Origin of the sequence: Bacteroides sp. AF25-5LB (genome assembly GCF_003602965.1) — a bacterium.
GTDB classification, from domain to species: Bacteria; Bacteroidota; Bacteroidia; order Bacteroidales; family Bacteroidaceae; genus Bacteroides; species Bacteroides uniformis.
In genome coordinates, this window is the sequence record NZ_QTMC01000002.1 from 173,015 (window position 1) to 230,685 (window position 57,671).

Genomic DNA, 57,671 nt, shown 5'->3' on the forward strand with positions numbered 1-57,671 from the left:
GCTTGCTGTCCAGATGTCTTTAAAGGTGCCGCCACCGTTGTTGGTCACCCACAGACTCCAATACTGGTTGTCCCAAGCAAGATCCATGCCCGAAGCCGCTACCGGATTATCGGGAGAGCTGATACGAGCCGGTCTGTTCCACCGGCCACGTGGTTCCTCAACACCCGGTTTAGGTTTCCATAAACCGCCATGCCCGCCTACAAACTTCACGTCATTCATATAAGAATCTGCATTTGCCATCCACTTCACACCTACAGCACGATAGTTATAACCGCCGGTATTGATACCAATGCCCACCAGCATATTTGCACCGCCTTCCGAAGATTCCACCATCGCTTTCGGACCGCCAAAACCACTGAATGCAGCAGTACTTTCGTCTAGCCGGAACTGAGTGCCAAAAGGATGCAGGCCTATCAACTTGGTATCGGGCTTCATCTTCAAAGTTTCGGTAATGCGATACCAGCCCTGGGGTACATAGATATTATCATACTTGTCAATAGCCTCCTGGATGGCCTTCGTATCATCCGTTTCCCCATCTCCCTTTGCACCGAGTTCGCGCAGATTTACCCATGTTGCCATTGCAGGCAGTGCAGGGATGTCCATCAGTTGGGCAACCGGCATCTTCTGTATCGGTTCAATATCAACCAACGTTTCATATTCCGGCATATCCACCATGTTATCCATCTGCAAGCCGTGGTCGTATGACTTTACCTTATAGATTTTATGAGCAACATGGGTGGCCGTATTGCTACGGGTATATTTCGCCAAGGTCGGTACATTCTTACAATATACATTGCGGAAGGTTATCTGATTGTTGCTGTTGTTCTCGTTGGTAATCACCACTGCCGGACCACTTACATTTTCAAAATAGCTGTTTTCCAAAAATAACTTGTCGCAATAATTAGGGTCAATATCAAATACAGCCGGAACATTCTTGGCATACAGATTCACCATTGCCAAACCGGACTCCTGACAACGAAGAGCAGCTACACGTTGTCCCTCAAAATAAGAGTCGACCATCATTACCGGCCATCCGGGAGAAGCTTTTGTCGTATAAATGCCATAATCTCCCCCGTAAAAAGCAACGTTTTCCATTTCATTACCGACATCGAACAGCCCTGCCTTACCTTTACCAATATATATTGTGACATAACTGATAAAACTATGCTGCGCATAGTGTGTACGCAATGCTACCGCATGGGGATTACCATCTTCAATACGAAGATTGATATTGGACATTGCACTATAAAAAGTACCGGCATTTGCATCACGAGGGACTTGCCCTTTTTCTACCAAACTACTGGTAAACCAAAACATATAATTAGCCTTTCCTTTATCTATCGAGACTTCTTCTTGAAACCCAGGAGAATTTTTAGCGAGAATAAATTCCGGACGTTTTTTTCCATAACCAATCAAGCGAATAGAACCTGGAACATAAATTGTCTTACTAATTTTATACTTTCCCTCAGGAATAAAAAGTATACCAAAGTTCTTTTCCTTCTTAACCTGATTTATAGCAGCTTGTAAGGCATCTGATACATCCATCTTTCCATCAGCCTTTATCTGATAATTTTCAGGGGTAAAATAAAAAGCCTCAGGATCATTAGGCTTTAACGTGTAGATAGAGTTTTGCTGAACAGCATAAAGTTGCATACATATTAACCCTATAAATATCAAAAATATAATTCTGATTTTTTTCATGGTTTCATTTTATATATGATTAAAAAAGCGTTCAACCATAAAGCAGAACGCTTTTTCTGCTATTTTTTATAATTTTATGACTACTAATGGTGCATAGTTATGCCGTACAGTCCCTACACCAGATACATCAGCTAAAGCACCAATTCGAAAATAATAGTTCTTACTATACTTGAAAACATTTGTATTTTTCTCCAAGTCAATTGTTAAAGTATATTTTTTAGAGGAAACAACCGTCTCACTTGGTGAAATTGTAATCTTATCACTACCACCATTCAAAGAATATTTTACATTGTTTCCAACCCATTTATCTGAGAATGCAAACAACTGAACTTCTTTGACTTTCACTTCCGGCTTACCAGTTTCAAGAAAAAAAGTTGCAGTTATAACATTACCATTTTTTACAATATCAGGATTCTTTATGCGAAGATAAGGAGTTACTTTAAAATCATAAAAATTATCACCATCATTTATTACAAAATCTTTTATCTCAAAAGGATAAAAGTTACAATTCTCAAATCTAACGTCATATGTAGCAGCAAATACCATATTATTACGATATTCACCTGTATTCATAATAGACCAATATTGATCGGCCGGATTAGTAAATCCATGCTCCCTTACTATGATAGAAGAACCATTCTCAATATCAGTACCAACCAATTCTCCAGTCACCTCATCAATAATAGAACCATGAATTGAAGCATCTGGCCCATCATAATTATCAATCTCGCATGAAACTAATGCAAAAAAACAGCATGAAATTAATAATAATATCTTTTTCATAATTATTTAAATGTTTTGTGTTAATAACCAGGATTCTGAACTAATCCATTTGTATTGATACCCGGAATCCCTCTATAATAACTTGTAGATTGGAATGTATAACCACCTTTTGATTCATCCGTAAAGTAATTTGCCCTCACAAAAACATATTTTGGAGTTGGTTCACGCAGGTCAAGCATAGGAATCAAAACCTTACGAATTCTATTTCCACTAAACTCCGTATGAAACTCTCTTCGACGCATCATATCCCAAAAACGTTTTCCCTCAAAAGCTAATTCTACACGACGTTCCTTCAAAACATTCTCCAATGTTAAAGGTATATTATCAATATGCCCTGCTCTATGACGCAATGCATTTATATATTGCTTAGCTAATGTTTGATCTCCATATCCACTACTATTTTCTACCACAGCCTCTGCATAATTTAAGTATATTTCTGCCAAACGCATATCAATATAAGAAGTAGTAGAAGAATTGTCTAAACCTGATATATTCTCACCTTCAGGCATATATTTACGAACAGAAAAACCTGTTGCAGTCCAGTTGGCATCCTCAGAACTACCTACATTTAGAAAACCTGAGAACAATGTCTGCCCAGCAGCTCCTAAACCATAATATGTCTTTCCATCCTTTCCGACAGCCGACTCGTTAGAATAAGCAATATAATTATTATCTACTTCTATAAGACCACCTTGTATAATAATCCGTGTACCACCATAAGAAGAGCCAGGAACAATAATACTAGCCAACAAACGTGCGTCTTTATCTGCAAAAGGTGTATATAAATCATCATATTTCTTGAAAGGTATAGACATTAACTGTGTTTTATTGGCCTCTACATTATTAAAATAAGTAATTACATAATCTTCATTACCATCAGTACGAGTCACAATATTTGCGCTTTTTCCTATACCGTCATCAGTATAATCTTCAAATAAATCAACTATATCTAAAGTCGGATTAAAACGCCCATACTTTAATGCTCCCCCCGTATTTACTTGAGAAAGGATATAAAATTGTGCATAACTATGGCCTTGATTAGAGTTGGTTGTCCCATCCAAATAAGCTTTACTGAAAATCACTTCTTCATTCTTATCATTACGGAACAACTGCTGAAAATTTGTAACAGCCTCTTCACTCGATATAGGGTTTGGTTTATAAATAGATTTTCCTGACTGGGCAATAATTATCTCAGAAGCAGAAATACATTCTTTATAAAATGCGTCCGCATCCGATATACTCATTCCCCCTATCAATTTCTGTGTTACAGCTTCACCAGCTAATGGAGCCTTATCCCAATATTTTGCTACAGAAGCCGCATGAAGAGCCACCCTTGATTTCAATGCATAAGCAGCCCATTTAGAAGCACGATAAACCCCATCCGTAGAAGAAACAACTTCTGGAAGATTCTCTACAGCAAGATCACATTCCGTCAATACAAACTTCCACGTATCCAATTCCGTACTACGAGGAATAGCAAGAGAAGAGGGATTACCAGGGACATATTCATCATCTTGCACATGCTCCACTAAAGGTACACCACCATATCTTTTTACCAAACCATAATAAATATATGCACGTACAAAATGAGCCTCACTAAGTAAACGATTTGCACTATCTTCTGAAATAGTTCCTTTTTCTCGAGCTTTCCTTACATTTTCCATAAAGATATTCACCTGACGAATATCACTATAAGGCCAATAATCAAATCCTTCCGGACCTATACCTTGCGCACCGTCACTACGAGTAGCCTCATCTGTAAAGAAAGCAATATTTGACGTCGCATTCACTCCGTCATATCCACGTTGATTAAATCCAGCATTAGGACGATAAGTAAAATCTTCGATAGGCATTAAAGTATATATATTTGCCAACAAAGCTTTTAATCCTCCTTCTGTTTCTGTCAATTGCTCACCTGAAACTTTATCTAACGGTTCCAATTCTAAAAAAGCATTGCAACCCAAAAGTCCTATTAGGGTACAAAAAGACAATACTGATAAAAATATTTTTTTCATAATATATTTACATTAAAAGTTTATATTCAATCCAAAGTTATATGATCTCATCAACGGATATGCAAGATTCGCTCCCCAATCCCTTTCCTCACGTTCTGGGTCTACATTTCTCAACATACGATTACATAAAGTGAATAAATTAGAACCATTAACAAAAAAACGGGCACTATTAATACCTATTTTTTTCATAAGTGACTTAGGCAAAGTATAACCTATTTCCAAACTCTTTAAACGAAGATAAGTTGCTAATGGATTCCAGAAGGAAATGCCATTATTCCACTGATTACCATTATCAGTAGTATTTGAGAAATCGGAGCGCAATGCAGGATAATATCCTGCAACCCACTGTGTAGAAGGATTATATGGATCATCCGTAACATTCACTGTATGCCAACGATCCATAAACTTCTCTAACAAATAAGTTTTATTAGTTTTTGCACCATATCCCCATACATCATCATTAGCATAGCCAATAGAATAACCAGAAGCACCTTGGAAAAGCATATTCAAATCAAAATTTTTATAAGAAGCAGCTAACGTCAAACCATACTGAATCGGAGGATTAGCTCCAGTAGCCCAAAATTCGGGAACACGATCATTCCAATCAATCATGCCATTACCATTCAAATCCAATAATCTGAAACTCCCAGGAAGCATTTTGGAATTACCCAAATTGCCACCCAATAAAGGGGCTGTTTCATATTGTTCCAGAGAGGTATACTGTCCATCATATTTATATAACCACATTACATTCTGATTACGATTCTCAGAACCATTCTGCCATCTATCCATAGAGCTTGTATATTCACCATGTTCTACATGCAAATTCTTCTCACGTGCATAAGTGAAATTGGCAGATACCGAGTATTCAAAATCTTTACCCACCTTACCTCTATGTCCTAACGAAATTTCAAATCCTCTATTTTGGTTAGAATTAAGGTTTTCTTGTGGAAAACTCGCTCCAAATGTATTAGGAACCGATTGTACCCGGTCAGCTAAAATACCTTCATTCTTACGGTTAAACCATTCAATAGACCCACTTAGTTTTCCATTCCACAAATCAAAATCCAATCCCACATTAGATATTGTTGAAGTAACCCATGAAAGGTTATCCGTAACTACACCAGGTGCCACCATACCCGTAACCTGACTATTACCATCAAACACATATCCTAAAGAACCTGCTGTATAAGCAGATATGTACTGAAATGCATCACCGGCATCATAACCACTCTTACCAAATGAAGCCCTTAACTTCAAGTTGGTAATAAATGGTAACTTCTCCCTAATAAAACTTTCCTCAGAAATACGCCAACCTACGCTGAAAGAAGGGAAAAAAGCCCACCTATGGCGCGGTGCATAACGATAAGAACCGTCATAACGTGCCACAGCTTCTACCAAATACTTTCCGGCATAATCATAATTCACGCGCATCAAATATGCAGCCAACCGCCCCAAACGACGATAACCAGAATTAGTTGCTGTTCCAGAACTAGCTTGATCTAATATATCATTTGTAAATAGTTCCGAATATTGACGGGCTCCACTTAAATTATCACGACGAGTGCCACTCAGTTCAGCAACAGCAGTTATATTTAAATTATGCAAATTAAAAGAACGCATATAATTGGCTTGTGCACGTCCATAAATTTTTTGATAAAGATTCATTGTATTCGAATATTTATCTGTACCATACTTTCCCGAAGGTTCATCAGTATAATAATCAAATAGTTGATATGATTTTTGCAGCTCAGAATTGTTACGATTATTCCCATCAAAAGATCCTAATGCACTTAAAGTCAATCCTTGTACAAACGGAAGTTTCCAGCTTAATTCGACATCAGCAGAATAGGTTAATCCTCTATTTCTGCGGTAACCGTCAAGGTCTGGATCAACTAATGCAAATGGATTCTTTCCCTCCGGACCAATATTTGATAAATGTTCTGGATTATTCATTGTATGGGTTCCGATACCACGATCATTGACCATTAAAGTCTTAAATGTCCACTGAAAGTCTTCACGAGGTCTCTGGGTTTCATCCCAACGTCCCGATACATTTACATTCAAATTTAATCCCTTAGTTATTTCAGCAGTCAAATTGCTTCTCAGATTATATCTGTGATAATACTGAATACCACTTTTCAATAGACCATTATCGCCAGTATATCCGAAGCTAACATAATATTTCACTCGTTCAGATCCACCTCTTACTGATATATTATGTGACTGCTGGAAAGCTAACTTATTCATAAACATATCAATCCAATCATGATCTGTATAACCGGGAGCCCCTATCCTATACTTCTCCAAAATATCATCAGTATATGCAGCTGCAGCCTGATCATTACGTGCTCTCTCATTGGCCATCATACGATATGTATAGGCATCAACTGTCTCTTCCATAGCTGTGGGATTTTTCACACCAAACAAGGCAGAATAGGACACACGCGTTTTTTCGGCAACTCCTTTCTTCGTCGTGACAATAATCACACCATTGGCAGCATTCATACCATAAATGGCAGCAGAAGCATCCTTTAATATAGAAATACTTTCAATATCTTCCGAACTCAATTGCGCCAGCTCTTCTGTACCATCCCGTGTAATACCATCAATAACAACAAGTGGCGTGCCATATCCACGAATACTGACCATATTATCAAAAGTACCAGGCTCACCAGTTCGTTGACGAATCAATAACCCCGGCATCTTACCTTGAATATTACTAATCAAATTTTCCGTTTTAGTAGTTGCAATTTCATCAGCTTTAATTGCTGTGACAGCACCAGTCAACGATTCTTTTTTTTGGATACCATAACCTACTACCACAACTTCATCCAAAATCTCAGTATCCTCTACTAGTACTATATTGAAAGATGTCTTACCAGAAATACTGATATTTTGTGTCTTATATCCAACATAACTCACAACAAGTGTTGCACCAGAAGCCACATTATTTAAAATAAAGTTACCATCTATATCAGTAATAACCCCATTAGTGGTTCCTTGTACGAGAATACTTGCTCCAATAATCGGCTCACCTGCTGTATCACTAACAGAACCTTTAATCGTTGATACTTGTCGAACAGCTGATACCCCATCAGTCTCAGTAGCCTTATCATAAAGAACTATATTACGATCTAATACTTTATAAGCTATATTCGTTCCCTTAAATATCTCATCTAAAACTTTAAATATAGACTTATTAGCAGCTTTTATTGTTACTCGGCGTTTAACATCAATCTGTTTATTATTATAAAAAAAAACAAATTCTGTACCTTTTTCTAACTCTGTCAGGATTTCGTCAACAGTTTTATTATTAAGAGCAATATTCAACATCGTTTTTTGGGCATAACCATCATTGGCAAATGCCATGCTCACTAAACAAAATAACATAAAGAATGCACATTTCATAGCAAGAGGAATTTTTTTCATGCATCTCATCAGGACACTTTTTGCCCTAAATGATTGGATACAAACATTGTTTTTCATAATTTTGTATTGATTTCTAGTGAAAAAATAAAGTTGCTTTATCTGTCGCCAAACAGATATTTAAAAGTTACTGTGTTTCATGCAGGAAAATGCGCCAACATTTTCCTGCATGTTTTTCTAAACGGACTTGTGTTTCATCATACTACTTTTTAAAGGGTTAATAAACTTCTATTACCTGTCTCTCGGCATTCACATCACCATCTTCAACAAACTTGAAATGAATATTCGAGGATATTCGGAAGTGGTCCAATATTCGCTCCAAACGTTGTTTGGTAAATGTAGCCGTAAAGGAATTCTGCTTCAATGAAGCCTTTTTCAGAATGAATTCCACATTATACCTTTTGCTCAAACTCTTCAATATATCTTCAAACGGAGTGTTCCTGAAAATCAAGCGTCCGTCCTTCCAACATGTTTCCACGTCTACATTGACTTCTTTCACAACGACCTTTTCCCGCACTATATCATAAATAACCTTTTGCCCCGGTATCATCATTACATTATTCCTCCTGCCATTATTCACATAGGAGAAACTGACTTTACCCGAAACCAAAGTGGTCTGTACCGTCCTGCTCCCTTTGTAAGCCTCTACGTTGAACTCCGTTCCATGTACCACTATCTTGGAATTGTTCAGCGTGCCGACAATGAACTTCTTTTCATCTTTTGCGACAGAAAAGAATGCTTCACCCACCAACTTCACTTCCCTTTTATCATCGGCAAATCGGGAAGGATAGCGCAACGACGACGACGAGTTCAGAACGACTTCCGTTCCATCCGGCAATTCGACAGAAGTAGTCATTCCCGGATTTGTCCTGACTTCCATCATATGTATCTCTTCTTTATCCTTGTCCCAATAAAGGATAGACCACGATACCATCAAAGGGATGAATAAAATGGCGGCCGCCCGTTGCATCCCTCTAAATAATACCTGATACCTATTGACCTTTTTCTGTTTCATCTTACGATGTACATCCTCCAAGGCCTTCTTTACATCCAGCCTGGATGAAATCTGCGCCATGTCCGCCGCCAGACCGAGTGTCTGAACCTGGCGGGCTGTCCTGCGGTTCTCTTCCGATGCTTCCAGCCACTCCTCTACCAGAGCAGTTTCATCCTCCGTTGTCTCTCCTTCATAATACCTGAGAAGCAGGTTCTCCATTCCCTCTCTTTTTACCATAATTTTTATTGCTAGCTTTAATCTAAAGACAAACGGGTGAAAAAAACTCCTAAACAAAAAGCTAAAAATATTTTATATACTTAGAGTACAATAGGAAAAAAAGCTATTTTTGCCCAACAATAATAAACACCCACCATGAAAAATACACCATCAGAAGATACATCTTTATTATTTGCCATACAAAGAGGAGACAGAAATGCTTTTGATATGTTATTTCAGAAATACTACTCCGTACTCTGTACTTATTGTTATCGTTTTGTCCGGTTGGAAGATGCAGAAGAGATTGTTCAGGACGTCATGCTATGGCTTTGGGAAAACCGAGAAAGACCCGTTATCGAATATTCGCTCAAGCAATATCTGTTCAAGGCTGTCTACCATCGTTGCATGACCCGGATTGCCCAAAATGAAGTGAAGCAACGGGCAGACACCGCTTACTATGAACGAATGTTCGCCATGCTGCAGGAGGTGGATATCTATCAAATCAACGAATTAAGCAAGCATATACAAAGGGCCATCAACGAACTGCCGCCTACTTATAGGGAAGCTTTCATCATGCATCGTTTCCAGAATCTGAGTTACAAGGAAGCTGCCGAACTACTCAACGTTTCCCCCAAAACGGTAGACTACCGCATTCAGCAGGCTTTAAAAATTTTAAGGGTCAAGTTGAAAGATTATCTGCCACTGATATTGATGCACCTGCTCACCTCGCATTAAGACCATACACACGCAGAACGTCCCCTATACCTTGCCGGCTACACACCGGGACTTAGCCCTAAAGAGTATAGGACTGAAATGTCAAAACATCCGGATGTTTTACCCCAATACATGGGGATGTTTTCACCCAAAACACCCGGATGTATTACCCCAAAACATCCGGGTGTTTTAATGGAAAGGATGCGGATGTTATGACCTCTCAGTATACGGGTCAGACCGGTTCAGTCCTGATGGGAGAGGCACTAAGTCCCTATACATCCCGTGTTCATTAATTATTCTAAAAAAAGTTAGGGAAAACTCCGGGCCACCGGTCATATAAGCAAGAAGTAACCCTATTATTATCATAACCTCAAAATGCACGCAATGAGAAAACTGATTATCCTATTGTCGGCGCTGGTGTACGTCATCCATGCACAAGCGCAATTTTCAGTGACAGCCCATCAGGAAGGATGGGACAATATTCCTCCACAAGTACAAAAACCGGGATTTTCCTTTCAGCAATCCGTACTTGCCAATATGGACGGGGACGATGCCCTTGAAGAAGTAATGCTTTTCGGACGTGACAACGGACACTACCCCACTTTCGACCTTTTCAAGGCCTACTATGCAATCGTAGACAACTATACCAAAGAAATACAATACATTTCCGACGAGATTTATGTCACCGACAAGTACAATCTCCTTGTAGAAGACCGCAACAAGGACGGCATCTCCGAGCTCTACATATCCTACTTCAAAGACGGAAAGTTCAGCGTAGACGAACAAGGTTACAATCTGCGCACCACACGCTGCTACGACCGTATAGAATGGAACCCTACTGGCAAAAACTTTAAATCTTCCGGAAAATGAAAACAAGACTGACACTTATCCTGGTACTCCTTATTTATATAGGAGCTGCCTCGCACACACACGCACAGCAAAAGAAAGTAATCAAAACCATGATGATAGCCGGGCAGGACGGCAGCCATTACTGGCAAGGCGCCTGCGAAGCCATGAAGCAGATATTGGAAAACAGCGGAATGTTCAAAGTGGACTTCGCCTTTACACCCGACTTTGGTGGAGACATCGCTACCTTCAAACCCGATTTCCACCAATATGATTTAATCGTCATCAACTACGGCGGAGCTACATGGACAGAGCCCGTACGCAAGAATTTCGAGAAATACGTTGCCGATGGAGGCGGTGTGGTAGTGATACATTCTTCCGTCGTCCCGATGGCCGACTGGAAAGAATACAACGAGATAATAGGCATGGGGGCCTGGGACGGACGCAACGAAAAGGACGGTCCGTATCTGTACTGGAAAGACGGACAATACGTCTACGACTACTCTCCGGGGTATGCCGGCTACCACGGCTTGCAGCACGAAACCGTCATAGAACACCGCGCCCCCCATCATCCTATCCTGCAAGGATTGCCTCCTCAATGGAAACACTTCAAGGACGAGATATATACCCGCCTACGCGGTCCGGTAAGAAACATGGAAATATTGGCAACCGCCTACGAACGCGGACGGCATGAACCGTTGATGTGGACAGTAAGCTACGGGAAAGGGCGCATATTCGTCGACCTCCTGGGGCACTGCGGCAACGACCCGAACATGACTTACTCCATGCGCTGCACCGGTTTCCAGGTGACTTTACTCCGGGGATGCGAATGGGCTGCCACCGGCGCCGTCACCCAAGAAGTTCCCGCAGATTTCCCACTGAAGGATACTTATACATTACGTCCGGAGTTCAAGGCTCCTTTTCATGCTTACCCTAAAACCAAACACTGAATACCATGAAATACATCATCCGAACACTACTGCTGGCATGCTGCTGCATGCAGGCACAAGCACAAGCTCCGTGGAAACCCGATACGGAACTGGAGAAACAATTACAGCAAAGCAATCATGTGCACCGCATAATGAAAGCTAATCCCGCACACGCCGGACTGACGCGGTGGGAAAAGAAAGAGGTATTGAAAAGCAGGTTACTCCCTCTGGCCGAAGATTTCGGCGCTCTGCGCCACACCGGACCCGGAACCATACATGTAGACCGTAAAGTCACTGTCTCAGGCAAAGGAAGTGTCCGCCTGGACACTCCTGCCTCCCTGGGCAAGAAGAATCCAACAAACCGGAATTACGCCACCCCGGAGATTATCCGTCCCCTCGACCGGGAAGACTTGCGGGAATACAACCGCTTTTCCGTTTGGGTATATGTGGATGCACCGGGCGTTTATCTGACCTTTGCCGGATTCACCCTATACAATGAAGGGGAGAAAATCATGCCGACTCCCGGACGCTTTGAAGGACAACACTTCGAGACTGTCTATCCCAACAAATGGCAGCACATCATATGGGAAATACCGGACCTATACCGTGACTGTGTCACCGGCTTTTCGGTAAACATCATGCTGGCAGGTGCTCCTGCAGGAGCCAGCGAACACATGAGCCTATACATAGACGACATGCGCATCGAAAAGGTAGAAGCGGAAAACAGCCGGGGATTCGACCTGCGAAAAGATGCAATGGCCTACTGCCACAGCGGATACAAGCCGGGAGCACGCAAGCAGGCTTTGGTGCAGCACGTACCGGAAAGGACTTTCAGCCTGCACGATGCCGCCACGGGACAAACCGTTTATCAAGGTAAGGCCAGTCCTCTGAATCAAGACAAGAAGCAGGACAAAGGATTTCTTGTGCTGGACTTCAGCAGTTTCAATACGCCCGGACAATACTTCCTCTCCATCGGTGATGTACAATCAAAGCCTTTCCCCATCGGAAATGATGCCTACCTGTCTACCGCCTGGCACACGCTGAACTTCTTCTTTTCCGAACGTTGCGGTTTCGACCAGCCCGGCATTCATCAGGAATGCCATCAGGATGTATTCGCCTATCATCCCGACGGACGGAGCATGAGTATTGCCGGAGGATGGCACGATGCAGCCGACCTGACTCAAGGAACGGGAAATACAGCCGAATCGTGCATCGCCCTCCTCGAAATGGCCGGTGCCGTACAAGGCAAAGACAGTATCTTCTACGAACGCCTGCTGGAAGAGGCACGCTGGGGAGTGAACTGGATTCTGCGTACCCGCTTCGGTGACGGCTACCGACTGGGCGGACTGATTATCGGCATTTGGACAAAGAATATCCGTGGTGACAAAGACGACATGCAGACAGAAGCACGAAATACACCTACGGACAATCTGAAAGCCGCTTCCAGTTGCGCACTCGCCGCCCCTCATTTTGAAAAGAAAGACCCGGTGTTTGCCCGGTGGTGCCGGAACAGTGCCATTGAGGATTTCCAATTCGCCATCGACCTGCTGGATACACAAAGGACGGAACAGAACGAAACCGAACTTTATGCCCTTGCCACCGTCACAGCCATGCGTTTGTACCGCCTTACACAAGATGTTTACTATCTGGACTGGGCAACCCGGCTGGCACGTACCGTCATGGCGGGCCAACAGTTGGAAAAGCGTACCGACTGGAAAATCCCCCTGCGAGGTTTCTTCTATGAATCTTCCCGGAAAAAGCGTATTCTGGCCTATTATCACCAAAGCCAAGAGCACTTGATGGCCGAAGGACTCTCGATGCTACTGACAGATGCCCCCACCCATCTGGACGCCCCGTTGTGGCAGGCATCTTGTGAAGCCTATGCAGACTATCTACGCGGGGTTTCACAACTGATTGAGCCGTATGGCATACTGCCAAGCGCCGTATACGAGGTGGATAATACCGATTATAAGAATCTGTACCATGAAGGCGAGCAGGTAGGGCTTCCCAGTCTGGAAGAATACAATGCACAAGTGCGCAACGGTATCCCTCTCTCAAAGAATTTCTACCTGCGCCGTTTCCCCGTTGCCTACCAGTTCAGGGGATTCCACGCTGTTGTCATGGGCAAAGCCAAGGCTGCCTTTATCCTTGCACGCCTATTCAATGATAAAGCGTTAAGGGATATTGCAACCCGCCAGATAGAGTATATATTGGGCTACAACCCGTTTGCCATGAGTACCGTTTATGGAGACGGATATGACTACCCGCCACTTTACGGAGCCTATGCCGGAGATGTGGTGGGAGCTGTACCCGTAGGAATCGAAACATTCGAAAATGAGGACGAGCCCTACTTCCCGATGCAAAATAACTGCACTTACAAGGAAATCTGGACACACACCACCGCACGCCTAATGTGGTGCGTAGCAGAACTGTTCAAATAAACAGTTCATTATACCGCTAAAAAAAGCTCCGGAGTTGAAGGTTCCGGAGCTTTTTCTCTGTTTTTATGTGACGGACAGTTATGCCTTTTTCAATGCTGCAATACTTTCCTTGAGAGATTTGATGATACTTTCAGCATCTGCCTGCTTCTTGCGTTCCATCTCAAGAACGGCGGCAGGAGCATTATTCACAAACTTCTCGTTACCCAGTTTCTTCAGCACACCCTGCAAGAATCCTTCCTTATGCTTCAGTTCGGCCTCCATACGGGCTATCTCGGTTTCCACGTCAATCATGTTACCCAAAGGTACGGCATATTCCGTAGTACCTACCATGAAGGAAGCAGCACCGTCGGCCTTGTTCTCCACCACATTGATGGACGAAAGGTTACACATTTTCGTAACAACCGCGTTGAACGCCACAACCGGATTCTCACCGATAACCTGCAACTCAAGTACCTCTTTTTGGGCGATGTTCTTCTGCAAACGGATGGAACGGATATTGCTGATAACCTCTTTCACCACTTCAAACTCCCGGATGATATCCTCATCTACCAATGCCGACATTGACAACGGGCTTACCATCAAGCTCTCACCGTCTGTACGGTCGCAAAGATGCTGCCACAACTCCTCTGTAATAAATGGCATGAACGGATGGAGCAGATGCAACAAGTTATCAAAGAAACCGATAGTTGCTTCATACACTTTCCGGTTAATGGGCTGGCCGTATGCCGGTTTAATCATTTCCAGATACCAGGAAGAGAATTCGTCCCAGAACAGTTTGTAAACAGCCATCAGCGCTTCACTCAAACGGTACTTGCTAAACAAATCAGCCACTTCGGCAGCTACTTCATTCTGCTTGGCCTCAAACCAGCGTACTGCCAGTTCTGAAGCTTCCGGTACCGGAACTTCCGCATTGACTTCCCAACCTTTAATCAGACGGAAAGCGTTCCATATCTTATTATTGAAGTTACGTCCTTGCTCACACAATGCATCGTCAAAGAGGATGTCGTTTCCGGCAGGAGCTGAAAGCATCATGCCCATACGTACACCATCGGCACCGTATTTCTCAATCAAATCCAGCGGGTCGGGAGAATTACCCAACGACTTGGACATCTTACGTCCCAGCTTGTCACGGACAATACCCGTAAAATAAACGTTCTTGAACGGCATCTTGCCTTCATATTCATAACCTGCCATAATCATACGGGCTACCCAGAAGAAGATAATGTCCGGACCGGTCACCAAGTCGCTGGTAGGATAATAGTAGCTGATTTCTTCATTACCCGGATTGTTGATACCGTCAAACAAAGAAATAGGCCACAGCCAGGAAGAGAACCAAGTATCCAGACAGTCTTCGTCTTGACGAAGGTCTTCCTGTTTAAGACCGGCATTACCCGTTTTCTCTTTTGCCAACGCCAAAGCTTCTTCGGGAGTGGCAGCCACTACATAACCACCTTCCGGCAAAAAATAAGCAGGAATGCGATGCCCCCACCACAACTGGCGGCTGATACACCAGTCCTTGATATTTTCCAACCAGTTCTTGTACGTATTCTTATATTTGGCAGGATAGAACTTCAACTCATCATTCATCACCGGCGGCAAAGCCATGTCGGCAAAGTGCTGCATCTTCAAGAACCACTGCATGGAAAGCTTCGGTTCGATGGGCACATTGGTACGTTCGGAGAAACCTACCTTGTTGGTATAGGCTTCCACTTTTTCCAGCAATCCGGCAGCAGCCAGGTCCTTCTCAATCTGCTCGCGCACATCGAAACGGTCCATGCCGATATACAAGCCGGCAGCTTCACTAAGCGTTCCGTTATCATTGAAGATGTCGATGCTCGGCAGGTTATACTTTTCACCCAGCATGTAGTCGTTCACATCGTGGGCAGGAGTTACCTTCAGACAACCGGTACCGAACTCTATATCTACGTAATCGTCCTCGATAACCGGAATAACACGTCCTACCAACGGAACGATCACCTTCTTACCCTTCAACCAAGTATTCTTGGGGTCATTCGGATTGATACACATGGCAGTATCTCCCATGATGGTTTCGGGACGGGTGGTAGCAACCACTGCATAACGTCCTTCGGGGTCACCTTCTACCATGTACTTCAGATAGTACAGCTTGCTGTGTTCTTCCTTGTAGATAACTTCCTCGTCACTAAGAGCGGTCAGCGCCTTCGGGTCCCAGTTCACCATACGGACACCACGGTAAATCAAACCTTTGTTATACAAGTCGACAAAAACCTTGAGCACGCTTTCACTACGTTTCTCATCCATTGTGAAAGCTGTACGGTCCCAATCGCAGGAAGCACCCAGCTTGCGAAGCTGCTTCAAGATGATGCCACCATGTTCATCCGTCCATTCCCAAGCGTGTTTCAAGAATTCGTCGCGGGTAAGGTCCGTCTTCTTGATGCCTTGTGCGGCAAGCTTGTTCACCACCTTGGCCTCGGTAGCAATGGAAGCATGGTCGGTTCCCGGCACCCAGCAGGCATTCTTGCCTTCCATGCGGGCACGACGTACCAGAATATCTTGTATGGTATTATTAAGCATGTGTCCCATGTGCAACACACCAGTGACGTTGGGGGGCGGGATGACGACGGTGTAAGGCTCACGACCATCGGGTTTCGAACTGAATAATTTGTGGTCCAACCAATACTGGTACCACTTTCCCTCCACGTCAGCGGGATTGTACTTACTTGCTAATTCCATGTTTTTAAATCTCTATAATTAATTTATTGCGAATAACGGGCGCAAAATTAATGAATTAAAATTTAAATATATATTTTTGTCCCTACAAAACAGTATATAAAATGAGGAGGAAGCTAAAAATCCGATATATCATATTAATCGTATTACTGTCTGTCGTATGGGCAACGCAGCTCATTCCAAGCTTGGGAGAAGTATATGCACAGTCCGTATATCCGGTAATTTCCCATATCCTGTCCTTCTTTTCAAAACTCATGCCTTTTGCCGTAGGCGACTTGTTCATTTTCCTCAGCATCATCGGGCTCCTCTTCAATCCCATCAGGGCACGCTATATCCAGAAAAAGAAGTGGAAACAGATTCTGCTGAACGAGATGGAATACTTGCTGTGGATATACGTATGGTTCTATCTGGCATGGGGGCTGAACTACTCACAGAAAGATTTCTACGGCAGGACAAACATACCTTATACTGCCTATACTCCCGAAATCTTCCGGACATTTGTATACAACTATATCGACAAACTGAACACTTCTTATACGGACATTACTTCTATTGACGAACCATTGGTCTGCCGGGAAAGCGTATACGGATACAACCAAATCAGTGATACGCTGGGGGTACACCGCCCTCCTCACTCTTCTCCACGTGTAAAAACCATGCTTTTCACCCCGTTCATTTCCATGGTCGGTGTTACGGGAAGCATGGGACCCTTCTTCTGCGAATTTACACTGAACGGTGATTTGCTCCCGTCGCAATATCCCGCTACTTATGCCCACGAGCTGGCCCACCTGCTGGGTATCACCAGCGAGGCTGAAGCAAACTTTTACGCTTATCAGGTCTGTACCCGTTCGCAAGTGAAAGAGATTCGTTTCAGCGGGTATTTCTCCGTACTCTCACATGTGCTGGGTAGCGCCCGCCAACTGATGAGCGAAGAAGAATACGCAGAGCTTTTCGGCCGGATACGTCCTGAAATCATAGAACTGGCCCAAAAGAACCAGCAATACTGGATGGAGAAATACAGTCCGCTCATCGGGGACATCCAAAACTGGATTTATGACTTGTACCTTAAAGGAAACAAGATTCAAAGCGGACGCAAGAACTATTCGGAAGTAATAGGCTTGCTTATCTCGTACGAAGAATGGAAAAACTAAATATCAAAATCATGCATACAAGAAAAGAACAGATGGAAGCCTTCGGCCGCTTCCTCGACATACTCGACGAACTGCGCGAGAAATGTCCCTGGGACCGCAAGCAGACCAATGAAAGTCTGCGCCCTAATACTATCGAAGAGACTTATGAACTTTGTGACGCCTTGATGCGCGATGATAAGAATGACATCTGCAAAGAGTTGGGCGATGTGCTGCTGCATGTAGCTTTCTACGCAAAAATAGGCTCCGAAACCGGTGATTTCGATATGAAAGACGTATGCGACCGTCTTTGTGAGAAACTTATCTTCCGCCATCCCCATGTCTTCGGTGATGTAAAGGCCGAAACCGCAGGTCAGGTTTCTGAAAACTGGGAACAGCTAAAATTGAAGGAAAAAGATGGAAACAAGACAGTATTGAGCGGTGTACCCGCCGCCCTACCCTCACTCATCAAGGCCTATCGTATCCAGGACAAGGCCCGCAATGTAGGATTTGACTGGGAGAAACGCGAGCAAGTGTGGGATAAGGTAAAAGAAGAAATCCAGGAATTCCAGGCTGAAGTCGCCCATATGGATAAGGAGAAAGCTGAAGCCGAATTCGGCGATGTCATGTTCAGCCTCATCAATGCTGCCCGCCTCTACAAAATCAATCCGGACAATGCACTGGAACGGACCAACCAGAAGTTCATCAACCGATTCAACTATGTAGAAGCACACAGCATCAAGGAGGGTAAAAATCTCCATGACATGACACTGGAAGAAATGGATAAGCTATGGAATGAAGCGAAAGCACTGGAAAAAGAAAGCAAACAAGATGATTCTTCTAAAGGTCAGGTTTAACTGGCTAAAGTAGAGGTTTAACAAGGCTAAAACGAGGTATCTCTCATTAACAAAAGAAGGTTGCTCACACCATCGTGGCAACCTTCCTTATTTGTAATTCATTCACTACTCATTTTTTCCCTTGCGGTCTTCGCTGGGGGCCATCTCCCTTTTTATGCATGCCTTTCAGCAGTTCACGATGGAAACGCATTTCAGCTCTTTGCACCAGATAAATCTTTTTACAAGACAATATCTTCTTGAATTTATCAAAGTAGGTCTTGTCCAACCGGTCAGAAGCAATACGGGCATCATACACACCTTCCATAATTTCCTCATACTGGGCTTCGGTTGTTTTTTCATCTTTCCCTTGCCGGAGCAATTTCCAAGCCTCGTCATTCAACTGCTTTTTCCGGTCTTGCAATTCAAAATACAATGGGAAGAACTTGGCTGCTTCCTCACTCGTCAGCCCGGCTTTCTCCGTTATAAACGCTTTTTGTTTGGCACGAAACTCTTCGGGTGACAGATGCTGATCACATCCATCACTAGCCCAAAGCAGGGGCATCATGCCACATATCATAACCAATAAAACAATCAGTCTTTTCATTTTTCAATAATTGAGTGTTGTTACCTTATTCTGCATCAGAGTCTGCCAAATAAACATACAATGAATAATCATCCAGCATGGAATTCTCTACAGCCATATTAATATATTCCATTTCTGTTTCCGTATCATCAGCAGCCATACGCTCTACAGATGGAGTATGCTCCGAAGAAGCCACGCGGATAATCAATGCCGCACCTATAAACATGGCGGTCATATACAACCAAGGCTTTACCTTCTGCCACATTGTAGGCTCTGTCTGTACAGCAGTGAGTTTTTCTTTTTCGGGAAGCCGGTTCATTACCTCTGAAGTAAGATTCTCAAAGTAGCCGTCAGGAACGCGGAAAGGATTTTCCGTCCCTATCTTTTTCAGTATTTTATCTTCTTCTTTCATAAGCTTTCTCCTTTCTGTTTAATTAGACATTGTTTTGTGGCAAAGGTTTAATACTCCTCACCCAAAAACTTTTCTATTTTCTTCACGGCATGGTGATAAGAAGCCTTCAAGGCACCTACGGAAGTACCGAATATATCAGACATCTCTTCGTATTTCATTTCCTGGTAATACTTCAAATTAAACACCATACGTTGTTTTTCCGGCAAGGCAAGCAAGGCTTTTTGCAAAGCCATCTCTGCTTTATCACCGGAGAAGTAAGGATCACTTTCAAGCTTTTGAAGTGCATCTGCCTCGGGATCATCCAAAGATACTGTGGAAGCAGCCCGTTGTTTGTTCAGAAAAGTGAGGCATTCATTCAAGGCTATGCGATAGAGCCAGGTAGAGAGTTTAGCCTCTGCCCGAAAATAATCTATATTGGTCCATGCCTTAATGAAAGTATTCTGAAGTAAATCATTGGCATCTTCATGAGAGAGGACCATACGACGAATCTGCCAATACAGCTGCTCGCTATATTGGGCAACAATCATCTCAAATCCCCGCTTTTGTGTGCTTTCTTCTTGCAGAAGGGCCAACACTTCGCGTTCATTATAGGAAGGGGTCATAAATTTCTATTCGCATTTGTTATTTTAGACTGCCAAAGATAATGCAAACCGAAAGCAGAACAAAATGAACGAGTTCATTTTTTATGTCGAGGTGCAGTTATCTTCGCACTTGTGCAAAGATACGAAAAGTTTAATTCATACCGATACACAAAGTGTTTCTTTGGCAAGCTGAGTATCCGGAAAAATAGCGGATGCTTCTTGAAGTAAGATATTTTCATCTTCATATCGTGCCGAAAAATGTCCTATCAACAACTTCTTCACCTCAGCCCTCCTGGCTATTTCAGCCGCTTGTGCAGCAGTTGTATGAAATGTTTCTTTAGCACGCGGTGCATCCTCATTCGCAAATGTCGCTTCATGAAAAAGCAAGTCAACTCCTTTTATCTGCTCTACGATAGAAGGAAGATAGATGGTATCCGAGCAATAGGCATAACTGCGGGACGGAGCAGAAGGGCGGGTCAACAAGTTGTTGGAAACAGTTTTTCCCTCCGGTGTCACGTAATCGGCCCCATTCTTTATACGATTCAATTCGTATACCGGCACTTGGTAGAAATCGACCATTTCACGGATAATATGGTTAGGACGCTGCTTTTCTGCAAACAAAAAGCCACAACACGGCATACGATGACGCAAAGGAATGGTAGTAACCGTCAACGAACGGTCTTCATAAATCAGCATCGGTTCTTTCGTATCAAACTCATGGAAAAGGACCTTGTACGTCATCTGTCTATTAAAAAAGTCCAGCATAGGTGTCAGCAATGTTTCCAGCCCTTTTGGAGAATGGATATGCAACTCGGCTGTACGTCCTAAAAGGTTTAGTGTAGAAATCAGTCCCAATAAGCCAAAACAATGGTCTCCATGCAAGTGAGAGATAAAGATATGATTCAAACGTGAAAACTTCAGATGTGATTTACGGAACTGCAACTGTGCCCCTTCCCCACAATCAATCATAAACAGCTTGTCGCGCACGTTCACAATTTGAGACGTAGGGAAATGACGTGTTGTGGGTAAAGCGGAACCACAACCAAGAATATGTAACTCAAACTTTTCCATTCCAAACCTTCCGAACTGATTTCTACTCCTTGATTTATAGAAGAGCCTTTATCTCTGAAATTCCAAAGGATATTTCAAAAGTTTCTCTAGATTTATTCCCTTTATACAGATAGCCCACCCCTTTATCACACTTCACACATACTTCCAAGAACATGCGCAAGGCTGGATCGGAGGAATTCAAAGAGTTCTTCACATTTGCCTTCATCTGTTCTGCATTTTCCTTCAAAGCAGACATCTGTACTACAGATTCGTCAATCGTATAATGATACAGCACCTTATCCGACTCGATTGTCAGTTTATTGAGCAAAGTGGCTTCATCCACCTGCATCGGGCATGATACGTTGGTCATCTTCACTTGCTCTTCCAATTTCTTCTTATCACTGCTTTCAGCAGCTGAACCGCCATTCAATATATCTTTCAAGTCTTGAGTAGTCAGATAACACTCCACTTCGTTACCGGATGTCTTTCCTTTATAGATGAACTTCATACCGGAATCAGTACCGACAACCAAATCCAGCATCTCTTTAATAGCCCCTTGTGGATTACCCAACATAACAGTCACAGCAGACTTCATTGCATCGGGATTCTTTTTCAAAGCATCTATATCGAGGAAACTTTCATTCATAAGCAGCACATATACCACATCCGCCCCATCAAAAGTAATGCTGGATATTTCGCCGGAAGCTCCCATATCCATGGGACATTGTTTGTTGGCAGCCGCGATAGCCAGCTTGAGTTTAGACTTCTGGCCGCATGCGGTTAGTAACATCAGTGACAGGCAAGTGAACAACACCGTCTTCCCTACATTTTTGAACATGTTTTTCATAATAAATGAAAATAAATTATTGAATATTTCTATGATTACAAGAGCAACCACCCTGCAAAGATAAACATTTATGGAAAAACCATCCTTAATTCCATAAAATTCTATTGACAAATCATAAAAAAGAAGGGCACTTGTTTACGCAAATACCCTTCCTTCATTTATAGAATGGAGTAATTATTTCTTTCCAGCTTCCATCTGTTCCTTCAAGGCAGCCAAAGCATCGATGTCACCCAGAGTAGTAGATGCAGCCTGGTTTTGGATAGCAGGAGCAACGTCTTCTCTCTTACCGGTTGACTTCTTAGTAGCAGCCTTCTTTTCAGCTCTTTCTTCTGCCTTTGCAGCATCTTCAAAGATACGGCTGTGAGAAAGGATGATACGCTTAGCGTCCTTATTGAACTCAATTACCTTGAATTCAAGCTTCTCATCCAACTGAGCTTGTGAGCCGTCTTCCTTAACGAGGTGCTTCGGAGTAGCGAAACCTTCTACACCATAAGGCAGAGCAACTACAGCACCCTTATCCAGCATTTCGATAATAGTACCTTCGTGTACAGAACCTACTGTAAATACAGTTTCAAATACATCCCAAGGATTTTCTTCGAGTTGCTTGTGGCCAAGGCTCAAGCGACGGTTTTCCTTGTCGATTTCCAGAACTTGTACGTCGATGTCTGCACCAATCTGAGTGAATTCAGACGGATGTTTAACCTTCTTCGTCCAAGACAGGTCAGAGATGTGAATCAAGCCGTCAACACCTTCTTCGATTTCAACGAATACACCGAAGTTAGTGAAGTTACGAACTTTTGCAGTGTGCTTGCTGCCGATAGGATACTTCTCTTCGATAGTTTCCCAAGGATCAGACTTCAGCTGTTTGATACCCAAAGACATCTTACGCTCTTCACGGTCCAAAGTCAAGACTACTGCCTCAACTTCGTCACCTACCTTCATGAAGTCCTGTGCAGAACGCAAGTGCTGTGACCAAGACATTTCAGATACGTGAATCAGACCTTCAACACCCGGAGCGATTTCGATGAATGCACCGTAGTCAGCCATAACTACAACTTTACCCTTCACGTGGTCGCCAACTTTCAGGTTAGCATCCAATGCATCCCAAGGATGTGGAGTGAGTTGCTTCAAGCCGAGAGCGATACGCTTCTTCTCATCATCAAAGTCAAGGATAACAACGTTGAGTTTCTGGTCGAGTTCAACCACTTCTTTCGGATCGCTGACACGGCCCCAAGAAAGGTCTGTGATGTGAATCAAACCGTCTACGCCACCCAGGTCGATAAATACACCATAGGAAGTGATATTCTTAACGGTACCTTCGAGAACTTGTCCTTTTTCGAGTTTACCGATGATTTCCTTCTTCTGTTGTTCCAGTTCGGCTTCGATAAGAGCCTTGTGGGAAACAACCACATTCTTGAATTCCTGGTTGATCTTAACAACCTTGAATTCCATTGTTTTGCCAACGAATACATCGTAGTCGCGGATAGGCTTCACGTCGATTTGAGAACCCGGCAAGAAAGCTTCGATGCCGAATACGTCTACAATCATACCACCCTTTGTGCGGCACTTGATGTAACCCTTGATAATTTCTTCGTTTTCCAAAGCTGCGTTTACGCGATCCCAAGAACGGGTAGCACGAGCTTTACGGTGAGACAGAACGAGCTGTCCTTTCTTGTCTTCCTGATTTTCGATGTATACCTCAACAGTATCACCAACCTTCAGTTCAGGATTGTAACGGAATTCACTCATCGGAATGATACCGTCTGATTTGTAACCGATGTTCACAACTACTTCACGCTTGTTCATTGCGATTACGGTTCCATCAACTACCTCGCGGTCGTTAACCTTGTTCAACGTATTGTCATACGCCTTTTCCAGTTCTTCGTGGCTTGCACTGGCTACTGATTCGCCGTTCTCATAAGCATCCCAGTTGAAGTCTTCAATAGGAGCTACATTCTTTAAATTTTCCATTAATAAATAAATTGTTTAACTCGTTAATTAAGTGAGACTTTATGTTGACTCATTGTAAATCGGGCGCAAAGATAGAAGTATTTTCTTGAACTACAAAACAAAAAGCATTCAAAACAGCAGTGGAATAATCAATTAAAGAACAAAAAAAATATTACCTTTGCATCGTTTCATTTATACATAATCTCAATAATTTATCATGAAAAAGATAATCGCATGCATTTCCATCATTTGCTATACATTATTATGTTATAGCCAAAATCAGACAACGGACAACAACTACCGTACACAAAAGAACATTTCCTATCTTCATCCTGGCGAAAAGGACAGCTATAAGCTGGAGCGTTGTAAGCTCGACATCCATTATCCTACAGATAAAAAAGGATTTGCAACCCTTGTCTGGTTTCACGGTGGAGGACTGGAAGTCGGAGAGAAACATTTCCCGAAGGAGTTCTTGAATCAAGGCTACGCCGTGATAGCCGTAAACTACCGACTCAGCCCGCGTGCCCAAAATCCTGCCTACACGGAAGATGCCGCAGAGGCCGTTGCTTGGACTTTCGAGAACATAGAAGAATTCGGAGGAGATAAAGATAAAATATACATAGCCGGTCATTCAGCCGGTGGTTATCTCTGTCTGATGCTCAATCTGGACAAGAGTTACCTGGCAAAGTGGAATATTGACGCCAACAGCCTGGCAGGTGCTTTCCCCATCAGCGGACAGACTACTACCCACTACACCATCCGCAAAGAACGCGGGCTGCCTTCCGACACTCCGATTATAGATAAATATGCTCCTTCCAATAACGTAAGAAAGGACGCTTCACCCATGATACTTATCACTGGCGACAAAGAGTTGGAGATGCTGGCACGCTATGAGGAAAACGCTCATCTATATGCCCTCCTCAAAGCACTGGGACAAAAAACCACCCTCTATCAGATGGAGGGATTTGACCACGGTACGGTGGCCGCTCCCGCATGTACCTTGATAAACAGCTATATGAAGAAGGCAAGCAAGAAGTAACCACTACCCTTGCCTTTCTTTTACGTATGCCAATGCCGCTCCTATTGCTGTTCTATATTCAGCATAGGGCGGTATATGAAAATGTACATGATAGATGGCTTCCATTTTAGAAAATACCTCCCGGCACTGAGGCAGTTGGGTAAGATTCCCTATCAGAACGAAATCCTTGATAGGACTATTCAAAGCTGACAGTACAGCAGCTCCTCCAATGGTTTGAAGCACCGTATAAATTATACCGCAGGCAATATCTTCTTGAGAAGCATTGCTATCTGCTTTCCCGAAAAGAGAGGCGGTAGCACTCACAGGCAAGTCAGGCAAAGCAGTGTTGCAAATATCACCTATCTGCAAGTTGACACGAGTTACATCCCCTTTCTCAGCCAACTCGGACACTTGATGAATATCATGAGTTTTCAACAGCAACCTTGATAGTCCCTGCAAGGTACCTCCACCAATCCCCAAGCCGCCAATATGCTGCACCTTGTCGCCGTCAATTTTCACAAAAGAAGTGCCGGTACCCATGCTGACTACAATCAGTTGGTCTATATCCGTTGCATGTCTGGCTCCCAAACCATTGGCAATAAACTCATCCGTTTTGCGAGTAGGCAGTCCATATAGAGGGCTGTTGACAAATGCGCTTCCCACTCCCGTTAGCATCACCTGCTCCACATCGACCAGCTGTATACCATTGTCATAAATATACTTACCGAATGCTCCGAATAAGGAAGTCACCGGGTCGGTAGCCGTAATAAACATTGGAGACTGTATCTGTTCTCCATTGATTCCAACGATTTTCGTGGTACTTCCACCCACATCTATTCCTATTACTATACCCATAGCTCCAAGTAATTTGCAGCAAAGTTACAAAAGAATCAATAATTGACAATTGATTAATGTGTCAATATGCTAATTGGCTGCGATATGTTTATGCTGTGCCATCACGCCGCAGGTCATTGACACATTATCACATTGGCACATTACTATCGGTTAAACAGCTCGAAGGTGAATTTGCAACCAATTTCCTGATACTTCCAGTTTGCAAAGCTGGCAAACAAGCCAAAATCAAAAATATGCGTACCAATGCCATACCCTACTTCCAGATAAGGTTTCAAGTGAGGTACTACCAGTGCATTCAGATACAGACGTTCGTTCAAGACATACTGGGTATATTTCATCAAATGGCGAAGCAGAAGGAAAGGCGCTTCGTATGTAAGGTGTCCACGGATATATTTGCGGGAAGAGTTATACCAACGCCCATCAAGCAATTGGAACACCCCGCCAATATCATCGCTCCAACCCATAGGCAGATTGGAGCGCCGCAAATTGGCAAAGTCCACAAAGTACAGTTCTTTCTGATTGGTGAACTCTCCCCAGCCAAAGCGCCAATAAATATCGCGCATCAATCCCAAAGAAACCTGATGCTGCAAATCGACCTCCACACGCTCGTACGAACCGCTGCTCTGCAATACTCCGCTGATGCCCCGTTCCCAATCCACCGAGATGGAAGGGTATTTGGAGTGAAGGTTCACCTTACGGTCACCATTCATATAGTAATATTGTCCCGGAGTCCAAGACAAACGGACACGGGGGGCAAAACTGTTATAAGTATGCCGAAACTTATTCAGGACATTGGGGTCGAAATTCGGAAAGAACGACGAGCCGCCGGAACCTACGTTTGTTACAGATTTTACCGATGGCATACTCGGATAGTTAAGTTCAAACCGGGAACGGTTCACTTCCGTACGTCTATGCATGGATATACCCACTTCCAGCGACAAGCCGTTCACTATCTCCCAGCTATGGCGCAGATTCAGATACAAGTCCTTGAAATAATCCAGATGTATCTGGTTGAAATCAAAGATACTGTCGGGAATAGCTTTCAAGTCATCCAGCACATCACTACTATAAATCCGGTTACCATTACCAAATTCCAGATGAAATGCCGCACGCTTACGAGGCCAATAATCAAAATCAGACTTCACCCTCCAGTAAAATTCTTTCTCTTTAAAATTATAACCTATCCGGGGAACGATTCGCAGCAGGCGGTCGCCCTTGAATATACGGTTGTACTTGAATTCCTGCCGATACGAAATTCCATGTTTGCCGCTATAACTCAAAAGAAAAGGATTAATCAACGGCGAACAGCGTACACTTCCCAATTTATCAAGGTCTACCGTGTAGCGACTAATCAGAGCATCCCCAATCTGTCCCCAGAATTCCAGATTCTTATTGACCGGCTTCTTTTTCCGGATGAGTGTATCCCGACGCAAGAAAAAATCCTGATACAATGTTTCCTCGTGCAGGGTCAACGGAATGGGACGTAAAGTTTTAAAGTAGGCAGTATCACGCCGAAAAGCATTCGTATCCGTACGCAACGTGTATGAATCTGACAAGTCATATTTACTTTTCTTCACCGACTTCCGTATATCACTTCCAGGAGCTTTCTGAATGATGTTCTTATAATCGAGTACAGCTTCATAAGTACCATCTACCACATTTCCCAAAAAACGGAACGTTGCATCCACATCATACTGCAACGGAAGAAATTCGTCCGAATCGCCCACATTACCCATCTTCACCAGATTATTGAACCGCACCATCTCATTACGTCCGGAAAAACGCATCTCGCGTACACTCCACACGTTATCACTCACAATCAGATAACCGCCCACCAGCTGAAAGCTTTTGCTTTTCGGCATAAAACGGATTTTATACTGGCGAGCATGCCGTTCCCCCATCACCGTATCAATCCGATAAGTATAATATTTTTTGGCATTGGGTGCTAAAGGAGAAAGTAGTTTGTCATATAATAGGGTAGAAGAATAGATATTGATGTGAAAATATTCCGGCAATCGTCCGTCCATTTCCCAAAACTCGGAAGCAGTGCCGACACTTGCCTTTACCTTCTGGTCATAGATGTCGGGAGCAGTAAAATGCAAATCGCTATAAGTTTCCATCATATATTCCCGCACCCCTTTTTGGGGCCGGAACATGGAAGGGATGTAGCGGAGAATATGATTCTTCTTACGGATATTCACCCAGCCCTTTATGTAAAGCTCAGCCTTGTAACTTTCAATAATACGTTCATAAAGGGGGGCAAAGAAGATGACTTTCTCCATGATGGAGTCTGCGGAACTCACATGTTTGTCAACCGGATAAGATACACGCTCCGCCCCTGCCTTCTGTACAAAAGAAAACAAGAAGCAAATCCAAATCCATATAAACAACAAACGTTTCAACCGCAATTTCTCCTTATAGAATCGGGACAAATATACGGAAGAATTCGTGTAATGCAAAAACATGTTCCATAAAGAAGCAGGGATGACACTTGTGACACCCTTTATTATAAAACATATGTTACGCGCGAGAGACAATAATACACAAGCACACATAGTTTGTGCAAGATAAATACGAACCTATATAAATTGTTATAAAAAGGGCGCCACAAGTGTCATGTACAGAATGATTCGTAATTGTGACGCATGAAAATTACTAATCACGACGCACTAAGATTACTAATCGTGATGCGGAAAGATTACTAATCATGGCATGGAACAAACGTAAGCTTTGAGTCGTTTTTCCATAACAAGCAAACTTTTTCAGGGGGGGTCTATTCTCAAAAAACACTAATATTTTCGAGAATACCCCCTAAAAAAGAGGGGGTAGTTCAGAAAAAACATGTATTTTTGTGCCCAACAACCAATAAAAGGAGAGACTTATATGTCAAAAATGCGATTTTTTGCTTTGCAAGAACTTGCCAATCGGCAACCTCTTGAAGTGACCACCCCTTCAAACAAACTGTCCGACTACTACGGCAGCCATGTCTTCGACCGTAAGAAAATGCAGGAATACCTGCCTCGTGAAGCCTACAAAGCCGTGACCGACGCCATCGAAAAAGGCACTCCCATCAACCGCGAAATGGCAGACCTGATTGCCAACGGCATGAAAAGTTGGGCAAAGTCCCTCAACGTCACCCACTACACGCACTGGTTCCAGCCTCTGACGGACGGAACAGCCGAGAAGCATGACGGCTTCATCGAATTCGGAGAAGGAACGGAAGTGATTGAACGTTTTTCCGGCAAACTGCTCATCCAGCAGGAACCGGATGCATCCTCTTTCCCCAACGGGGGTATCAGAAACACATTCGAAGCACGAGGATATACTGCTTGGGATGTTTCCTCACCCGCCTTTGTGGTAGATACCACACTTTGCATCCCCACTATCTTCATCTCTTATACCGGCGAAGCGCTCGACTACAAGACTCCATTGCTCAAAGCCTTGGCAGCTGTAGACAAGGCGGCGACAGACGTATGCCAGTTGTTCGACAAGAATATCACACGCGTTTATACCAATTTAGGCTGGGAACAAGAATATTTCCTCGTCGACTCGGCACTGTACAATGCCCGCCCGGATCTTTGTCTGACCGGACGTACCCTGATGGGACACTCCTCGGCCAAAGACCAGCAGTTGGAAGACCACTATTTCGGCTCCATCCCCCCACGTGTCACAGCTTTTATGAAAGAACTGGAAATCGAATGTCACAAACTGGGCATCCCGGTCAAGACCCGCCATAACGAAGTAGCTCCCAACCAGTTTGAGCTGGCGCCTATCTTTGAGAACGCCAACCTTGCCAACGACCACAACCAGCTTGTGATGGATCTGATGAAACGCATCGCACGCAAGCATCACTTCGCCGTACTGCTTCACGAAAAGCCCTACAACGGCGTGAACGGCTCCGGTAAGCACAACAACTGGTCGCTTTGTACCGATACGGGTATCAATTTGTTTGCACCGGGCAAGAATCCGAAAGGGAACATGCTGTTCCTTACCTTCCTAGTAAACGTACTGATGATGGTATACAAAAACCAGAACTTGCTGCGCGCCTCCATCATGAGTGCCGGAAACAGCCACCGTCTGGGAGCCAATGAAGCACCTCCCGCCATTCTGTCCATCTTCCTGGGCAAACAGCTGTCTTCCATCCTCGACGAGATAGCCCGCCAGATAAGCAGCAGCAAGATGACATCGGAAGAAAAGACAACACTGAAATTAGGCATCGGACGTATTCCTGAAATATTACTGGATACTACCGACCGTAACCGTACTTCTCCATTCGCCTTTACCGGCAACCGCTTTGAATTCCGTGCCGCAGGTTCATCTGCCAACTGCGCCGCCGCCATGATTGCCATCAATGCGGCTATGGCCAATCAGCTGAACGAGTTCAAAGTATCCATCGACAAACTGATGGAAGAGGGGGGCGGCAAGGATGAAGCTATCTTCCGCATTATGAAAGAGACCATCATCGCCTCCGAGCCTATCCGCTTTGAGGGTGACGGCTACTCCGAACAATGGAAGCAGGAAGCTGCACGCCGTGGACTGACCAACATCTGCCACGTTCCCGAAGCCTTGATGCACTACATGGATAACCAGTCCCGTTCCGTACTCATCGGCGAACGTATCTTCAACGAAACGGAGCTTGCCTGCCGCCTGGAAGTAGAACTGGAAAAATACACCATGAAGGTACAGATAGAAAGCCGTGTATTGGGTGATCTTGCCATCAACCACATCGTACCGACTGCCGTTATCTACCAAAACCGTCTGCTGGAAAATCTCCGTGGCCTGCGCGAGACCTTCTCTCCCGAAGAATACGAAGTCCTCAGTGCCGACCGGAAAGAGCTTGTACGCGAAATTTCCAAGCGCGTAACCGCCATCAAGGTACAAGTACGCGAAATGACCGAAGCCCGCAAAGTAGCCAACCACATGGATAACTACAAAGACAAGGCTTTCGCTTACGAAGAAACCGTACGCCCTTATCTGGAAAGTATCCGTGACCACATCGACCACCTTGAGATGGAAATTGATGATGAAATCTGGCCGCTTCCGAAGTATAGGGAGCTGCTGTTTACAAAGTAGGCCTCTCCCTATCCCCCTCCCCCGTAGGGAGGGGGATAGAGATACTACGATAAACAATTAAGTTACTACGATTTACGATTTGACGGTTTACGGTTGGAGTTACTCGTACAATCATAAACCCACCTGCTAATGAGCAGTTGTTTAACAATACAAACTTCAATCGTAAATCGTCTAATCGTAAATATATAGATTTTCCTTTATCTCCCCCCTACGATATCTTTTTGTCATATTTGTGCAATATTTAATTTTTTCTTTTTACATTTGTGCTGTATAACACAGTTTTGCAGCAGTTATGGTAAAAGTAAACTTATCTGATATTAATGTTCCGGAGTTGATTGCAGATATATGGTCTCCCCTGAATGACGAACAACGGGAATTCCTCGCCAACCACTTCACACTCCAGAACTACAAAAAAAACGAAGTCATCCATTGCGAAGGCGAGACACCTACGCACTTGATGTGTCTGCTGAGTGGAAAGGTAAAAATCTATAAAGACGGAGTCGGTGGTAGAAGCCAAATTATCCGTATGATTAAACCTGTCGAATATTTCGGTTACCGCCCTTACTTTGCAAAAACAGACTATGTTACGGCAGCATCTGCATTCGAGCCGTCTCTTGTTTGCCAAATCCCCATGACTGCCTTGATGACTCTGCTCACACAAAACAACGACCTTGCCATGTTCTTCATCAAGCAATTGTCCGTTGACTTGGGCATTGCCGATGAACGTACCGTAAACCTGACGCAGAAACATATCCGCGGAAGACTCGCAGAATCCCTGCTGTTCCTCAAAGAAAGTTATGGTTTGGAGGAAGACGGCTCCACCTTGAGTATCTATCTCTCGCGTGAAGATCTGGCCAATTTGTCAAACATGACCACTTCCAACGCCATACGTACGTTGTCACAGTTTGCCACAGAACGGTTAATCACCATCGACGGACGTAAAATCAAAATCATAGACGAAGAAAAGCTGAAGAAAATCAGCAAGATAGGATAAAGAATAAGTGACAAGGGATAAGCGATTAGGGATTAGCATAATAAAAACACATTGTTGCCATCCTAATCCCTAATCGCTAATCACTAAATCAGTCCTTTCGCAGACAAATATCTTTCCGCTTCAATGGCTGCCTGGCAACCTGTTCCGGCGGCGGTGATGGCTTGACGATAGTGAGGATCAGCAACGTCTCCGGCGGCGAATACGCCCGGCACTTTCGTACGCGGTGTTCCCGGCTCGGTGACGATATAACCTACTTCGTCCGTATCTACATAAGGTTTGAAAATATCTGAGTTGGGTTTATGGCCGATAGCCAGGAAGAAACCGTCAATAGCTACATCATAGCGCTTCTCATCAGGTTCACCCATACGCTGTACCAAATGTACACCTTCCACACCGTTCTCTCCAAACAAACCTACGGCATTATGTTCGAACAGTACTTCAATCTTGTCATGCTTCATCACACGCTCCTGCATAATCTTGGAAGCGCGAAGATAAGGTTTGCGGACAATCAGATAAACCTTGGCAGCCAGTCCGGCAAGGTAAACAGCTTCCTCGCAGGCAGTATCTCCACCCCCTACAACAGCTACCGTTTTCTTGCGGTAGAAGAAACCGTCACAAGTGGCACAAGCGCTGACACCCATTCCCGCATATTTCTTTTCATCCTCCAGCCCCAGATACTTCGCAGCGGCACCTGTAGCAATAATCAGCGTTTCAGCCTCAATCATCTTTTCGTCATCAATCGTAATCTTGTAAGGTGCTTCAGCAAGATTGGCTGCGGTAGCAACTCCATAACGCAAATCTGCACCAAAACGTTCGGCTTGCTTCCGCAGGTCTTCCATTAATTCCGGACCTCCGATACCTTGGGGATAACCGGGGAAATTCTCCACATCAGTAGTGGTTGTCAACTGGCCACCGGGCTGCAATCCTGCATAAAGTACCGGTGAAAGATTGGCACGGCCTGCATAAATAGCGGCAGTATAGCCGGCAGGACCCGAACCGACAATCAGACATTTTACTTTTTCTGTTTCCATCATTATATTATTTACTATTTGACTATTTACAATTTACTATTTAGCGCATGTCGATGACTTCAGCCGTGGGATAGGCTTTTTTGTCAAAGACAAAGAAACTATCCGGATAGGATTGTCCGGTCTGGTAGTTATTAATAAGGATAGTAGTCATATACTTACTCCCCCGTGGTGCCAAGTCCACTTGATGCAGACGATACGTATCCTTTGTCACAAACAGATAGACACTTTCAGGGTCTTTCCTCTTGTCGGCAGCAGTCATGGTGATGTAATAAACAGACTTGTCTTGCTTACCACCGACACTGCTCAACTTCAATCTGTATCCCTGCTTGTAGAGGGACAACCAAGCATACGGATTAAGAGTCTGCAATTCCTCCTGCGTAGGTTCCGATACATTCACCTCATCTGCCGAAGCCACATAGCTCCACTGCGTATGTCCGTCAAACCAAGTCTTCATTCCCTCAGTCTCAACCACAAACTTCTCACCTTCCAGATAGAGAACTCCCGCATAAGAGCCCTGTTGTTCGTTCACGGTAAACGCCAGCTTCACCCCTCCCGCTTTCCGAAAGGCTTCGGCTGTACGCTCCAATATATTCTTGGCATCCGGTTGTTGTGCCGACATCGGCACAGCAAACAACAGCAATAGCACACCAAGTAAAAGCTTATCAAATTTCATCATTCTATAAATAACCATTCCTTATTGCAAATTGTTTAACCGCATTTCCAGGTCGCTCTCATCTATACAGAACACCTCACGCGCCTTGCTGCCTTGCGCCGGTCCCACAATCCCCGCTTTCTCCAACTGGTCCATGATGCGGCCGGCACGATTATAACCGATGGCAAACTTACGCTGAATGAGCGACGTAGAACCCTGCTGGTGAATAACGACGAGACGGGCTGCATCCTCGAACAAAGGATCAAGACGCCCCATATCCACATCCCCCAAATCACCTCCTGCATTTTCATCCACATATTCGGGCAGATAAAAAGCGGTGGGGTAGCCCTGCTGGCGGGCGATGAACTTCGTAATCTCCGCCACTTCGGGGGTATCGATAAAGGCACACTGCACACGCACCGGGTCTGCTCCCTGCAGGAATAGCATATCACCGCGACCTATCAGCTGGTTGGCTCCCGGACGGTCGAGGATGGTACGCGAATCGACCATTGCCGATACACGGAAAGCGATACGCGCCGGGAAGTTAGCCTTAATCGTACCCGTAATGATGTTTGTTGTCGGTCGCTGTGTAGCGATAATCATATGTATACCTACGGCACGCGCCAACTGGGCGATGCGGGCAATGGGCAGTTCCACATCCTTGCCAGCTGTCATAATCAAGTCACCGAACTCGTCGATAACGACTACGATGTAAGGCATGAACTTATGCCCCTTCTCCGGATTCAGACGACGGTTGATGAACTTCTCGTTGTACTCCTTGATGTTGCGCACATGGGCAGCTTTCAGCAAGTCATAGCGGGTATCCATCTCCACACAGATAGAGTTCAAGGTCTGCACCACCTTCGTGACGTCTGTAATGATGGCATCTTCCCCGTCGGGCAATTTTGCGAGGAAGTGATGCTCAATCACGGAGTAGATGCTGAATTCTACTTTTTTGGGGTCTACCAGCACAAACTTCAGCTCTGCCGGATGCTTCTTATATAATAAGGAGGTGATGATGGCATTCAACCCCACGGACTTACCCTGACCGGTAGCACCGGCAACGAGCACGTGCGGCATCTTGCACAAATCCACCATAAATACTTCATTCGTAATCGTCTTACCCAGTGCGATGGGCAAGTCGTAAGTAGACTCCTGGAACTTCTTGCTGCCGATAATGCTCTGACCGGATACAATCTTCGGATTGGAATTGGGCACTTCGATACCAATCGTACCCTTTCCCGGAATGGGAGCGATGATACGGATGCCGAGCGCCGAAAGGCTGAGGGCAATATCATCTTCCAGACCGCGTATCTTCGAAATGCGGACGCCCTGCTCGGGAGTGATTTCATACAGCGTCACCGTAGGACCTACCGTCGCCTTAATGGTACTGATTTCTATACCGAAACTACGCAGAGTATTGATAATCTTATCCTTGTTCGCGTTCTGCTCTACCATGTCAATGGTCGGACCATTGTCATCGTAATGCTTCATCAAGTCTATTGTGGGGTAATGATAGTTTTCCAAATCCAGACGGGGATTGTACGGCTCCTTCTCCGTTCCCACATACTCCTCCTCTTCAGCCTTCTCAACCTGGAATGCCGGCTCCTTCTCTACCGGCTGTTCCCGAAAAGGGGGCACCGGCTCCGGTGCAGGAGTCTCAAAAGTCATGGTAACGTCCTCATCCGCAGACTTGGCAGGCTTTATCTTTCCATCACTTCCACCCAAGTCAAGGGTGATTTCATTCAGCGGTTCGTCCTCTTCTTCCTCTGTAGCAATCTCCTCCTCCTTTTCAAGAACCTTTTCCGGCTCCGCAGCTTCCGGTGTCGGAGCAGCCGCCTTTTCCTTTGCACCCCAAGAGGTCTTGAACTCTTCCGGCGTTTCACCCTGCACGCTTTCCGCCTTCTCCTTACGCTTCAAGAAGCTGAGACTGAACAATCTGCGCAACCAGATGACAGTCCGTGCACTCAGATAGATGAGGAAGCAAATGGCAGTTACCAACAATAGCAGCCAGACTCCCGGCACACCGACTTGAGACACAAGCCAGTTACTGACATTGTATCCGTGCATACCGCCCAGATAGAGGAAAGAGTCCTTGTACTGGTCTACAAACACAAAACCGAAAAATACCGAGAACCACACCAGCATCAACGAACAGCCGATGAACCACTTCCACAAGCGCACCACACGCACCCGCATCAGCTTCAGTCCCGCCACAGCCAGGAACACGAGAATCAGGAAAGACGATACGCCGAAGCAATCATTTATCAGATAGCTGGCCAACTGCGCACCGCGGCTACCGGCGTAGTTCTTCACCCCATTGTTGGTGGAAATCAGCTCCTGCGCACTGCCTCCGTCAATGATGCTCTGGTCTGCCGCTCCCGTGAAAAAGAATGATGTGAAAGCAAGCAACAAATAAACCGAAAAGATTACCAGCACCAAGCCGATAACGAAATGAACCGTTTCACTTCTAAATAACGCTGCCACTTTCCCCAAAAACGAGAGTGACAGCTCCGTATCTTTAGCTGTTGAATTTTTCTTTGCCATATTTTTTAAATAACTATTGAGAATTGATTGCAAAAATAATAAAAACTATCCTTCTGCCGCGTTGTTTTCATTCTTTAATTTCTCGTCTGCCGATTATAGGTATTCCTAATCTACAACTGTAGTTTTATCGCATATTTTACTTACATACTTGCATGAAATGACATAGCGCACTAATTTACAACAGATTGCGCCATGCAAGCAGACCTCATGCAAGCATGCAGGCAGATTTTGCCTACATGACGCAATCCATGCAAGCCCTATACGCATCAACCTACTCTTTTTCCTTCAAAAAATAAATCGGCTGTTTCTGCAACCCTTTGTTTACCAACACATTCTCCTCACAAAGACGACGAATCTGCCGCGTTGCAGTCGTGCGGGTCATGCCGCAAATCGACTGTACAACACTGCGGGTGATGAACTCATTCTTACGTAGATAGTTCACCACTTTTTGCTTCACCTCATCATCCGTCAGCCTCTTTTTCATGAGATTCCGCAATTTCAGCGGCTTTACTTTCAATACTCCTATCTCACTGCGCAACGCCTTGTCCGGTCTGAAAGTGATGTTTTTCAACTTCACCTTAGTACTTTTCCGCTTTGTCTCCAGTGTCACCGGTTCCGTGCAGGTCAGCGTGGGAACAAAGTAACCGATGCCGTCCAAATGTACCTGCCTGCCCTCCCCCAGCTCGCGTCCCACAAAATGCGACAAAGCATCGAGTACCGCCAGTACATCCGTCTCGGTCAGCGAGCAGTATTCTTGTATATGCCTGCGCAGCTCATCGGTCGTCGTGGAGCCGTTCAGTTTAATCCGGGGATGCAGGGTCAGCTCTTCCCCTTGTTTATCCTTCGTTTTCGGGTTTTCGTACCAATCAAATAAAATTGCCATATTCTTTCCTCCATTTTTAGATTCATTTCTGTTGCTGTCTGCAGGTTTCGCTCATGCAAAGTACCGGCTTTCATTAGGCAGAGCATAGGTCTTCCTTACGCAAAGAAGCGTTCTTCCTTCTGCTGAAAGCTTATCAAAAAAAGATGCGCACAGCTGTGGTTTACCTTCTTCATATTTGTGATACACCTTCTTCACAACTATGAGAAAGACATTCCACGACTGTGCGCAACTACAAACTACAGAGGCAAAGATAATGAAAAGCAGGGGGCTTGGCAAAGGAATGCTAATCTTTTTCAGATTGAAGCATGTAATAATGCGGTAATAATAGCGCTATTTGCCCAGCTCCATAATTGCAATAATTAATCTTCTTCTTCATCATCGTCATAATCTTCATCGTAGTCATCATCGTCACCATCCCATCTACACCCACAAGCATCACAAGCATAATCATTAATACCGCTTGAATCAGGATAGACCAAATGCGAGCCACATTCAGGGCAACGCAACTTATTGTTATCATCGTCGTCGTCCGCAATTTCATCACATGGCCATTCTCTTCCACAATCCGGACAAACATAATTCACGCCATCGAAATAGGCATTCTCATTCAAACAAAAAATACATTCCATAACTATCTTATTTTAACGTGAGTTTGATATAAGAATAAATATCTTTCACTTATAATTAGAAACATAGCGATAAAAGTATTAAAATTATAGTGTCCAATTATAACATTTAAACGATTACCACTATGTTTCCAGAGTCTAAAGTTACATTGTATGGCCGATGATTTTTGCAAGGAATTTACATTGCAACAGGAAAAATATATGATTGAGGATAAGAAGACCAAGCATCGTAACAAACCCAACTGTATGAGTGATGCTGAAATTATGATTGTTCTAATCCGGTTTCACTCCGGTGGTTTCCGCTGTTTCAAGCATTACTATAAGGAATATGTCTGTAAACATCTGAAACACCTTTTTCCGCGTCAGGTTTCTTATAACCGTTTTGTAGAACTGGAGAAGGAAGTACTGCTTCCACTGACCATTTTCATTAAGAAAGTCCTGCTGGGAACCTGTACCGGCATCAGTTTCGTTGACTCCACTCCTTTACGTGTTTGTCGTAACCAAAGAATCCTTATTCATAAGACATTTGAGGGACTTGCCGAGCGTGGAAAATGTTCACATTGATGAGTATTGTTGACAAGATTCTGCTCAGAAAAAGAGCCTTGATTGAAACGGTCAATGACAAACTGAAGAACATCGCACAGATTGAACACTCAAGACATCGTTCATTCAATAACTTTATAGCCAACTCCTTGTCGGCTATCGCGGCATACTGCTTTTTTGAAAAGAAGCCCGCCATTGACGTAAACTTTGTCAATGACGGACAACTTGCTATTTTTTGATTTTATTTCGAACCCACGTTAATACAAGGTTGTGCATACTTAAAACGCACAACTTCTTCCTTTCGTAAGTACTGATTATACCTGAATATTTCCTTTGTTGACACAAATACTTGCTATTCCATTAACTGTTTGTCTGCGGAGCCTTTCCAGGGCAATCCTTCATTTTCATATTCAATGCTTCTTTACGTGCCAATGCTTCTAGGTAGAAATAGTCGGCATAGTTCAGAGGAACGTCAATTTCACTTCCTCCGGGATGATGTCCCGTAGAGTGGAGCAACAGGAAGCCGTAGTGCGTATCCGGTGCTGCCTGGTAGTGCTTGTGGAGATTGCTTACGATTTTGTCGGCAACAGTCCTATATTTTTTTCCCTTTTCCGGAGAAACATACGTGCATAGTTCATAAAGGCCGGAAGCGATAAGGGCGGCGGCAGAAGCATCGCGTGGCACATCCGGATTGATCTTTTCGGGAGTACAGTCCTTGATGACATCCATTTTCATGTCCCAATAGGGTACACCGTCTGCCGGCATGTTGGGTAGATTCAGGAAGAAATCGGCAATGTTTTCGCTCTGTTTCAAGTAAGTGGGATCTTTTGTAAAACGATAGCACATAGCAAATCCATACAATCCCCAGGCTTGTCCGCGGCTCCAGAATGAATCGTCTGAATTGCCCTGGTGGGTACACTTCATGCGGACTTCACCTGTTTCCGGATCATAATCTACCACATGATAAGAGGAGTAGTCCGGGCGGAAATGGTTTTTCATCGTTGTATTGGCATGGTTCACGGCCACTTTCCAGTAAATGGAGTCTCCGGTAAGTTGGGTAGCGTGGAACAGCATTTCCAGGTTCATCATATTGTCGATGATGACCGGATATTTCCATTTGTCGCGGTTGTGGTCCCAGGACCGGATACTTTTCACTTTCGGACTATAGCGGGTAATCAATGTTTTGGCACTCTGTAGCACCACGTCCAGGTAGGAACGTTCGCCGGTTAACTCGTATGCCTTGCCGAAGCTGTCGTACATCATGAAGCCCAGGTCATGGGTACCTTTGTGCCATTTGGACTCTTCGATGGGCCAAGTCCATGAGATAGCAGACTGGCGCCAATAGTCGTTGTGCGTATAGGCGTACATCTGCCACAAAGAACCGGCAAAGAATCCCGAGCACCAGTCGTGGGGATGTATCATGGCCAGTGAACCGTCCTTATGGATACTTCGGGGAATGACACGGCGCTTGGCGGCATTCTTCTCTTCCTTTTTGGCCTTATCGGCACATTTCATGGCCAGATCCAGCTGTCCGGCGGCAAAGGCATAGGCATGGTCTGTTTCGGTAGCTTTTACATACAGAAGATTGAAACTGTCCTGCGGTTCCAGTATGCGGTGCGCATAGTAAAGTTGCAGGTAGTCTTTGCGTGCGGGGTTCAGATAAGCGGCTGTACGGTAGAGGTCCTTGCAGAGGTTTTGCTGGGAGTGTTCCCACCCGCTGATCTGCTGGTAAGGCCATTCACCGAGGCTCTTTCCCACGTAGGATGCCAGAAAATCCATGGCTTTGTAGAAGCTTCGTCCATCGGTTGATGTGGCGTTGTCAATGTTGCTGCCCAGTTTCTTTGCCATCAGCATGATGTCAATGAAATGTGTCAGGTTATATTGGGAATAGTGGAAAGCGAGGGTACGACGCAATTCCTGCGGTTGGCGTCCGTCGGGTTCTATCTGTGGGAAGATACGTCTTTCGGCGAAAGCATTGACTACCTCTTGTGCTAGTTTCTTGTTGCCGGTATAGAGGGCGAAAGCAATGATTTGGGCGTCGTAGGCCACACTGTGGTTGTTGGCTCCAGCCGCCTCTTCCTTGCCTTGCGGGCTGGTGAGCATCCAGTCGGTCAGTTCGGCAAACCATTTCTTCAGTTGCTTGCTGTCCTTGGCAGTGAATGCTTGTGATTGTTCCAACAGCGCTACAGCATCCAGCATCTCTATGAAGGAGTAGGTATCTATCAGTCCGTAGCAGCGCCCCTTGTTGTTATTGTGCCCCGGTATCATCTGCGCGTATTCCAGATTAGGATTCATTCGGGTGTCTTTGTCCAAAAACCACACACGGATAAGCTCAGTCGCTTTCCTGGCATATTTTTCTTCTTCGCTGAAGTACCAGGCTAATGCCAAGGTGGTGATGCGGCTAACGGTTGTACCCAGACGGTTGCGGTCCAGTTTGCTCAGTTCGGGATTCGATATGCCGTCGCGGTTGATGTAGGGCAGTCCGTCAGGTTTTGCTGGGTCGGGCCAAAAATAGCGGGCCTGGCTCATATAGTCGTGCTTGTCACCGCTGGCGGGTGTCTTTTCTTTCATCATGACAGAAAGAGGCTGTACGTCCGATAGTTTGTCCGCTTCCTTCTTCAGTGCCTCGTAAGCTGTGGCGTAGAACGGTTCCCGGATAGAACGTTTCACATTGGCAAGGTGTGTTGTGTTCCATACGGATTGCGCTTGCATGCAGGGTGCCATAAACAAGATGGCAAGTGTCCATTTTACTGCTTTCAGTTTCATTATATTCTGCTGTTTTATATGGATTAGTAAATATTACGGAGTTTGATACCATTCAGGAAGCATTTGCCGCTGATGGTATGGAAGCGTATTTCAAGACTGTCCGCTTCGTTGTTGACGATATATTTCTTCCGTAGGGCATGGAAATAACCGCTTTCTTTACAAGGTGACAGACTCTCTTCAACAGTACTTCCATTGATGGAAATACCGAATGTGCTCTCACGGTTTTCATGTGCTCCGTCACGTCCCAACAGATAGGCTGCTGAGGAGTTTTGGCGAAAGATATCCGTGAAGAGGAATTCTATCTCATAGACACCTTTGGGCACGTCAAAACGGTATCCTTCGATGCCGTTTCTGAGAGTCTGGAACAAGGGACCGTCAGCAGTGTTGCGTATTTCAGTCTCCGTACCCCGTTCCTCACCACCGATATATCCCCAACTGCCGGGTGTATAAGGCTGGTCGGGAAGCCAAGTCAGTTGGCTTTCGTCGGAAGTGAAGAAGCACCGGCTTCCCACATTTATGGCCAGTTCCAGATTTTTCAAGTTGGTTGCATCCAGTCGGGCAGGAACCGGGTGGAAATTTACTTTCAAACCGTCTTGCACCCTTATTCCCTGATGGTTGCCTTGTGCCAGAAGAAAGGGTTTCCTGCTGCAGAACGGAACTTCGAAGGTGACGGTGTAATTCTTTGTTTGCTGCTTACCTATGGACTTCCCGTCGATGAAAAGCTCTACCTCGGGAAGATTGGAATAGACCTTTACCGGCAACAAGACAGGGGCATTTCCCTGCTGTACGCCACTGCGGTATGTCCAATCACGGCTGGCAATGTGCAATACGGGGATGTCCTTACGCCAGGCAGCTTGGTAGTAATAATATATATCTTTAGGAGTACGGTCGGCATACACCAATCCTTTGTTGTTGATGCGTGGCATGGACTCGTCACGTAGGGCCGAGCAGAAGTCGATGAAATTCCAGTGTGTACCGCCACAAACATAAGGTGTATTCTCCAGTACCGGAAGATAGTGTTCAAGGTATTTCTGCTGGTATTCAATACTGAAATCGAAAGCGCGTGGGGTGAGTGAATGCAACCGCTTGTCCGATCCTGCACCATATTCGCTGACAATCATCGGATGGGCGGGACAGTCCCGGTGCTGTTGTGCCAGATATTTTTCGAATCCAGTGACGTCTCCGCCATACCATCCCTGGTACAGGTTCCATCCTACAATATCGGTGATGTTGCTTATGCCGGTCTCATTATAGCTGTTGCTGCCATGGAATGCCATGGCACTGACGCGTGTAGAATCTTCCGCTTTGAGTACTTTCTCCAGTCTTTTGGCAAGTGACGATGCACGCTCTATAGCGGGCTTCAGTTCGGTTTCGGTTTTATATTTCCGTTGGGTGACAAGTAAGATCTCGTTCATGTATCCCCATGCAATGATGGAGGGATGGTTATAGTGCTGGCGAATCATCTCACGCAGGTTTCGTTCGCAATTGTCTCCATATCCGGGAGTCTCGGGCACGATATCAATGATGGGGATTTCTTCCCAGGCCAACATACCGAGTTTGTCGCACATCTCCAGGAGAGCGTCATCCTGGGGGTAATGGGAGACACGGATAAAGTTGGCTCCCATTTCTTTCATCATTTTCATGTCACGGCGGTGTATTTCGTCGGTCAATGCCACCCCGATAGGTTTCTGGTCTTGGTGACGGCAGATACCGCGAAGCTTATAGGGTTTACCGTTAAGGAAGAATCCTTTGTTGGCATCGAAGTGGAACCACCGGAAGCCGGTATGATGGTTACTCTGGTCCAGAACCACTTTAGTCTTGCAGTCACACAAGGTGGTTTCTATCCGGTAGAGGGCAGGCGTTTCGGGAGTCCATAACCGGGGATGCAGGATGGGCGATGCAACATTCTGGAAAGCATAGGTCTCCCCAGGATTCAGTTGTATGGACTTCTTTAGTGTTTGTAACAAGATACCGTCTGGCTGGTAGATGGAATGAACGAGTTCCAGGTTTGCCTTTTCGCAGGCGTCATTCTTAATTTCGCCACGGATGGAGAGGGTGGCTTTCTCCTCGGACACTTTGGGGGTACTGATGAAGATACCGTCCGAACCGTGGTCGGTTAAGTTGAAATGTTGGTTGGGAACGGCAGTGAGCCATACATCCCGATAGATACCTCCGAAAAAAGTGAAATCTCCGGAGATGGGAGGGATGTCCATCCGGGCATTATCCACGCGAATAGCCAGAACGTTGGGGGAATGGAAAGAGAGGAAGGGGGTGATATTGAACGTACAAGCAGTATATCCTCCCGCATGTTCACCTATGTTTTTGCCATTGATGAAGAAGGTAGCCGCCTTGTTTGCAGCATCCAGTTTCAGAAAGACCTGCTTGCCTTTCCAATTTTTGGGAAGGGTGATACGATGGCGGTACCAGCCTATTCCGCGATAATAGTCTTTTTCGGTATAGGCATCAGTATTCCAAGTATGCGGCAGGTGGATGTTTGCCCATTGGCTGTCGTTGAAGGTACTGTCTGCAGCGGAAGTACATTCGCCTTTTAGAAATTTCCAGTCGTGGTTGAGGCTCTTCGTTTCTCGTTGCGCACGGAGTGACATTGGCATCACAATCATGGCAAAGCAACAGATCACTGTCCATAAGGCAAAAAGGAAACGGCCTCTTTTGTAAGGGTATCCCATAATCTGATAGTTGTTGAGTTGAGGTGGTAAAGTTATAAAAGAACGGTGGAAATTCTGTTTCTTTCTTGCACGAATTCCCACCGCTTGTTAATCCTTATATCATAATCTCTTTTTTTTCATCTTCTGTCGGTCATTTACCATCCATAGTTTTGAGGAATTCGTCCTTGTGACAGATTGATGACATTCTGATGAATAGGATACAAGTAAAGCTTGTCGCTCCATTGCCGGTTCTCTAACTGAGTACGGGTATAATAGGAAGCCGGGTCACCAGGAGTCTTGTCTTTTGAACCCTTCATGTTCATGCCGTAGAAGCGTGTCTGGTCACAGCCTATTTGCCCGTTGTCACATATCATCCAGCGGCGAATGTCGAAGTAGCGTTGACCCTCGCAGTATAGTTCAACATAACGCTCGTGCTGTATAGCTTCAAACTGTCTGTCGTAATTGCCGATAACCCCTGTTTTCATACCGCTTTCCTGCAAGTCTTGGTAGCCGTTGATGCCTGCGCGGTGTCGTATCATATCTACATATTTGATAATTTCCGGATTGCTCGGGTCAATTTCGTTCAAGGCTTCGGCATAGAACAAATAGAACTCGGCCATACGGTAAATGATGGAAACACGCTTCCAAGCTTGCGTGTAGCCGTTAGCATGGTTTACTGTACGGTTCTTGAACTTACCAAGCATATATCCAGTTTTTACATTGTCACCGTTGGAGAGGTCATTGCCACCACCGGCAGAGAAGTCTACGACGTAGTTCGGATTACCGTCCATCCAATTCTTGAACCAACTTCTTCCTTGATAAACCACGTTGGCATAGAAACGAGGTTCGCGGTTCGCATACATATTGTAAATGTTTTTGTCTATCTTGGTGGCTTTGTATGCGGGGTCGTAGCAGCGGTTTTCCACTTCACTGAATCCAGTTTCATTGTATCCACTATTGTCGTCATTGATTGTCAATCCATTGGACATGAAGAACATATCCACTGCGTCTTGGGACGGTCCAATGGTTCCGTAACAGGAGTTCACATCACGTGGGTTGGTACGCTTTTCCATTTTATATTGATCGGAATAGCTATTGTTCGTACTGCTCCAAAGAATTTCTTGATTGTATTCCTGAAAAAGGTTGTACACCGAACGGTCTGGAGCTTCCACCCCGTTTGCCATTACACGGTAGAGTCCATGGTGATGTGCTTCAGCATAATCTATCAGGTCTTTTACACGGTCTCTGGCAATAATCCATTTCTGCGGGTCTTTGCTTTGGGGGAAGATGTATTCTCCTTTAGCATTTTGGAGTTTTTGCAGTCCTTGGTAGTATTCAGAGCCATCACCACCATTGAAAAGCTTGGAGGCGGCATACATCCACAGCTTGGCACGCAGGGCCTTAGCCACTACGATGGTGGGGCGTACTATTTCATGGAAGTTATAACTATAGTTTCCATCGGCAAACGAGGTGATAGCTGATTCTGGCAGTTTGGATTGTAGCGGATCGCATAGCGGCTCCAATATACCATCAATGTAATTCACCATTTCGTCCACAGTGGCACGATCGTAATCTGTCACATGAGGCTCTGCCGCATCATCTATTTCTGTAACGATACAAGCGGGACCGTAAAGTTCAAACATAGAAAAATAATAGTAGGCTATCATGAATCGGCATTCATCTTTCATGCGGGCTATTTCGTCAGCTGTGATTTTGTTGTTGCTGCTGGGGTCACCTACGCCTTCATCGTGGGCACGTTCTATGAAAATCATGGCTTGACGGATGTCTTTATAGAAAGCAGCCCAACGATGATAGCTTCCGCTGGCCGCCGTGAAGCCAGCCGTCATCACATCGCGTGAACTGGCTTTTTCGGATGCAATCTCACCACATAGGTTTGACCAAGGATTTTTAAAGGCATTGGTTTCCGAACCTGTTTCAGAATACTCCATCAAGTCACGATAAATCACTCCATACCAATCGCGGGTATAGTTTGCGTTGTCCCAAACTTCATCCACTCCCAAGCTAGCATTAAACTCGCCAGAGATGTCCAGGTAGTCTGAGCAGGATACGGTGCCGAGTGCAAGAGCGGCAAAGCTAACAGTTGTATATAATAAATTCTTAAGTTTCATATAATATATATCTTTTAATTCTTTTGTTTAGTTAGAATGTTACCTCTGCTCCGAAAGTCCAAGTACTTGATATAGGGTATTTGGCTCCTGAGTTCGCATCGCCCAGTTCTGGATCCCAATATTTCACATGGTCCCAAGTCTTCAGGTTGGTTCCCTGCACGTAGAGACGCAAGTTGGTGAGGCGCAATGATTTAAGCTGCTTTCTATTGAACTGATAACCGAATTCCACGTTCTTCAAGCGAATGAAACTGGCATCACGATACCACCAAGTGCTCGGCTGCAGATTGTGTGCAAAGGTATTGTTGCGCAAACGCGGATAGAGCACGTTGTCATTGTACGGATCGGATGCTTTCCAACGACTCATAGCTTCCATACGGGCGGATGAGGCATCTTTGCCCTGATTGAACGGCATGAAGTTGGATGCTTTGCTCATTAGATTGATGGAAGCGCCTGATACACCTTGGAAGAAGATTCCGGCAAAGAAGCCTTTCCAATCCGCGTTGAACGACAGTCCATATACGCTGCGAGGTGTCTTATCCAAATGTCCATTGTGGTATGTCTTGTCATCGTCATTGATAATACCATCTTTGTTCAAGTCGCAATACTTGATATCACCGGGAGCAACCGCCGCACCGGGGTTGGGACGGTCAGATTTCAGTTGGTAGCTTTCGGCGCCACTTACGGGATCGACGGTAATGTTGAAGTCATCAGGTGTATAAAGACCATCGGCAATATAGAGGAACGGAGTCCATAATGACATTCCCGTAAGGTCTTGGTAGCTATAGACATGTCTGATCTCATCCGTTTCTATAATCTTGTTCTTTGCATACGTGTAATTGGCACGGAAAGTTAGATTAAGGTCGCCCACGTGTTGCTTGAAGGTCAAGTTGCCATCTATACCCTTGTTGCTCACCACACCATAATTCTGAATTGGTGTAGATTGCAAACCGCTCATGGACGGGATGGTATTACGGTTTACCAAGATATCTTTACGACGGTTGGAGAAGTAATCCATAGTCAGATCGATTTGTCCGTTCAGCAAGCCGAGATCGAAGCCGAAGTTGCTCTTGTCTTCAATTTCCCAACGCAGGTTGGGGTAGAATGCACGGTTTTCGCTTAAATTACCATACCAGTTCTCGGCATTCCCATTTGATCCTCCCGAAATGCCCAGATTAAGTCCACCAGCACCATTGTTCATCTCCTCCTGGTAAGGGAAACGGGTTCCACCCAATTGATCGTTACCGGTACGTCCGTAGGAGGCACGTATTTTCAAGGTACTGATAACCTTCTGTATTGGTTCAAAGAACTTCTCGTGGCTCACATACCAGGCTCCACCCACAGCGGGGAAAATACCCCAACGGTGTCCTGGAGCAAAATTCTCACTACCTGTCATACCAAAACTTCCTTCAAGGGTGTAGCGGTTGTCAAATGTGTAAGAGCCACGTCCCACAATGCTTTGTTTGCGATAGGGCAATAAATTCAGCCCACTTGCATTCTGATTTTGAGTCTCTTTTTGGTTGTAGAGCAACAAACCGGTAACATCGTGTTTATCGTTGAAGTTGCGTTTGTAGTTGAAAGAGGCTTCGATGTAGATCTTTTTGTTACCACCGGAAGCTCCGCTTGAAGGATTGCTCAGTGCAGACCCAGCTTCCAGTGCTTTGAAAATCAGATTGCCGTTGGCATCACGGCCAGTAGCTGTGAAAGTTGCTGGTGACATGGTTCGGTTGATGTACTGATTAGAGTTAGCATCGAAACTCACACTGCCTTTTACAGAAAGTCCTTTGGTGATGAAATCCAAATCCTGTTCCAACAAGACCTTGCTTTGAAAGGTTGCGTCCCAACTCTTGCTGTAACCGCTGAAGTACAAGAAATTATAAGGGTTCTGACGCAGCCCCGAATTGTCGTAGTTTGGGTGCTGTGAGGCTGAACCGTCTGAATAGATTTGTGGATAAAGGTGGACTGGTTGTAGTGTCATGCCACCAAAAATATCGGAAGCTGTCTTACTGGGGGCTACCCGGTTTATATATTGACCGGACATATCCACAGACATACGAGTAGTTTTGCTTAACTCGAAATCAATATTGGAGCGTAAGTTATAACGCTTGAAGCTGATATTGGAGTCATAGTCGGCATTTTTTTTCTCCTTATATACACCGTCTTGTGTATAATAGGCGCCGGATACGAAAAAGCGTACACGATCACCACCTCCCCGAAAGTTAATGGTATAACGCTGGCTGCTGGTATGGTCGCGCAACATATTCATCCAGTTGGCATCCGGATAAAGATCAGGATCAGCTCCGGTGCGGTATTTTTCCAAGTCAGCATCGCTTACCGGAGCAGTATAGTTGGCACGCGGATTACCATTACTATTCCAATCAGCCTCGTTATACAAGCTTAAATAGTCGTAAGAGCTCATCAGGTTGGGCAAACGGAGCGGCGTAGAGTAACCATATTCAGCAGACATGTTAATGACCGTTTTCTGAGATTTACCTCGTTTGGAAGTAATCAATACAACTCCATTGGCACCTTCTGCACCATATACAGCTGTGGCAGCCGCATCTTTCAATATGGAGAAGGTCTCGATTTCATCCACATCAATATCGTTCATCTTACGGGGCACGCCATCTACCAATACCAGAGGGTCTGTGCCACCGGCATAAGAACTGATACCTCGGATAAAGAATTGGGCATCGTCCCATCCTGGTTCGCCCGAGCGTTGCACTGCAATCAGTCCGGGCAATTTACCTGCAATGTTATTGGTGAGATTAGCACTCTTTACGCTCAACTGAGCCGGTCCTACGGTAGACATGGAACTCACCACACTTTCCTTTTTCTGTTTACCGTAACCCACTACTACCACTTCTTCGGTAGAAATAGCATCCATCTCCATGCGTAGATTAAAGGTGGTCTCCTCTGCTTTTACTTTGTGTTCTACGGTGATGAATCCTATGTAACTAAATTGAAGTGTTTCGCCAGGATTTACTTCGATGGAGTATCGTCCGTTGATGTCACTGATCACGCCCCGTCCGGTAGTGCCCATTACCATGATAGTTGCCCCAATAATAGGATCGCCGTTAGAATCGGTCAGCAAACCTTTGATACGCGTTTTTTGTTGTTGCATGTTTTCCATGCCATCTGTCTTGCGGGCAGTGTCGGCCTTTACAAGCGCTGGTTGTATTGCCAGTGAAATAGCAAATAGCGCCGCAAGATAATATCTCTTCTTCATTTGATTGTCATTTAATTAAATTAATTATCCCTTTGTATTCCTTACCTTATTCTGCAGCCTCGTAAACAGGCATTTCCTCCAGTGCTTTCACCCACAATCCAGCGGGCTTGGTGGCAGTTTCCATGGTCATTACCATGTACTTGCCTGTAGGCCACATCTCTGCACTTTGGAAGTTACCGTCACTGGCATATTTTATATAGTTACCACCTTCTTTCAGCGTATATGCGCCAGGACCTACCCATTCCAATCCCCATCCTTTTTGGCCGAAAAATTTGAAGTTGACATTGCCGCTATCAATGTTCTGGCCCACCAACATCACCAGTTCGTACTTAGTGCCGGTCAGTGGAACGAGGTTGAACCCTTTGTTTGTATTCCAATTGATGTTGTTCTTGCTATATGATGGAAACCCTATTCTCTCATTTCCGATAACCCATACGGCAGATGCATTTTGGTTACCTGAGGCGGTCGCATTTTCCAACTGTTCCATCATGATGGCTTTCAGCCCTTTATCCAAGGTGAAGCGATATTTGCCATCTCTACCACGGAAATGGAGCAGTTGTTCATCTCCTTTTACACCACTGAACCAAGTGGGGTTTTTCCAAAGCTCGGGGTACTCTTCTTTGATGCCGCTCACTTTGATAATGTCATCCTTTTTAAATTCCGTCTCAACCGTAAACACATTGCCCGAACCCTCGAATTCCACAAATTTATTCTGCGTATCAAATCGTAAACCAAATTTAGGGAAAGGAGTTCCCTCAAAAGTCAAGGTGTTGAATGTAATGTCATACATACCATCATCGCCATATCCGGTAGTCTCAAAGCTGATATTTTTTGGAGCATTCATTGAAATACGACCGTTGTCCATACCAAAACGAATCTCGTTGCCTGTTAGATAAGGATTGTTGCTTCCGTCGGAATAAGCCGGGAGTACAATGGATGCTTCCATTTCAGCAGGAAACTTGGCGCGCGCACTGTACTCGTATTCCTTTCCTTTCACAGGCATCATGGCATATTCTGTTCCATCTGCCGCTACTAAACGAAGTGTCTGATACTTGGGACGCTCTATTGCTACCGTCATTTCACGGCTGTCTGCAGCAAAGCGTTCGTTTTGTACACGCAGGATTACTTTGGCATCTCCGTCCGGGGTATTCTTTAAGAACGGAACCAACACTTTTCCGCTATACTTTCCATCGGCTTTCAACATGTAAAGTGCTTCAGATACCATTTCTTCTCCATAATAGAGTTGTACTTTGGCCTGGTTGATTTTCACGCTACTGCTCTTTACTTCAAAGTCAAAAGAGATACTGTCGCCCATGTAGGCTTTATCGGAGCCTTGAAAGGAGACAATTGAGGAGTTACCGTGATCATCAAATTGGTCAATCTCGTCTTTGCACGATGTTGTTCCGACGAGGCAGAATGTCATCATGCCGAGCAAAAATCGATTTCTCATAATCTGTGATTTTTTAATTTAAAAAGTAATTAGTTATCTCTGTTTTTATCATCCCATTTGAAAGAATTTACCGAACGGGGTTGCAAGATGCAATTTGCCGAGTGCTTTTTCCCAGAATTGTCTGGAGCGGTAAGTACAATATTCTTGGCTGTATTGCTTTTATTGATGATGACAAAGGCATAGCTTCCAGATGAACCAGTAAGTGCAGCTCCGAACCCTTGCATAGTCTGAAAAGTCTGTTGCGGATTCAACAAAATGTTTTTAGGTGACATGCTGACTTGGGATTCAAATTTCGCTGTAGACTCTTTTAGCTCATAGGTACGGGTGTCAGTGGTAGTAAGCATGTAGGCTTGCAAACCGGCCGAAGTCACCGGATTTTCTCCGTCAGGTATTTTGGAAGAAATTGTTCCATCATTGTCTGATCCACATGCACTACTGCTAATCAATAAGCTGAATAGGAATAAATAAGATGCTTTTCTCATTAGTATGCAATATATAGGTTTAACAAAAAGATGCTGCAAATATATGTGAGTAATAAAAGGAAGCTAAAAAAAATATTACATCAAAACTTTCTCATTAATTAGTCTTAACTACATCAAAACCTTCTCACTTCTTAATTATTTTGCTGATAATTAAATATTTATTATAATAATTCAAGTACATCTATAAATTATTATTTTATTTGTAGATAAAATATTTTATCTTTGTTTTAAAAATAAAATGTTAACTGCTATGAAACAAAAGCTCACTTGTTTTTATATTCTTCTTTTCTTTATATCTATTCCTATAAATGCCGGATGGCAACGTCAAGTGACAAATTACACTCGACATGTTTATAAGGCTGGCAATCAGAATTGGCATATTCAACAACACGATAATGGTTGGATATATTCAGCTAACAATAAAGGGTTATTGGAGTTTGACGGGGTGGAGTGGAATACATATCCGATTCATAATGCTAAAACACGTACGGTAAAAATGGGGCATGATGGACGGATCTATATCGGTGGAATGGGGCAATTTGGCTATTTTACCCCAAATCATTTGGGTGGATTGGAGTATACCTGCCTTTCTGATAGCTTATCGCCCAATGTAAATGTGGGGGTCATTTGGAATATTCTGCCGGATAGTGACCGTGTGTATTTTCAATCAGACCGCTGTTTTTTCTATATAGAGAAAGGCGTGATGAATAAGGTAGACCATACATCAGAGATCTATACTTCATTGATTTTACAAAACAAACTATATATAGTTTCCGATAAAGGGTTGTTAGTGCTAAATGGAACAAAATTCAAACAAGTGTCCAACTCTTCGGCAATAGGTGCTACGGTGAAGATTGGAGGGCTATTACCTTATAAGGACAACTTGCTGGCAGTAACCAGAGATAACGGTCTTTTCATTCATGATGCTACTTCTTTCCGAAAATTTCCTAACAGCGCTGAAGAATTCTGCCGTAAGAATAAGATATTCTGTGCAGCGTTACAAGACTCATTGTTGGCTTTAGGTAGTATTCAAGGTGGAGTTTGTCTTTTAAATCTGAAGACAAATAAAATGGAGGTGATATCTACAGAGAATGGCTTGCAAAATAAAACAGTCTTAAGCATGATGTTTGATAAGACTGGCAATCTTTGGTTAGGTTTGGACAATGGCATCGATTGCATCCATTTAAATGAACAGCTTGTTTCACTATATGGTGGTAAACCGATGATTGGTTCAGGATATGCTTCTTGCAACTACCGAGGCAAGTTCTATTTTGCAACGAATCAAGGTTTATATCGGTCTACTCCTCCAGAACTATTAAATCAGAAAAGTCCTATTGATTTTGTGCCAGATACGGGTGGACAAATGTGGTCGCTTCACCAATACGACAATAAGCTTTTCTGTTGCTCAGATAATGGTATTTTTATAATAGATGGAGATCATGTGGAGCATCTCAATAATCCTAAAGGGGTATGGGGGATGGTATCGGTAGATGCACGCAAAGATGCGCTGATTGCAGGAACTTATAGCGGATTGTATTTACTTACGAAAAAAGGGGCGAATTGGACTGTGGAAAGCTATATAGAGGGCTTCAGCCGCTCGTGCAAAGATATGTTGATGGAGAATTCCACCAATATTCTGTGGGTAGGAAATAAGGAAAATGGGGTTTCCCGCCTGACATTGTCAGATGATTTGCGGAAAATAGAAAAAATTAAGGATTACAATAACAGAAGGTTCCCTCGTGGCTATGATGCATGCCTGCTGCGAGTGAATGACAAAGTAACTATAGCTTCACATTATGGCTTATGGTACTATGACCAGAGCCGTGACTGTTTGGAGGCGTATACTAGACTTGAACAATTATTAGAAGGCAAGACTGCTTATACCTATATGAAGATAGATTCATTGCAGAATATCTGGTATGTGGTGAACGGAACATTGAAGGTGCTGCATTATGATTCCACCAATAAGGAGTACTATCAAGTGAATAATGAATTGTTTTTGAAAGGGATGTTAATAGAAAATTTTGAAGATGTATGTCTTTATAAAACTGACCAAGCAATTGTTGGAACTGAAGATGGCTTTTCACTGATAAAAATGGATAGCTCGCAAATACAGCGCCCACCGTTGAACTTACAAATCAGAAAAGTATATCTGACTGGATTTCGTGATTCGCTTATCTATGGCCGCAGTTATTTGTATGATACAGTTCCAGTGGTGATTCCTTATTCTCAGAATTCGATTAAAATAAAATATAGTGTGAATAATTATAATAAATCACGGACGGCTCTATATTCATATCAGCTAAGTGTAGACGGTAAGCAAGATGTCTGGAGTGAATACAGTGAGAATAATGTGAAAGAATTCACAGAGTTACATGAAGGCAAATACGTATTTAGTGTGAAATTACTGACCGACGGGGATCAAGATCCGGTAAAGACTGCTTTTACTTTTGAAATCCTGCCACCTTGGTATCGTACATGGTGGAGTTATTTGATGTATTTGATAGTTGTAATGTCGCTGTTTTATTATATGTATTATCATATTTCAGAAAGTCGTAGACGTCTGCTGGTACAAAAAGAATCGGAACTTTACCAGCAAGAACAGAAATTCCAAAAGGAGAGTGATTTGAAAGATAAAAAAATAGACATTCTGAAGGAAGAAAACTTGCAGTCGGAGTTGCGTCATAAATCAGAAGAATTGATTCGTACTACGCTCAATATTGTACGTAAGAATGAAACCCTATTGAATATCAAAAAAGAAGTATTAAATATTTCCCATTCCATCAGTGAAGAGAATCTTGTTTTGCTTCGCCGGAAGACACTTCGATTATTAGGAGAGATTGATACAAATATTGAGCATGATGATGATTTGCAGGCTTTTCAGAGTAGTTTTGACTCAGTATATCATGATTTTTTTAAAAAATTAGAGGAGGAATTCCCCGAACTAAGCAATAAAGAAAAGTTACTTTGTGCTTATATCAAGATGAATTTGCTTTCTAAGGAAATAGCTCCATTGCTGAACATCTCTTTACGAGGAGTTGAAATCAGCCGTTATCGCCTGCGCAAAAAATTAGGTCTAGAAAAGGGAAGTAATCTTACGGAGTTTCTGCAAAAGTTCTCAAAGTGACGCCTAAAAGTAGCGGTGCTTACTGCTTTATCCGTTACAAATGGATTTTTATAATACTAATAGGCTTTCTAGCCTCATATTAATAAGAAATCAATGATGCAGGAATGAGTCAGAAAATCAACGAATTCCTAAAAATATTGATTATAAATTTACTATCATTAACGTGAATTCAATATAAAATCAAAAAATAGCAAGTTGTCCGTCATTGACAAAATTCACGTCAATGGCGGGCTTCTTTTCAAAAAAGCAATATGCTACTATAGCCGACAAAGAGTTGGCTATAAAGTTATTGAATGAACGATGTCTGGAGTGTTCTATCTGCGCAATGTTCTTCAATTCGTCATTGACCGTTTCGATCAAGGCTCTTTTTCTGAGCAAAATCTTGTCGGCAATACTCATCAGTGAATTCTTCATATTGTTTTTAACTTTAGTGACAAGCTGTATCCCATTAAGAAAAAGATTCTCAAACAGAGCCTGACCTATATATCCTTTGTCTGCACATAGTTTTCCTTTGATGTTCTCCAGAAACTTACCCTGTTTCAACGGTTCCCGGTCATCCACGTTTCCAGACGTAAACATGAAATTGAGAATCTCACCCTTGTCATTGATTATCAGATGCAGCTTGAATCCGAAGAACCATCCCATTGAACATTTTCTACGCTCGGCAAGTCCCTCAAATGTCTTATAAATAAGGATTCTTTGGTTACGACAAACACGCAAGGGAGTGGAGTCGACAAAACTGATGCCGGTACAGGTTCCTAGCAGGACTTTTTTGATGAAGATGGTCACGGGAAGCAATACTTCCTTCTCCAGTTCCACAAAATGGTTATAAGAAACCTGACGCGGAAAAAGGTGTTTCAGATGTTTACAGACATATTCCTTATAGTAATGCTTGAAACAGCGGAAACCACCGGAGTGAAACCGGATTAGAATAACCATAATCTCAGCATCACTCATACAGTTGGGTTTGTTACGATGCTTGGTCTTCTTATACTCAATCATATATTTTTCCTGTTGAAATGTAAATTCCTTGCAAAAATCATCGGCCATACAATGTAACTTTAGACTCTGGAAACATAGTGGTAATCGTTTAAATGTTATAATTGGACACTATAAATTTAATGATTTTATCGCTATATCTCTAATTGTCAGAAAAATATATTTATTCTTATTTCGAATTCACGTTAACTTATGGGTATACCCCGACCGGACACCGGAAAGCGAAGCGGACATCTTCATCTGTCAATCTTTGGATGATAAGGCGCGAAAGAGACTGAGCCAAGGAGGAAAGATACTGCTTATACCCGACCACAAAGCCATTGAAGAACAGAGTGTAGGCGGCCTTTTCACTCCTGACTACTGGAACTATGCCATGTTCAAAAGCATTTCGGAAAACGCCGGCCGCGAAGTTTCGCCGGGCACCCTCTCCTTGCTGATGGACGAGAAACATCCCTTGTTCCGGCAATTCCCCACCGAGTGCCATAGCAACTGGCAATGGTGGAGCATCGTACGCCATGCCCGCCCCTTTATTCTGAATGCTACGCGCCACGAATACAAGCCGCTTATCCAAGTAGTAGACAATGTGGAACGGAACCACAAGTTAGGCTTGCTGTTCGAATTTGCCGTAGACAACGGTAAGGTATTGGTTTGTATGAGTAACCTCGAAGCAATTCGCCACACTCCGGAAGGAAGTCAGCTGCGCAATGCCATTTTAAGCTATATGAAGTCGGCTGAGTTCTCTCCCACCGAGACGCTGACCTCACAGCAGTTGCAGCACATATTAACAACCGAGGTGAAGAAGCAAGACATTGTCGGCGTGAAAAACCAGTCGGATTACGACGTACAGCCAGAATAAAAAATAAGTATGAGAAGTTTCATCATAATTCCACTTTTCCTCGGCTGTCCCGTCATTTTTCAGTAGCTTTGCGGACTTTAATACAGCAAGCACCCCATGAAACTTACCCTTATACGCACCGCTCGTGAAACCGGCAAAGAGACATTCAGCACATGGCCCAGCGACACCTTGATGGAGAAGATGAAAACCGAGAACAAAGCCGGACACATATCCGCCTTGCGCAGCCTCATTCCCCACATCACCGGAAGCAACGGACACTACCCCTGCATAGACAAACTGCCACGCATCTGCCCTGCCGCAGAATATGCCCGCAGCAAAGAGGGGGAAAGATACCTAAAAACCTATAACGGACTGGTACAGATTGAAGTCAACCACCTGGCCAATGCCGTGGAAGTGGAGCAAGTAAAGCACCAGGCGGCCCTGCTGCCGCAAACTTTTGCCGCCTTTTGCGGAAGCAGTGGACGAAGCGTAAAAATATGGGTACTGTTTGCCACCCCCGACGGTTCGCGCCCCAGGCAGGAAGAAAAAATCAGGCTGTTTCATACCGCTGCCTACCGGCTCGCCGTAAACTGTTACCAGCCCCTGCTCCCCTACCCCGTCACGCTGAAAGAACCTGCCGTGGAGCAAAGCTGCCGCATGACGCTCGATGACCGTCCCTATTACAATCCGTCTGCCGTCCCTTTCTGTCTGGAACAGCCTTTGTCCGTGCCCGACGAGCCCACCTTCGGCCAACGGAAACAGACCGAAGCAAACCCGCTGATGCGTATTGCCCCCGGCTATCCGGCCTCCCAAACCTTCTCCATCCTCTTCGAAGCCGCCCTGAACCGTACCTTCGAAGAGCTGGAAAACTGGAAACGGGGCGATGACCTTCGCCCCCTGCTCTACCTGCTTGCCGGGCATTGCTACAAAGCCGGCATTCCCGAAGAAGAGGCAGTACGTCAAGTCATGATGCACTACTACCGCGAAGCGGATGAACAGCTGGTGCGCATGACCCTGCACAACCTCTACCGCGAATGCAAAGGCTTCGGCACCCGCAGCAGCATGACCCGCGACCAAATCACCGCCTTCCGCCTGGAAGAATTCATGAACAGACGCTATGAGTTCCGCTGGAACACCGTGCTGGGAGAATTGGAATTCCGCCAACGGGACTCCATACACTTCCACTTCCGCCCTGCCGACCAGCGGGTAAGAAGCAGTATCGGACAGAATGCCCTGAAAGAAGGAATCAGCGTATGGGACAGAGATGTGGCACGCTACCTCAACTCGGACGCCATTCCCTTGTACAACCCCATCGAAGAATATCTGAACAGCACCGGACATTGGGACGGCAAGGACCGTATCCGCGCATTGGCCGACCTCGTCCCCTGCAACAATCCGTACTGGCGGGAACTCTTCTACCGCTGGTTTCTCAGCATGACGGCGCACTGGCAAAACATCGACCGCCAGCATGGAAACAACACGTCTCCCCTGCTGGTCGGGGCCCAAGGCTATCGTAAAAGTACCTTATTTGACTTTTTAAAGTTATACCTTGCTTAAAATAAAGAAATACAGAATGTTATGAGATATAGAGTGTATTCTCATTTTG

The 57,671-nt window shown here is 44.4% G+C and carries 37 protein-coding genes and 2 pseudogenes (1 of these 39 cut by a window edge); 13 read left to right on the plus strand and 26 right to left on the minus strand.

Annotated elements, in window-relative coordinates; genetic code table 11:
- The 5 genes from DWY57_RS02920 to DWY57_RS02940 all read right to left on the minus strand — a co-directional run.
- Positions 1-1,701 carry the 5' portion of a glycosyl hydrolase family 28-related protein gene (locus DWY57_RS02920; RefSeq protein ID WP_119961321.1) on the minus strand. It extends 1,314 nt beyond the left edge of the window, so the window shows 1,701 of its 3,015 coding nt (coding positions 1-1,701); its start codon is at positions 1,699-1,701; the stop codon falls past the left edge of the window.
- Positions 1,702-1,767: 66 nt separating this feature from the next.
- Positions 1,768-2,484, minus strand: a complete 717-nt coding sequence (locus DWY57_RS02925) for a DUF3823 domain-containing protein (protein ID WP_119961322.1) — start codon at positions 2,482-2,484, stop codon at positions 1,768-1,770.
- Between the two features lie 20 nt (positions 2,485-2,504).
- Positions 2,505-4,499 carry a RagB/SusD family nutrient uptake outer membrane protein gene (locus DWY57_RS02930; RefSeq protein WP_119961323.1) on the minus strand — a complete coding sequence of 665 codons (1,995 nt, stop codon included), beginning with the start codon at positions 4,497-4,499 and terminating at the stop codon, positions 2,505-2,507.
- Positions 4,500-4,511: 12 nt separating this feature from the next.
- Complete coding sequence (locus DWY57_RS02935) at positions 4,512-7,988, minus strand: TonB-dependent receptor (RefSeq protein WP_207805146.1); 3,477 nt, start codon at positions 7,986-7,988, stop codon at positions 4,512-4,514.
- 157 nt (positions 7,989-8,145) lie between these two features.
- Positions 8,146-9,159, minus strand: a complete 1,014-nt coding sequence (locus tag DWY57_RS02940; RefSeq protein WP_119961324.1) for a FecR domain-containing protein — start codon at positions 9,157-9,159, stop codon at positions 8,146-8,148.
- 135 nt (positions 9,160-9,294) lie between these two features.
- On the opposite strand from DWY57_RS02940, the gene DWY57_RS02945 reads away from it, so the two are divergent.
- The 4 genes from DWY57_RS02945 to DWY57_RS02960 all read left to right on the plus strand — a co-directional run bounded on the left by DWY57_RS02945 (position 9,295) and on the right by DWY57_RS02960 (position 14,068).
- On the plus strand, positions 9,295-9,873 hold the full coding sequence (locus DWY57_RS02945; RefSeq protein WP_119961325.1) for an RNA polymerase sigma-70 factor: 579 nt from the start codon (positions 9,295-9,297) through the stop codon (positions 9,871-9,873).
- A 354-nt stretch (positions 9,874-10,227) separates the two neighbouring features.
- A complete protein-coding gene (locus tag DWY57_RS02950; protein WP_016272905.1) occupies positions 10,228-10,722 on the plus strand; it encodes a hypothetical protein in 495 nt (164 codons plus the stop codon).
- Positions 10,719-11,648, plus strand: coding sequence for a ThuA domain-containing protein (locus tag DWY57_RS02955; RefSeq protein ID WP_005831979.1), 930 nt, complete (start codon positions 10,719-10,721; stop codon positions 11,646-11,648). Before DWY57_RS02950 ends, DWY57_RS02955 begins: the two co-directional genes overlap by 4 nt.
- Positions 11,649-11,653: 5 nt before the next feature.
- On the plus strand, positions 11,654-14,068 hold the full coding sequence (locus DWY57_RS02960; protein ID WP_119961326.1) for a glycoside hydrolase family 9 protein: 2,415 nt from the start codon (positions 11,654-11,656) through the stop codon (positions 14,066-14,068).
- 78 nt (positions 14,069-14,146) lie between these two features.
- Here DWY57_RS02960 and DWY57_RS02965 read toward each other — a convergent pair whose 3' ends face one another.
- A complete protein-coding gene (locus tag DWY57_RS02965; RefSeq protein WP_119961327.1) occupies positions 14,147-16,780 on the minus strand; it encodes a valine--tRNA ligase in 2,634 nt (877 codons plus the stop codon).
- A gap of 101 nt (positions 16,781-16,881) precedes the next feature.
- Between DWY57_RS02965 and DWY57_RS02970 the strand changes: the two genes are divergently transcribed.
- Positions 16,882-17,928 carry a DUF3810 domain-containing protein gene (locus DWY57_RS02970; RefSeq protein ID WP_119961328.1) on the plus strand — a complete coding sequence of 349 codons (1,047 nt, stop codon included), beginning with the start codon at positions 16,882-16,884 and terminating at the stop codon, positions 17,926-17,928.
- Between the two features lie 8 nt (positions 17,929-17,936).
- A complete protein-coding gene (gene mazG / locus DWY57_RS02975; protein ID WP_119961357.1) occupies positions 17,937-18,761 on the plus strand; it encodes a nucleoside triphosphate pyrophosphohydrolase in 825 nt (274 codons plus the stop codon).
- A 109-nt stretch (positions 18,762-18,870) separates the two neighbouring features.
- On the opposite strand, the gene DWY57_RS02980 is transcribed toward mazG, so the two are convergent.
- The 6 genes from DWY57_RS02980 to rpsA form a co-directional block, all read right to left on the minus strand.
- On the minus strand, positions 18,871-19,344 hold the full coding sequence (locus DWY57_RS02980) for a hypothetical protein (RefSeq protein ID WP_009038074.1): 474 nt from the start codon (positions 19,342-19,344) through the stop codon (positions 18,871-18,873).
- Positions 19,345-19,369: 25 nt separating this feature from the next.
- A complete protein-coding gene (locus DWY57_RS02985) occupies positions 19,370-19,735 on the minus strand; it encodes a hypothetical protein (protein WP_008665222.1) in 366 nt (121 codons plus the stop codon).
- Positions 19,736-19,782: 47 nt separating this feature from the next.
- Positions 19,783-20,337 (minus strand): sigma-70 family RNA polymerase sigma factor, encoded by a 555-nt coding sequence (locus DWY57_RS02990; RefSeq protein ID WP_117964178.1) that lies wholly within the window; start codon positions 20,335-20,337, stop codon positions 19,783-19,785.
- Positions 20,338-20,472: 135 nt separating this feature from the next.
- Positions 20,473-21,387 (minus strand): ribonuclease Z, encoded by a 915-nt coding sequence (locus DWY57_RS02995; RefSeq protein ID WP_117964177.1) that lies wholly within the window; start codon positions 21,385-21,387, stop codon positions 20,473-20,475.
- Positions 21,388-21,421: 34 nt separating this feature from the next.
- Positions 21,422-22,213, minus strand: coding sequence for a hypothetical protein (locus DWY57_RS03000; protein WP_117964176.1), 792 nt, complete (start codon positions 22,211-22,213; stop codon positions 21,422-21,424).
- 174 nt (positions 22,214-22,387) lie between these two features.
- A complete protein-coding gene (gene rpsA, locus DWY57_RS03005; protein WP_005831997.1) occupies positions 22,388-24,184 on the minus strand; it encodes a 30S ribosomal protein S1 in 1,797 nt (598 codons plus the stop codon).
- Between the two features lie 196 nt (positions 24,185-24,380).
- Between rpsA and DWY57_RS03010 the strand changes: the two genes are divergently transcribed.
- Entirely contained in the window at positions 24,381-25,202 is an 822-nt protein-coding gene (locus DWY57_RS03010; protein WP_117964175.1) for an alpha/beta hydrolase, read from the plus strand.
- A gap of 3 nt (positions 25,203-25,205) precedes the next feature.
- Here DWY57_RS03010 and coaW read toward each other — a convergent pair whose 3' ends face one another.
- Both coaW and DWY57_RS03020 read right to left on the minus strand, forming a co-directional pair.
- Positions 25,206-26,036, minus strand: a complete 831-nt coding sequence (coaW, locus tag DWY57_RS03015) for a type II pantothenate kinase (protein ID WP_117600456.1) — start codon at positions 26,034-26,036, stop codon at positions 25,206-25,208.
- Between the two features lie 143 nt (positions 26,037-26,179).
- Positions 26,180-28,501, minus strand: coding sequence for a DUF5686 family protein (locus tag DWY57_RS03020; protein WP_117600458.1), 2,322 nt, complete (start codon positions 28,499-28,501; stop codon positions 26,180-26,182).
- 418 nt (positions 28,502-28,919) lie between these two features.
- On the opposite strand from DWY57_RS03020, the gene DWY57_RS03025 reads away from it, so the two are divergent.
- Together DWY57_RS03025 and DWY57_RS03030 are read left to right on the plus strand one after the other, a co-directional pair.
- On the plus strand, positions 28,920-31,109 hold the full coding sequence (locus DWY57_RS03025; protein ID WP_119961358.1) for a glutamine synthetase III: 2,190 nt from the start codon (positions 28,920-28,922) through the stop codon (positions 31,107-31,109).
- A gap of 292 nt (positions 31,110-31,401) precedes the next feature.
- Entirely contained in the window at positions 31,402-32,103 is a 702-nt protein-coding gene (locus DWY57_RS03030; protein WP_005832010.1) for a Crp/Fnr family transcriptional regulator, read from the plus strand.
- An 83-nt stretch (positions 32,104-32,186) separates the two neighbouring features.
- Here DWY57_RS03030 and trxB read toward each other — a convergent pair whose 3' ends face one another.
- From trxB to DWY57_RS03060, 5 genes are all read right to left on the minus strand, one after another.
- Positions 32,187-33,137, minus strand: a complete 951-nt coding sequence (gene trxB, locus DWY57_RS03035; protein ID WP_008665210.1) for a thioredoxin-disulfide reductase — start codon at positions 33,135-33,137, stop codon at positions 32,187-32,189.
- Positions 33,138-33,174: 37 nt separating this feature from the next.
- The gene (locus DWY57_RS03040; RefSeq protein WP_081028736.1) at positions 33,175-33,825 is read right to left on the minus strand and encodes a LolA-like putative outer membrane lipoprotein chaperone; all 651 of its coding nucleotides are present in this window, start codon (positions 33,823-33,825) and stop codon (positions 33,175-33,177) included.
- Between the two features lie 3 nt (positions 33,826-33,828).
- Complete coding sequence (locus DWY57_RS03045) at positions 33,829-36,333, minus strand: DNA translocase FtsK (protein WP_119961329.1); 2,505 nt, start codon at positions 36,331-36,333, stop codon at positions 33,829-33,831.
- 271 nt (positions 36,334-36,604) lie between these two features.
- On the minus strand, positions 36,605-37,216 hold the full coding sequence (locus tag DWY57_RS03050) for a winged helix-turn-helix transcriptional regulator (RefSeq protein WP_057252352.1): 612 nt from the start codon (positions 37,214-37,216) through the stop codon (positions 36,605-36,607).
- Positions 37,217-37,575: 359 nt separating this feature from the next.
- On the minus strand, positions 37,576-37,845 hold the full coding sequence (locus DWY57_RS03060; protein WP_081028737.1) for a hypothetical protein: 270 nt from the start codon (positions 37,843-37,845) through the stop codon (positions 37,576-37,578).
- A 150-nt stretch (positions 37,846-37,995) separates the two neighbouring features.
- Between DWY57_RS03060 and DWY57_RS03065 the strand changes: the two are divergent.
- Positions 37,996-38,624: pseudogene (locus DWY57_RS03065) on the plus strand (transposase).
- Positions 38,625-38,745: 121 nt separating this feature from the next.
- Here the strand turns inward: DWY57_RS03065 and DWY57_RS03070 are convergent.
- From DWY57_RS03070 to DWY57_RS21220, 6 genes are all read right to left on the minus strand, one after another.
- Positions 38,746-41,151 carry an alginate lyase family protein gene (locus tag DWY57_RS03070; protein ID WP_119961331.1) on the minus strand — a complete coding sequence of 802 codons (2,406 nt, stop codon included), beginning with the start codon at positions 41,149-41,151 and terminating at the stop codon, positions 38,746-38,748.
- Positions 41,152-41,174: 23 nt separating this feature from the next.
- Positions 41,175-43,772, minus strand: coding sequence for a glycoside hydrolase family 2 TIM barrel-domain containing protein (locus DWY57_RS03075; RefSeq protein WP_117600520.1), 2,598 nt, complete (start codon positions 43,770-43,772; stop codon positions 41,175-41,177).
- Positions 43,773-43,972: 200 nt separating this feature from the next.
- A complete protein-coding gene (locus DWY57_RS03080; protein WP_117600468.1) occupies positions 43,973-45,946 on the minus strand; it encodes a RagB/SusD family nutrient uptake outer membrane protein in 1,974 nt (657 codons plus the stop codon).
- Positions 45,947-45,977: 31 nt separating this feature from the next.
- Positions 45,978-49,172: a TonB-dependent receptor gene (locus DWY57_RS03085; RefSeq protein ID WP_117600469.1), complete on the minus strand. Its 3,195-nt coding sequence runs from the start codon at positions 49,170-49,172 to the stop codon at positions 45,978-45,980.
- 46 nt (positions 49,173-49,218) lie between these two features.
- Positions 49,219-50,622: a DUF5125 domain-containing protein gene (locus DWY57_RS03090; RefSeq protein ID WP_117964167.1), complete on the minus strand. Its 1,404-nt coding sequence runs from the start codon at positions 50,620-50,622 to the stop codon at positions 49,219-49,221.
- Between the two features lie 29 nt (positions 50,623-50,651).
- Positions 50,652-51,104 carry a hypothetical protein gene (locus DWY57_RS21220; protein WP_242496908.1) on the minus strand — a complete coding sequence of 151 codons (453 nt, stop codon included), beginning with the start codon at positions 51,102-51,104 and terminating at the stop codon, positions 50,652-50,654.
- Between the two features lie 250 nt (positions 51,105-51,354).
- Here DWY57_RS21220 and DWY57_RS03100 point away from each other — a divergent pair, with 250 nt between their 5' ends.
- Positions 51,355-54,231 (plus strand): transcriptional regulator, encoded by a 2,877-nt coding sequence (locus DWY57_RS03100; protein WP_117600521.1) that lies wholly within the window; start codon positions 51,355-51,357, stop codon positions 54,229-54,231.
- 180 nt (positions 54,232-54,411) lie between these two features.
- Here DWY57_RS03100 and DWY57_RS03105 read toward each other — a convergent pair whose 3' ends face one another.
- Positions 54,412-55,281 (minus strand): IS982 family transposase, encoded by an 870-nt coding sequence (locus DWY57_RS03105; RefSeq protein ID WP_118696551.1) that lies wholly within the window; start codon positions 55,279-55,281, stop codon positions 54,412-54,414.
- Between the two features lie 199 nt (positions 55,282-55,480).
- Here DWY57_RS03105 and DWY57_RS03110 point away from each other — a divergent pair, with 199 nt between their 5' ends.
- Positions 55,481-56,086 (plus strand): hypothetical protein, encoded by a 606-nt coding sequence (locus DWY57_RS03110; RefSeq protein WP_243634636.1) that lies wholly within the window; start codon positions 55,481-55,483, stop codon positions 56,084-56,086.
- A gap of 96 nt (positions 56,087-56,182) precedes the next feature.
- A pseudogene (locus tag DWY57_RS03115) lies at positions 56,183-57,589 on the plus strand (BT4734/BF3469 family protein); the annotation flags it as partial.
- Between the last annotated feature and the right edge of the window lie 82 nt (positions 57,590-57,671).

Excerpts from the sequence above, each read along its gene's own strand:
- DWY57_RS02960 (WP_119961326.1), top strand. The coding sequence starts at position 11,654 with ATGAAATACATCATCCGAACACTACTGCTGGCATGCTGCTGCATGCAG.
- rpsA (WP_005831997.1), bottom strand. The coding sequence starts at position 24,184 with ATGGAAAATTTAAAGAATGTAGCTCCTATTGAAGACTTCAACTGGGAT.
- DWY57_RS03100 (WP_117600521.1), top strand. The coding sequence starts at position 51,355 with ATGAAACAAAAGCTCACTTGTTTTTATATTCTTCTTTTCTTTATATCT.
- DWY57_RS03050 (WP_057252352.1), bottom strand. The coding sequence starts at position 37,216 with ATGGCAATTTTATTTGATTGGTACGAAAACCCGAAAACGAAGGATAAA.
- DWY57_RS03070 (WP_119961331.1), bottom strand. The coding sequence starts at position 41,151 with ATGAAACTGAAAGCAGTAAAATGGACACTTGCCATCTTGTTTATGGCA.
- DWY57_RS02980 (WP_009038074.1), bottom strand. The coding sequence starts at position 19,344 with ATGAAAAGACTGATTGTTTTATTGGTTATGATATGTGGCATGATGCCC.
- DWY57_RS02940 (WP_119961324.1), bottom strand. The coding sequence starts at position 9,159 with ATGGTAAAAAGAGAGGGAATGGAGAACCTGCTTCTCAGGTATTATGAA.
- trxB (WP_008665210.1), bottom strand. The coding sequence starts at position 33,137 with ATGATGGAAACAGAAAAAGTAAAATGTCTGATTGTCGGTTCGGGTCCT.
- DWY57_RS03060 (WP_081028737.1), bottom strand. The coding sequence starts at position 37,845 with ATGGAATGTATTTTTTGTTTGAATGAGAATGCCTATTTCGATGGCGTG.
- DWY57_RS02950 (WP_016272905.1), top strand. The coding sequence starts at position 10,228 with ATGCACGCAATGAGAAAACTGATTATCCTATTGTCGGCGCTGGTGTAC.
- DWY57_RS02995 (WP_117964177.1), bottom strand. The coding sequence starts at position 21,387 with ATGGAAAAGTTTGAGTTACATATTCTTGGTTGTGGTTCCGCTTTACCC.
- DWY57_RS03090 (WP_117964167.1), bottom strand. The coding sequence starts at position 50,622 with ATGAGAAATCGATTTTTGCTCGGCATGATGACATTCTGCCTCGTCGGA.
- DWY57_RS03075 (WP_117600520.1), bottom strand. The coding sequence starts at position 43,772 with ATGATTGTGATGCCAATGTCACTCCGTGCGCAACGAGAAACGAAGAGC.
- DWY57_RS02945 (WP_119961325.1), top strand. The coding sequence starts at position 9,295 with ATGAAAAATACACCATCAGAAGATACATCTTTATTATTTGCCATACAA.
- DWY57_RS02990 (WP_117964178.1), bottom strand. The coding sequence starts at position 20,337 with ATGACCCCTTCCTATAATGAACGCGAAGTGTTGGCCCTTCTGCAAGAA.
- DWY57_RS02985 (WP_008665222.1), bottom strand. The coding sequence starts at position 19,735 with ATGAAAGAAGAAGATAAAATACTGAAAAAGATAGGGACGGAAAATCCT.
- DWY57_RS02925 (WP_119961322.1), bottom strand. The coding sequence starts at position 2,484 with ATGAAAAAGATATTATTATTAATTTCATGCTGTTTTTTTGCATTAGTT.
- DWY57_RS03040 (WP_081028736.1), bottom strand. The coding sequence starts at position 33,825 with ATGGTTATTTATAGAATGATGAAATTTGATAAGCTTTTACTTGGTGTG.
- DWY57_RS02970 (WP_119961328.1), top strand. The coding sequence starts at position 16,882 with ATGAGGAGGAAGCTAAAAATCCGATATATCATATTAATCGTATTACTG.
- coaW (WP_117600456.1), bottom strand. The coding sequence starts at position 26,036 with ATGGGTATAGTAATAGGAATAGATGTGGGTGGAAGTACCACGAAAATC.
- DWY57_RS03030 (WP_005832010.1), top strand. The coding sequence starts at position 31,402 with ATGGTAAAAGTAAACTTATCTGATATTAATGTTCCGGAGTTGATTGCA.
- DWY57_RS03045 (WP_119961329.1), bottom strand. The coding sequence starts at position 36,333 with ATGGCAAAGAAAAATTCAACAGCTAAAGATACGGAGCTGTCACTCTCG.
- DWY57_RS03080 (WP_117600468.1), bottom strand. The coding sequence starts at position 45,946 with ATGAAACTTAAGAATTTATTATATACAACTGTTAGCTTTGCCGCTCTT.
- DWY57_RS03105 (WP_118696551.1), bottom strand. The coding sequence starts at position 55,281 with ATGGCCGATGATTTTTGCAAGGAATTTACATTTCAACAGGAAAAATAT.
- DWY57_RS03000 (WP_117964176.1), bottom strand. The coding sequence starts at position 22,213 with ATGAAAAACATGTTCAAAAATGTAGGGAAGACGGTGTTGTTCACTTGC.
- DWY57_RS02935 (WP_207805146.1), bottom strand. The coding sequence starts at position 7,988 with ATGAAAAACAATGTTTGTATCCAATCATTTAGGGCAAAAAGTGTCCTG.
- DWY57_RS02930 (WP_119961323.1), bottom strand. The coding sequence starts at position 4,499 with ATGAAAAAAATATTTTTATCAGTATTGTCTTTTTGTACCCTAATAGGA.
- DWY57_RS02955 (WP_005831979.1), top strand. The coding sequence starts at position 10,719 with ATGAAAACAAGACTGACACTTATCCTGGTACTCCTTATTTATATAGGA.
- DWY57_RS21220 (WP_242496908.1), bottom strand. The coding sequence starts at position 51,104 with ATGAGAAAAGCATCTTATTTATTCCTATTCAGCTTATTGATTAGCAGT.
- DWY57_RS03010 (WP_117964175.1), top strand. The coding sequence starts at position 24,381 with ATGAAAAAGATAATCGCATGCATTTCCATCATTTGCTATACATTATTA.
- DWY57_RS03020 (WP_117600458.1), bottom strand. The coding sequence starts at position 28,501 with ATGTTTTTGCATTACACGAATTCTTCCGTATATTTGTCCCGATTCTAT.
- DWY57_RS02965 (WP_119961327.1), bottom strand. The coding sequence starts at position 16,780 with ATGGAATTAGCAAGTAAGTACAATCCCGCTGACGTGGAGGGAAAGTGG.
- DWY57_RS03085 (WP_117600469.1), bottom strand. The coding sequence starts at position 49,172 with ATGAAGAAGAGATATTATCTTGCGGCGCTATTTGCTATTTCACTGGCA.
- DWY57_RS03025 (WP_119961358.1), top strand. The coding sequence starts at position 28,920 with ATGTCAAAAATGCGATTTTTTGCTTTGCAAGAACTTGCCAATCGGCAA.